Origin of the sequence: Aquirufa novilacunae (genome assembly GCF_045310505.1) — a bacterium.
In the GTDB taxonomy this organism is placed as follows: domain Bacteria; phylum Bacteroidota; class Bacteroidia; order Cytophagales; family Spirosomataceae; genus Aquirufa; species Aquirufa novilacunae.
The window spans coordinates 926,850-984,520 of the sequence record NZ_JBEWZG010000001.1 but is presented as its reverse complement, the minus strand read 5'-3'; the positions used below and the strand labels follow the sequence as shown (position 1 = coordinate 984,520).

The following is a 57,671-nucleotide window of genomic DNA, read 5'->3' as shown; positions in this document are numbered from 1 at the left end:
TTAATTCCGGATATTCAAATCACCGATTTAGTCGAGGGAGGAGCAGGTGTGAGAGCACAGGCTTGCGATCGCGATGGCGGATTATTAGACGATTTCTCAATCGTAGAAGACGCGAAAGTGATCAATGTATTAAATGCACCTAGTCCGGCAGCGACCTCTTCTTTAGCGATTGGAAAAACCATCTCGGAGATGGCGTTGACACGATTTTAAACAACAAACATGAAATTATTACTGAATTATTTGAGTGTGTACCGCTGGCGCGTGGTGGGGGCATTAGCCCTGGCAGCCACGAATCAGATCTTCTCGTTAATGGATCCCTATATTTTCCGGAAGATCATTGACGATGTCGCGGCGGTCTATCGCTCGGATACCCACACGATGGACCAATTCGTTGCGGCGATTTGGCCTTTAGCCTTAGCGTCCGTGGGCGTAGCTTTTGTAAGTCGGGTGGCGAAAAATTTTCAGGATTATTTCATTAATACGGTAACCCAAAAAGTAGGGGCAAACCTCTATTCAGATGGCATTCGTCACTCCTTAGAGCTGCCTTACGAAACCTTTGAGGACCAAAGATCCGGCGAGACCCTAGGTAAACTCCAAAAAGTCCGCACAGATGTCGAAAAGCTAATCACCTTAGGAATCAATATTTTATTCCAATCCATCATCGCCTTGATCTTCATCTCGGTCTATGCCTTTTCGGTGCATTGGATGGTGATGCCGTTGTTCTTAATCACCGGCCCCCTAATCGGCTACGTTTCGTCCGTTTTAAGTAAGAAGATTAAAACGATTCAAATTGAAATCGTGAAAGAATCGACAGGCCTTGCTGGTTCTACGACGGAATCGTTGCGCAATATCGAGTTAGTGAAATCTTTAGGATTAGCGGAACAAGAAATCGCTCACCTGAATGCGACGACAGAGAAAATCTTGAAATTAGAATTGAAGAAAGTGCGCTACGTGCGTTCCATGGCCTTCGTTCAAGGAACCTGCGTAAACTTATTGCGTATGTTAATGGTGGTCGTTTTGATCTACCTGATTTATGAAGGCAAGATTACGATCGGTCAGTTCTATTCGTTGAATATCTACTCCTTCTTCTTATTCAACCCATTGCAAGAGATTGGAAATGTGGTGAATACCTACCGCGAGGCGGAGGTTTCCCTACAGAATTTTGAGCAGGTATTAAGTATTCCTTCGGAGAAGAAGCCGACGAATCCGAAAGCAATTTCATCGATTCAGGAATTGAAATTCGATCAGGTTTCTTTCAAACACCAGTCTGCAACGACCGAGGCTTTGAATGGAATCACGTTCTCCGTTAAAGGAGGCGAGACCATTGCTTTTGTAGGACCTTCGGGTGCTGGAAAGTCGACCTTAGTTAAATTATTAGTGGGTCTGTACCGTCCTAAAAAGGGTCAAGTATATTATAATGGCGAGCCGAGTGATGCGATCGATTTCGATCAATTGCGCAAAAAAATCGGTTTCGTGACGCAAGACACGCAATTGTTCTCCGGATCGATTCGCGAGAACTTGTTATTCGTGAATCCGAATGCGACGGATGCTCAGTGCATGGAGGTGTTAGAAAAGGCCGCTTGCCAAAGCCTTCTAGCCAGAGCCGACAAAGGTCTTGATTCCTTGATCGGAGAAGGTGGCGTAAAAGTGTCGGGTGGAGAGAAGCAACGATTAAGTATTGCGCGCGCTTTGTTACGCGATCCGAACTTATTGGTTTTCGATGAGGCGACGTCTGCTTTAGATTCCTTGACCGAAGAAGAAATTTCCGAAACGATTCGTTCTTTATCCGTTGATACGGAGCACCTTACGATCTTGATCGCGCACCGTTTATCGACCGTGATGCATGCGACAAGAATCTATGTGTTAGAGAAAGGACAGATAGTTGAGGAGGGCTCGCACGACGATTTAGTGGCGAGCAAAGGATTGTATTTTGCGATGTGGAGACAGCAGGTAGGAGAAAACAAATAATTAATTTTGCTTTTTCTATAATTGCCAAAGATTCTTTGGCATAATTAACCTGCCTACAAATCCAATTGTGTATATTTGTTGTTTGAAAAAATTTCTTAAACCCTATGTCATTAAATAAGTATTCACGGACATTAACTCAGGAAGTATCTAACCCTGCTGCGAAAGCGATGCTTTACGGTATCGGCTTAACTAGCGAGGATATGAACAAAGCTCAAATCGGTATCGCAAGTACTGGTTATGAAGGTAATACCTGTAATATGCACTTGAATGGACTTTCTGTCCACGTAAAAAAAGGGATCCAAGAGAACGGAATGGTCGGTTTGATCTTCCATACGATCGGGGTTTCCGATGGAATGACGAATGGAAATGACGGGATGAGCTATTCATTACCATCACGTGATATCATTGCGGATTCAATCGAAAACGTGGTAGGGGCACAATGGTATGATGGTGTAATCGCGGTTGTAGGTTGTGATAAGAATATGCCAGGCGCTATGATGGCCATGGCTCGTTTGAATCGTCCAGGTATGTTAGTGTACGGCGGAACGATTCGCAGCGGATCATACAAAGGAGAAAAATTAGACATCGTTTCGGCGTTCGAAGCTTTGGGAAAAAAATATGCAGGAACCATCTCTGACGAGGATTATGAAGGCGTTATTCGCAATTCGATCCCAGGAGCAGGTGCTTGCGGCGGTATGTACACAGCGAATACGATGGCTTCATCGATGGAAGCGATGGGCTTAGTGCTACCTAATTCATCGACTTATCCAGCGACACACGAAGGAAAGAAAGAGGAGTGCTTAGCGATTGGCGCGGCGATGAAAGTTTTATTAGAGAAAAACATCTGTACTCGTGACATCATGACGCGCAAAGCATTCGAAAATGCGATGACCGTGGTGATGGCCTTGGGTGGTTCGACAAATGCCGTGTTACACTATTTAGCGATTGCGCACGCGGCTGGAATCGACTTTACGTTAAAAGATATTCAAGCTATTTCGGATCGTACTCCTTTAATCGCTGACTTGAAACCAAGTGGTAAATACTACATGGAAGATGTGTTAGCGATCGGTGGAATGCCGGCGATTTTGAAGTATTTACTACGTGTGGGCTTGTTGCACGGCGATTGCTTAACGGTAACTGGCAAAACAATGGCGGAGAACCTAGCGGAGGCTCCGGACTTGAATTTTGACACACAAAAAATCATTTTCCCTATCACGCAGCCGTTAAAACCGACGGGTCACTTGCAAATTATCTATGGTAATTTAGCTCCTGGTGGTGCTGTGGCTAAGATTACGGGTAAGGAAGGCGAACGTTTTGAGGGTATTGCCAAAGTATGTGAGCGCGAGGAAGAGGTAATCGAATACATCTCTAAAGGCGAAATCAAACCGGGTCACGTTATCGTGATCAGAAATGAAGGACCTAAAGGAGGCCCTGGTATGCCAGAAATGTTAAAACCAACTTCGGCCGTGATTGGTGCTGGCTTAGGAAACTCCGTGGCGATGATCACTGATGGTCGTTTCTCAGGAGGAACACACGGATTCGTAGTGGGTCACGTGACTCCAGAAGCACAAGAAGGCGGACCGATTGGTCTAGTGAAAGACGGTGATAAAATCACGATTGATGCGGTGAATAATACCTTAGTATTGCACGTATCGGACGACGAATTAGCAGAACGCAAGAAGAATTGGAAGCCAATTGAGTCTCCGTTTAAGCAAGGCGTTCTACGTAAATATATTAAAAACGTTTCCTCTGCGAGTCAGGGTTGCGTTACGGATTTATAAGAAAATTATTTTTTTATCTATCCAGAAGGCTTAAATTGGGCTTTCTATTGCGTTGAGACAAAATTTTTGAATACACGTTAACCATGGGACAAACCCAAACTCAAACCGAAGCAGCTAATCAAGCCGATAAAAAGAAATTTTTGTCAGGCGCCCAAGCTATCATGCAATCATTGGTAGAGCAGGGGGTGGATACAATTTTTGGCTATCCTGGTGGTGCGATTATGCCCACGTATGATGCGCTATACGATTACCAAGATCGCCTAAAACACATCTTAGTTCGCCACGAACAAGGAGCTGGTCATGCGGCTCAAGGTTATGCTCGTATGCTGAATAAAGCAGGTGTTTGCATGGTAACATCGGGTCCTGGTGCGACGAACTTGATTACGCCTATCGCAGATGCGATGCTTGATTCAACTCCTTTGGTGTGTATTGTAGGCCAAGTAAAAGGAAATCTTCTAGGTACTGACGCCTTTCAAGAATGTGATCTAATCGGTATTTCTATGCCGGTGACGAAATGGAATTACCAAGTTTTAGATGCAAATGAGATCCCAGAGATCATGGCGAAAGCCTTCTACATCGCAGAAACTGGTCGTCCTGGTCCTGTTTTAATTGATATTACACGTACAGCTCAAACAGATTTGATGACTGTGCCTTTTGAATACAAGCCTTGTACCTCGATTATTTCTTACAAACCACGCGTGGAGCCGAAGGCAGAACACGTGGAGGCCGCAGCGAAATTAATTAACGGGGCAAAACGCCCGTATATCTTAGCTGGACATGGTATTATCATTTCTGGCGCGGAGAAAGAATTAAACGATTTCGTAGACAAGACGGGTATTCCAGTAGCAACCACCTTGTTAGGGATGTCTTCGATGGATGCAGATCATCCTTCCTATGTAGGCTGGCCGGGCATGCACGGAAATTATGGTGCGAACGTATTGACTAACTCGTGTGACGTATTGATCGCGATCGGGATGCGTTTCGATGACCGAATTACGGGTGATTTAAGCACCTATGCGAAACAAGCGAAAGTGGTTCACATCGAGATTGATCCAAGTGAGATAGATAAAAACGTGAAAGCAGACGCACCGGTGGTGGGTGATGCGAAGGCTGCATTAAAGGCTCTATTGCCCTTAGTGAACAAGGCTGATCACAAAGAGTGGAGAGCAGAATTTAAGAAATACGACGACGAAGAATACGAGAAAATCACGAAGAAAGACTTGTTCCACGAAGGGGATAAGATCAAGATGGGTGAGGCAGTAAATCTCTTATCTGATAAAACAAAAGGGGAGGCCGTAGTCGTAACAGACGTAGGGCAACACCAAATGATTACTAATCGCTATTACCGTTTCAAAAAGCGTAATTCGATCGTTACCTCTGGTGGCGCGGGAACGATGGGCTTTGCCCTTCCTGCGGCTTTTGGCGCGAAAGTGGCGGTACCAGAACGCGAAGTAGTAGCCATTATCGGTGACGGTGGTTTCCAGATGACTTTACAAGAACTAGGTACCATCGCCCAAAGCGGTTTGCCAGTCAAAATCATTATCTTGAATAACAACTTTTTAGGCATGGTTCGCCAGTGGCAGCAATTGTTCTTTGATAACCGTTATTCATTCGTTGAATTGCAGAATCCTGACTTTATAACGATCGCTAAGGGCTTCGGCATTGCTGGGCATACCGTTTCAGATCGAGCTAATTTGAGCGATTCATTAGATACTTTATTGAATTCAGATAAGCCTTATCTGTTAGAAATCATTTGTGAAAAAGAGGAAAATGTATTCCCCATGGTACCTGCGGGTGGCTGTGTAACAAGTGTGAGGCTAGAATAATTATGTTGACAAATTATACCATCTCGGTTTTTACGATGAATACGGTCGGTTTACTGAATCGAATCACGATCATTTTTACTCGAAGAAGAGTAAATATTGAAAGTTTGACGGTTTCAGAGACAGAGCGCAAAGGCGTATCTCGTTTCACGATTGTGATTAAACACGAAAATCGGGAATTCGTAGAAAAATTAGTTCGCCAAATCCGTAAAGTAACAGACGTTCTCGCGGTGTTTGGATACCTAGATGACGAAATCGTATTTAACGAAATCGGTCTATTTAAAATTGCGACACCTCTAGGCGGCGTTCCAGTGGATGTGAAGACGATTAATTTAGATTGGAATGCGAAGATTGTGCACTTTGGCCTAGATTATGTAGTCGTAGAAAAGAATGGCTCAGAAGAAGAAATTCAAGAGTTTTATACCTATTTGAAGAAATGGGAAATTTTAGAGTACGTTAAGTCAGGTCGTGTTGCCGTAGGTAAAACGGAGAAAGGCTTAGTAGAATTCTTGCCGGAAGAAGGCAATTGGGAAATCGTATAATCGAAAAAAGAATATAAATTAAATAACAAAAAAATGGCAAAGATTAATTTCGGTGGAGTTGTTGAAGACATCGTAACAAGAGAAGAGTTTCCATTAGAGAAAGCTAGACAAGTATTAGCTGATCAAACGATCGCTGTGATCGGATATGGAGTTCAAGGTCCTGGACAAGCGTTAAACATGAAAGACAATGGTCTGAATGTAATCGTAGGTCAACGTAAAGGAAAAACTTATGACAAAGCTGTCGCTGACGGTTGGGTTCCAGGTGTAACTTTATTTGAAATCGAAGAAGCTTTGGAAAAAGGAACAATCATCTGTTACTTACTTTCTGATGCCGCTCAAATCGAGTTATGGCCTACAGTGAAGAAATATTTAACGGCTGGAAAGTCACTTTATTTCTCTCACGGATTCGGTATCACCTACAAAGAAAAAACAGGTATCGTTCCTCCAGCAGATGTGGACGTATTCTTAGCTGCACCTAAAGGTTCAGGTACTTCATTACGTCGTTTATTCGTAGCAGGTAAAGGTTTGAACTCTTCGTTCGCAGTTTACCAAGATGCTACAGGAAAAGCGCGTGAGAAATGTATCGCTATGGCGATCGGTGTAGGATCAGGTTATTTATTTGAAACAGATTTCTACAAAGAAGTAACGTCTGACTTAACGGGTGAGCGTGGAACTTTAATGGGAGCTATTCAAGGTATTTTCGCGGCACAATACGAAGTATTACGCGAGAACGGTCACTCACCATCAGAAGCATTCAACGAAACAGTTGAAGAATTAACACAATCGTTAATGCCATTGGTAGCTGAAAATGGTATGGACTGGATGTATGCAAACTGCTCTACTACGGCGCAACGTGGTGCATTGGATTGGTGGAAGCCATTCCGTGATGCTTCTAAGCCTGTATTTGAGAAATTATACAACTCAGTGAAAACTCAAGCAGAAGCAGAACGTTCAATCACATTGAATTCACAACCGGATTACCGTGTGAAATTAGATGCTGAATTGAAAGAAATTGCTGACATGGAAATGTGGAGAGCTGGTGCAGCGGTACGTAGCTTACGTCCTGAAAACAACTAGTTTTCGCTAATAGATTGAAAAAGGGTAGATGCTTCAGGTGTCTACCCTTTTTTTGTTAATTTTGGGGCGCATGGAATTCAACAAACTAAAACACGTTCCAAGCGTCACAGAAATAAAACAGGTAGCGGAGCAGCTAAAGGGGGTGATTTCAGAGACTCCTTTAGAATACTCGGCCTCTCTTTCTGCGCGCTATGGGGCAAAAATCTATTTAAAGCGCGAAGATTTGCAGGTCGTTCGCTCCTATAAAATCAGGGGTGCCTACCACAAAATTTCGAATATACCTCTCGAGCTCAGATCGAAAGGGGTAGTGGCCGCTTCTGCTGGAAACCATGCGCAGGGTGTTGCCCTTGCTTGTGCTTTGCTCGATATTCAAGCTCATATTTTTATGCCAAAGTCGACTCCCTTACAAAAGGTGGAGGCTGTTCGGTTTTTCGGTAAAGAAAAGGTGCGCATCTATTTAGTAGGGGAGACCTACGATGAGGCCTTTGCTGCTTCACGAAAGTTTTGCGAAACCAATGGGGCCATTTACATTCCTCCCTTTGATGATTTTGATATTATTGCGGGGCAAGCGACGGTTACGCTGGAGATTTTAGCGGCTCAGGTTCCTGACTTTCTTTTTGTGGCGATAGGAGGAGGAGGCTTGGCTGCTGGGGCGGCCTTGGTTTTGCCCTCGTCGACCTCATTGATTGGGGTGGAGCCAGCGGGTGCGCCTTCTATGCAACAGAGTTTAGCGGCGTCTGAGGTGCTTGTCCTTCCGGAAATTGATCGATTTGTGGACGGTGCATCCGTGAAGCAGGTAGGTTTGAAAACCTTTTCTATTTGCCAGCAAGGTCTTTCGCGCATGTTAACGGTTTCGAAGAAGGATTTATGCCAAACCATGTTAGACCTTTACGCCCTCAAGAGTATGATAGTCGAGCCCGCAGGAGCTTTAAGTGTCGCTGGGCTCGCCCAGATGGCCGACGAAATCAAGGGTAAGACAGTGGTTTGTGTTATCTCCGGCGGAAATTTCGATCCAAAACGCTTTCCAGAGATTAAATTACTGGCGTCCTCTTAAAAAAATACAAAATTTTATATTCTGCCAGTGTTTTGCATTTTGGATTAATAATCTTACAATTAGTTTAATTATAGATTTTATATAGTTTATTTATTTTAATATTGTTATTCCAAAGATTAATAATCTATACTCTCTACTCTATACTCTCTTATCTCCTTGTTTCCAACACGGAATTCTTGTAATTTCACACCGAAATAAAACACCTACAAGATGAGTAACCGCATTCAAATTTTTGATACCACCTTACGCGACGGAGAACAAGTTCCTGGCTGTCAATTAAACCGCGAGGAAAAAGTAGAAGTAGCGAAACAACTCGAGTTGTTAGGGGTAGACATTATTGAAGCGGGTTTTCCGATCTCCTCTCCGGGTGATTTCGCCTCTGTTCAAGCCATTTGTGATGCCGTAAAAGAGCCCACAGTTTGTGCTTTAACTCGCGCTAAAAAAGAAGATATCGATGCAGCCGTAGCTGCTTTAAAAACAGCTCGCAAGCCTCGTATTCATACCGGAATCGGTTCATCCGATGTTCACATCAAACATAAATTTAATTCAACTCGCGAGGAAATTATAGAGCGTGGCGTTTGGGCAGTTAAATATGCCAAATCCTTTGTGGAAGACGTCGAGTTCTTTGCTGAAGATGCGGGTCGTGCAGACTTAGCTTTCTTAGCTGAATTAACCCGCGAAGTAATTAAGGCAGGTGCAACTGTTGTTAACCTTCCAGATACTACCGGATATTTATTGCCTCACGTGATGCACGATCGTATCAAATATTTGTACGAAAATGTGGACAACATTCACCAGGCGACCATTTCCATGCACAACCACAATGATTTAGGTTTAGCGACGGCGAACACGATTGCAGGTATTCAGGCCGGTGCTCGTCAGGTGGAGGTAACGATTAATGGTATTGGAGAGCGTGCTGGAAATACCTCTTTGGAAGAAGTAGCCATGATTCTAAACGTTCACAAAGATTTAGGATTTACGACGGGTATTAATCCCAAATATTTATACCCGACCAGTACCTTGGTATCGAACTTAATGGGGATGCATGTACAGCCTAATAAAGCTGTCGTAGGTGCAAATGCATTCGCTCACTCCTCTGGTATTCACCAAGATGGTTTCTTAAAGCATGCCCAAAACTATGAAATCATGAACCCTGAGGACGTAGGTGTATCCTCTTCAGCAATCTTATTAACCTCTCGTTCGGGTCGTGCCGCTTTACGTCACCGCTTAACTTTATTAGGCTTTGATTTCGAGAAACCAGAATTGGATAAGATTTACACTCGCTTCTTGTTGATGGCGGATGAGCGTAAGATGATTCATGATGAGGATCTTCGTGAACTCGTTGGTTGATATTTTAAGTATAAAGAATAAAGAATAAAGCACAAAGAATAAAGTAGGCATTAAAAAAGGGAACCGAGGTTCCCTTTTTTAATTATCATATGAAATGTGAATAAGTCCGAAGGAAAGGAGTCCGAAGGAAACATCTCCTGTATTCATCCCCGCAGGGGATACCAAATTTATTCTTTGTGCTTTATTCTTTGTGCTTTATTCTTTATTCTTTATTCTTTATTCTTTATTCTCTACTCTATACTCTCCTCGACTGACCACTGACCACTGACTACTGTCGTAGCAAAGCTACGACCTCGCCATCACAATCTTCTCCTTCTCCAGCGCCTTCAAAATCCCTAAATTGATGGATTGTTTAGTAGCCTGGAATTTAGCGAAGTCTTTTGTTTGGACGAAATAGGTGACTGATATGTCGATAGAATAGGCCCCAAATCCTTCAAAAATAACCTTCGGTGCTTTTTTCTTGCAAAGTGGTTCTTCTAATATGAAGCTTTCAATAGCTGAAATAGCTGCTTCGATTTGAGCAGGTTTCGTATTCAATTCACACTGAATGGTGTATTTCGCGCGTCTATAATCGCGTTCACTCATGTTTTCTAGCGATTGTGAAGTGAGCAAGCGATTGGGAACTAAAATTAAATTACCGTCTGCACCTCGAATTCGAGTGCTTCTAAATCCAATCTTTTCGATGTCGCCGCTGATGGATCCTATTTGGATATTATCGCCTACCACGAAGGGTAAGTCTAGGAAAATGGTGAACGAGGCAAAAAGGTTTTCTAAGGTCTCGCGAGCGGCTAAGGCTAAAGCTAAACCTCCAATTCCAAGACCCGTGATGAGTGCTACGACATCAACTTCAAAAACGCGTCCTAAAAAAACAAATCCAGCCGCTGTAATAATAAAGACCATGGATAGGTCGTTCAAGAAGGGAATGAATTGTTGTTTGGATTTTTGATCAGCACCATTCCATTTTTCCTGTGCGACGAGAATGACCACTTTCATTAATCGAACAATGACCCAGGTGATGGTGAAAATAACCGCTGTTTCGAATAATTTTTCGATGATGTACAGTAGCCCAAAATGATCAATCGGCTCCATGTGCCAGGCAGTTGGAACGTGCAGGTTTTGGACAGCAAAAAATAAGAAAATCCAGAATATGAGTAATTCAAATGGTTTTCTAATCAGTTGAACACAATCTTGAATGGAAATGGATTCTTCTGGAATAAATCGAAATACAATTTTAGAAAACGAATTGGAGAAAAAGCGTCTTAAGATAAACCCGATGACAATAATTCCGCCGAAAAGGAGTAAATCCCAAGCTGAATTGTCCCAATAGATTCCATTTTTTAATTCTTTGATCATTTTTATCCAGTATTTTGACCTCAAATATAGCTAATAACTTAGTCGAATGTGAAATAAAATTACGACCTTTACACACTAGTATTCCCAAAAGGGACGATTTTAAATTTATGAATTTCATTTCTTTGTATAAGCCTTCCCTTCTTTCGAAAACGTCTCGTTCTCTATTCCTCGTATTCTTATTGTCGATATCTCCGATGGTTTGGGCACAAACTATTCTGAATTCTCCCTATTCCTATTTAGGTATGGGTGAAATTCAAACGGGGGATAACGTGACTCAGATGATGATGGGTGGAATCGGGGTTTCGAACTCGAATGGTATCTATACCAATACGGTTAATCCAGCCCTTTTGGCCAGAAACCGCTATACAAATTTAGAGGTTGGAGTTAATACGGAATACAAGACATTACAAGATTACCGTCAGCAACAAAAGGTTTTTGGAGGTAATTACCAATCGTTGAACTTAACTTTACCGATTTCGAATCGCTGGACGATGTCTGTGGGTATTCGCCCACATTCTGCTGTTGAGTATGAAACGAGATCGTATCGTCGCCTTAATTTACTTGGAGTTGACAGCTTAATTTATTCCTATAAAGGAAGCGGTGGTGTGAGTAAGGTGACTATTTCGAACGGCGTTCGTATTTCAAAAGAGTTGTATCTAGGCTTGCAAATGGATTATTTATTCGGACAAGTGAACCGAAATGTAGCTACCCAAAACATGTCAGATGGCCAATATTACAAGGTGCAATTAGAAGACTTAACGTCCTATTCTGATTTCCAATTCAAGGCAGGATTTGCATACCGCGCTAACTTGAAAAATGACTTATTTTTAAATATGGGTGCCACGCTAGATTTGAATTCTACTCTGAATGCGAATCAAGTGAAGCGATTTGCAACTATGGATTTATCAGGTATTACCGTCATTAATGCGGATACCTTAGAGAAATCAGCTGCATTTACCCAGCAGATTCCTGTGGCTAAGCGTTTTGGATTAAGTTTTGAAAAGTTAGCTAAATGGATGGTCGGTGTCGATTATACCTATACTGATTGGTCTAAAGTGAATAATAATTTAGGTAGATCTGCCACACTACCCGCATCTCATAAAGTAGCGGTAGGCGGTGAGTATACGCCTGATATTGAGTCGATTTCAAATTATTTTAAGCGTACGACTTACCGTGTAGGTGCTTCCTATGAGAAGACACCTTACGATTTTTTAGGTAATGGTAGTTATGCGGTCGATAAGAACCTGAGCTTCGGTGTTGCCTTACCGTTGCGCAATCTTTCCTTGTTGAATATTGCGTATCAAGTGGGTCGTCGTGGACTAATCACGGACAATGGGATGGAAGAACAATACCATCGCTTGACTCTTGGTTTGACGTTTAGTGATTTGTGGTTCCAAAAGCAGAAAATCAACTAATTTTCTCGCATGCGCAATTCGAGCCTTCTCTTTTTGCTCTCTATTATTAGTCTTTTCTTTTCTTGTCGAGAAAAAGCAGACGATTCGAAGGCTGTTTACACAGGCCCCAAATCAGAGTTGCACGGCATCGACATGATTTATTCTGATTCTGCGCGCAAAGTCGTTCGCATGGTGACAGAAACTCAACTTACGTTGGCCTCTGAAGATCGTATTTATCCGAAAGAAATGAAACTTTGGTTTTATGATAAGACGGGTAAAATAAGCTCCGAAGTACGTGGTGATTCAGCTCATTTTTATCGCCAAAAAAATACCTACAAACTGATCGGTCATGTGGTGATTCACAACATCGAAAAAGGGGAGATCATGAAAACGGATGAATTCAATTGGCTTCCCGTAGAAAAACGAATATTTACAGATAAAGCAGTTCAATTACGAACAAGAACCGAATTAGTGAATGGGGTAGGCCTAGATGCGGCCCAAGATTTCTCCAGTTATTCCCTTCGAAAAGTACGTAATTCGGTCGTACAAGTGGATGGCTTACCCACTAATTAACGACAATTCTGCAAAGCCATTTTAGCGCTATCCGTCGGAAAAACTTGCTTTTTATTTCCCCACTTCTCTCGCATGTAGGTTACTAATTCAGCTACATCCAATGCTTGTAATTTGGCATTCGCAGGCATATATCCATTCCCTTTTTTACCATATTTCATCAGGCAAGCTAATGCCTCTGGACTTAGTTGGGTCTTTTGAATAGAAGGATATAAATTCCTTAATCCTGCTCCATCTGCCTGGTGGCAATTTTCACAATGTGTTTGATACAAGGCCATTCCTTCCACAGAATATTGTTGTTGTAGGATTTCCTCTTTGCTGGTGCAAGAGAGGAAAAAGGAGGCGAATATTAATAGGGCTAGATTTTTCATGTTCTGTATTTTATGGTAAACGGCGTATTAATGGTAAGTGGTGAATGGTAAATGGTAAATGGTAAATCATTCACCATTCACCATTTATCATTCCTTTAAAAGTATTTCCATATCCTCCAGCAAATGATTCACCTCAGCTTCCACCGTGCCATCATATATACCGCGAACATGTCGGTTTTTATCTACCAAAATAAAGGCGCCGCTGTGCACAAATCCACCCGCTTCATTTGGGTCTTCCTGGGCGGAAACCATATAGCTTTTTTGGCCTAGTTGATAAATTGCGGCCTTATCTCCTGTTAATAAATTCCATTTAGGCGCTTTTACTTGAAGTCGAGTCGCGTAGTCTTTTAATACATTAGGCGTGTCAAAATCTGGGTCAATACTATGGGAAATGATTCTTACCTCATCGCGGTCCTTGTAACGCTCATAGATGCGCAACATCTGCGTTTTCATTTTAGGGCAAATGGTAGGGCAGGTGGTAAAAAAGAAATCGGCCACATAGACCTTTCCCTCGACATCCTTTTCGCTAACAAAAACGGAGTCTTGATTTAAAAAACGGAAGGAAGGGATTCGGTGGTATACCGTATCTCCTTTAGCATTCACCTCTTTAGGGCCTAAGAAAGGCAATTTCTTCTCTTGGGAACAAGAAAAAGCCAGTAAGGCTACCAGAAAATTAAGGACGATAATTTTGAGCCGCATGTAGGGTAGAATCTGTCAATTTTTGAAGATCAGTTAATTGTTGGTATTGGTTTTTTAGATAAATGACTTTGGCATCTACCTCCATTTTATCCAAACTGTCGATGGAAAACTGGTGCATCCAATCCATCATGGATTGATCTGCTTTATCTAAGGCTCCGATCAGTTTCTTCACGTGAACAGAATCTGCCCCCGTCGAAAGGCTGTCGAGTTTCGATTTTAGGGAAACGATTTGCTCCGTTTGAGGCATGAGCACATCATGTAAACCTAAGACCTTTGCTTGCAATTCTTCACTCAGCTTTTCCTCGGCTTGAGAACATCCCAGGAATAAAAATGGGAGGACTAGTAATTTTTTCATTTATGTGACTGTATTAAATTCCGAACATTTCCTAACAGATCCTTGTAACCTTTTTGCCCACCGATCATTTTAGCAATTTCTTCCACGCGTTCCTCTTCTTGTAACTCGCGAAGGTTCGAAACAGTTTTCGATCCGGCGTGATCTTTGTAAACAAACCAGTGCTTGGATCCCGCGGCAGCAATTTGAGGCAGGTGGGTGATGGCAATAATTTGGTGACCTTGTCCCATTTGGCTGAGCATTTGGCCCATTTTAATGGCAATCTCGCCCGAAACACCGGTATCGATTTCGTCGAGAATGAGGGTGGGTAGCACTCTTTTCTTGGCTAATAAATGTTTGATGGATAACATCAAACGGCTCATCTCACCACCAGAAGCAATTTGCTTGAAGGGTTTAGGAGCAAGGCCTTTATTTGCCGAGAACAGTAATTGAATTTTGTCTGAGCCGTTTGCGGCTAGTTCTTTGGCCGTATGATCCCAAGACAAAGACGCATTCGGTATTCCTAGCGATTGCAAGGAGATAACTAAGGCAGTTGAAATTGCCTCTAAAACCGATGAACGGGATGAAGAAAGGGAGTCGGCCGCATCTGTTGCCTGAACAAAATCCGTTTCCACGCGAGCACGAGCGTCTGCTAAAACGGTATCCATCGAAGAATACTGAGAAAGACGCAAGTCTAAAGTGCTCAGCATTTCGATTAAATCGGCAACGGAATTCACCTGGTATTTCTGCAGCAAGCGATTCAATAAATCTAATCGCTTCTGTTTTTGTTCTAATTCTAAGGGGTCGTAAATGAAATCTTCTGCCTCACCCTCCACTTCAGCACCTAGATCTTTCAGTTCGATCCAAATGGATTCGATGCGCGTTTTCCAATCGGCAAAATTCTCTCCCCATTTGCTTAAAGCAGTCGCCTGCTGTAAAGCGATGCGACTTTGCTGCAAAGCAGAAACCTCGGACAAGCTCAGTGCCTGTGCTAAAATCGCAAGCTTTTCTTGAATTTGCTCGGCGTTTTGGAGCTTTTGAACGGCTGTATCTAAGGCCTCATATTCACCCTCCTTTAACTGAGCCTTACTAAGTTCATCAAATTGAAACTGAATGAAGTCTATTTCTTGGGATCCTTTCGAAGAGGCAGATTCCAAGTCGCGTAAATCGGAGACACTAGATTGCCAGGCAGTAAAGGCGCTCGCATACGTTTTTTTCAAACCTTCATTTTGCGCGTAGGCATCAATCATATCCAGCGTAAAGTCTGGATGCGACATCCACCACGTATCTTGCTGGGAGTGGATGTCTACTAATTCGTTACCGATTCGCTTCAGGGATTCTAGGTTAACCGGCGTGTCATTCACGAAGCTGCGGGATTTTCCTTGTGGATTGATCTCGCGTCGGATTAAACAAGGTTCTTCAAAATCGATTTCTTCCTCTGCAAAAATGGCTTCTAAATGTGGGTAAGCGGAAAGCGAAAATTGCCCTTCGATGATGCATTTTTTGGAAGCATCGAAGAGGCTTTTGCTGTCGGCTCTTTGGCCTAATAATAAGGAGATTGCCCCTAATAAAATGGATTTACCTGCACCTGTTTCCCCCGTAATCACAGTTAACCCACCTGTTAAATGCAGGTCGAGTTGTTCGATTAACGAGTAGTTTTGAATATGTAGGTGCTTCAACATAGAGAAGGCAATTTACGCAAAAAAAATTGTTCGCATTTTTATTTCGTCTATCAATCAGGATTTTGATAATTTTTATCAATATTTTGTACCTTTGGAAAAAATTTTCGCCTACGTTATTATAACCCCTAGCAAATGAGTGTTTTAGTAAATAAGAATTCAAAAATTATTGTTCAAGGTTTCACAGGAACTGAGGGAACTTTTCACGCGGAGCAAATGATCGCTTACGGCACGCAAGTGGTAGGTGGAGTTACTCCCGGAAAAGGTGGTGCTAAGCACTTAGATCGCCCTATTTTCAATACGGTAGCGGATGCGGTGGCTTCTACAGGAGCAGATACATCGATCATTTTCGTTCCACCAGCGTTTGCTGCGGATGCGATTATGGAAGCGGCAGATGCAGGAATTAAAGTGATTATTTGTATCACGGAGGGTATCCCTACGAAAGATATGATCGTAGCAAAAGAATATATTTCAAACTATGACTGCCGTTTAATCGGACCTAACTGTCCAGGTGTAATGACGGCTGATGAGTGTAAAGTAGGTATCATGCCTGGCTTTATCTTCCAAAAAGGTCGCGTAGGTATCGTTTCTAAATCAGGTACCTTAACATACGAAGCAGTAGATCAATTAACGAAAGCAGGTTTAGGCCAAACAACTGCCATCGGTATCGGTGGTGATCCTATCATCGGAACAACAACGAAAGAGGCGGTTGAATTATTAATGAATGACCCAGAAACAGAAGGTATCGTGATGATCGGTGAGATCGGTGGCGGTATGGAAGCGGAAGCGGCACGTTGGATTAAGGCTGACGGTAACCGTAAACCAGTCGTAGGATTTATTGCTGGCCAAACAGCTCCGAAAGGACGTCGTATGGGTCACGCAGGTGCAATCATCGGTGGTGCTGATGACACAGCAGAAGCTAAAATGAAAATCATGCAAGAGTGTGGAATCCACGTGGTTTACTCTCCAGCTGATATTGGCGAGACAATGATCAAAGCATTAGCTGCTAAATAAGTTGAATTAATTTCAAGGAATGATTCCTTTCTTCTTAAAATCTGCTCATCTGATTTCTTCGCGAAAAACGGTGAGCAGATTTTTTTTATGGGCTTTGTTGTTATTGGCTTTTACGGGTCAAGCAGCTTGGAAAAAGGTGTATTCCTTTGATCGGGATTGGCTTGTTTACCAGGAAGCCTGGAAAAGTTTCTTGCCTTATGTGTCCTCAAAGCATTATGCCTACCATTCGAAGTCTTTAGAAATCCACCCAGGTGATTTCCCCAAAGCCTACCTAGCCATCTATCCCTCAGAAAATTACCACCTTTTTCTGCAAGGAACGCTATTCAAGACTCTCCGAAAAGGAGAGGTCTACCGAATTCCAATGGATAGCCTAGCGAAAGAGGATAAACTAGTTTTAACGGTTTATCTGGAAGATTTGCAGGGTTTACCTGCTGATTTCAAGGTTGAACGCGATGAAAAGGTCGTGGTGGCTGAAAAGGCGGATTTCTTTTCCTTACAAACTAGGTCAGGAGCTCCCTTTTCTAATTTCTTTTTATTGAGTCTGCTCTCTCTAATGACCTGTTTGGGCTTACTTTTTGCTGCTTACCCTCGGGTATTTACCTCATTTTACCGCTATTCAGATTGGATTCGTTGGGAGGTGAAGGATGAGGTTTGGATGCGCCGCCCTTTTGCCTTGCCTAATGTATTGGTCCTTTTTACACTCAGCTTGCTTACTTCGTGTTTAGCCTATTTAGTGGGCTTTAAAACGATTCAAAAAGATGAGTTTTTTAGCAATGGAGATAATTTTGTGGCGCTTTGGCCTAGTTTTTTCTTTATCTTCTCTAAACTGGGCCTTTCCTTCTTGCTCTTTATCTCCCGGTATTTTGTGTACTATTTATTCACCGACTTATTTAAGTTGAAGGGATTAGCGAATGTGCACTATTTTAAATCCTTGCAGACGAATTTGCAGTTTTTTACCCTTCTATTTGCCTCGATTTGTTTTTACGCCGTGTATGTGGGGCCCAGCAAATCCATAGATTTTTCATCGGTACTTTACTTAGTGGATGGGTATTTCCTGTTTCGGTTCGTGTATTTTTTCCAAAGTTTCCAACGCAGCTTTTCCTTCCCTCGTTTGTTTCTTTTTATCTACCTTCTTATCATCGAAGGACAGATTATCTTGTTTGGTATCAGGGAATTAATTTTTCCTACTTACATCTAATGCAGGATAATTTTCTCTAAAAAATTGTCGTATATTTGCACTCTGAATTTTAGGGCCGGTGTTTTTCTGGCCAAAATTGTACGATTATGAGTAAAACTGCTACCGAAGAAACGAGTCGATTAAAGAAAGTTAAGAGTATTTTAGTGACTCAGTCTGCCCCTGCAGATGCAAAATCACCTTACTTTGAAATAGAAAAAAAGTACAACGTAAAAGTGGACTTTAGACCTTTTATTCAAGTACAAGGAATCGCATACAAGGATTTCAGAAAGCAGAAAATTGAAATTCTTCAACATACGGCTATCATTTTTACTTCTCGTCACGCGATAGATCACTTCTTCCGCATGTGCAAAGAAGCGAAAATCGAGGTGCCCACTGATATGAAGTATTTCTGTATCACGGAACAGACAGCGAATTACTTACAAAAATATATCGTTATCCGTAAGCGTAAAGTCTTTACAGGAACGAAAACGGCGTTAGATCTTTTGGAAATTATTAAGAAGCACAAGACGGAAAAATTCCTTTTCCCTTGCTCTAATAAGCGCCAAAAAGACCTTCCAGATTACATGGGCACAAATGACTTTCAGTTAACAGAGGCGGTGATGTACGAAACAGTTTCGGCTGATTTATCTGATCTAGAAGAGGTATTTTATGATGTGATTGCTTTCTTTAGCCCATCTGGTATTACTTCTTTGTTCCACAATTTCCCGGATTTTAAACAAAATAACACTCGATTAGCCGCTTTCGGACCTACGACGGCACAAGCAGTGGTTGATGCGGGATTAATTGTCGACATTCAGGCACCTATGCCGAATGCGCCTTCCATGACAGGTGCTCTTGAACATTACATCAAGCAAGTAAATAAATAATAAAAAAGCCTCATACCTTGAGGCTTTTTTATTATTTTAGCCTAGCAATTTTCATCCAACGAATGACATTTCAATTGAGTCTACTACCTAGGCGTTGCTTTTCCCAGATTTTGGGATGCTTTCTGCTATTGACTTGTCTACCTTCATTCGCCCAGCAAAGCCCTCAATTCAGTATTTTTTCGGCTAATTCGAACATCGTTAATCCAGCCTATTCGGGTTGGAAATCAGCTAATTATGTGGCGTTACAAGTGAGAGACCAATGGTCTGGTTATAGCACCTCGACGGACGGTGGTGGTACCTTGGGTACTGCTTGGTTAGCGGGGTCTTTTAGTTTAGCTCCTTCCGTTGGATTTGGTCTTCAATTTTATTCTGATAAAACACCTTCTGGGGTATCTCAGCAATTAGTTCAGCTTCAAGGAGCCTATCATTTGAATCGAGGCGAGGGCATGTGGTCTTTTGGACTTTCAGCTGGCTTGCAAACGAAAGCGTACGATGGTAGGGCTTTCCGAGTTAGAGATCCCAATGATCCGGTCGCTAACTTGATTTCAGGTTCACCCATCAGTCAGACACAGCCTGATCTAGGCTTAGGGGTAGTGTATTCGAGAGAAAACTGGCAGGTAGGATTGACGGCGGACCATTTGACGGCTCCTGTTTTTGATTTTAGAGGGGCGACAGCGTTCATGCCTTTAGAAAGAGTTTTTGCTCTGCATGGAAGTGGTGAAATCTACCTAAGTGACTATTTTGATCTATTGCCTTATGGATTAGTGCGTTATTATTCTGGCCAAATCGTCCCAGAAGCGGGTGCTCGCGTTTATTATAATAAACTAATTTATGCTGGAGGAGCCTATCGAAACGGGGATGCTGCTATGGGATTGCTAGGTGTTTCTGTACTTCAAAACAAATTAGATATCGGTTATGCGATGGATATAACTACCTCTAATTCTCTGAATAAGAAGCCTTTGTCCCATGAAGTGTTTTTGAGGTTCCGGATTCCTGAAAGAAGTATTCGGCAGAAGCCTGCTCCCATCCGAACCCCTAGGTTCAGGATTTTATAGCGAGGCCTTTAAAATTATTTTAAAACCTGTCATAATTGTTAGAATAATCCTTTAAATTTGAGGAATTTGTTAATTCTGTGAGGAGTTTATTTTTGATGAGAGGCAATTTTAAGTTGTCTAAAACGTTTAGAAAAACAGAAATTTAAATAGGTATATGAATTTTCATAATCTGAATAAGAAACTAGTCTGGTTATTTTCCCTTGTGGTGCTCGCACTGGCGATTCAAAGTTGTGGCTCTAAAAGCAATACAGGCGGAAAGACCTTAAGTTCTACAAAGTCTACAAAGTCAAAGGGTTTAAAAGGTTTGTTTTTCAAGCCAGCTACCGAAGATCCAGGTGTATTTAATGGAGAAATCGTTGCGGTAAATCGCAAAGGATGGTCCCAGCCCACTCCATTTGGCATGGTTTTAGTGCCATCAGGTAGTTATTTGATGGGTCAAGGTGATGAAGATCCATCTCGTTCAGCAATCAATTTTCCACGTCGAGTAACGGTATCTGCCTTTTTTATGGACGATACAGAGATTACGAATTACGAATACCGTCAGTTTGTGGAATCACTTTTACGCGATTCTTTATCAGTTTTAGGAGAGACGAAAATTATGTCGGATTACTATCCTGATACGACGCGTTGGTCAGAAGATTTAAAGATGCCAGGGTATCAGACCCGCGATTTTACGTATGGAGATCCGATGACAGAGAATTACTACTCTAGCCCTGCCTTTGATATGTATCCAGTGGTAGGTGTGAACTGGTCAGCAGCTAAATATTTCTGCGATTGGCGTTCTAAATTAATGAATAGCTACCGCAAGACGCAGGGCCTAGCGGCTTTGCCTCGCTTCACTTTACCTACAGAATCAGAGTGGGAGTGGGCGGCTCGTGGTGGTCGGGCTTCAGCGAAATATCCATGGGGTAACCCGTATTTATCGAATGCAAAGGGCTGTTTATTAGCGAATTTCAAACCTCATCGGGGTAATTACGATGCCGATGGTTACGAATATACGGCTCCAGCAAATGCCTATAGCCCGAATGATTACGGCCTTTACAATATGGCTGGTAATGTAGCAGAATGGTGTGAAGACGCCTTTGAGGAGAATGCTTCAGCGGTTACTTGGGACTTGAACTCGGTGAATCGCGATGCGTCAAATCCCCGTAAAGTAGTTCGTGGAGGTTCTTGGAAGGATATTGGATACTATTTAGAAACGGGTACGCGTACGTTTGAATTTGAGAAAAACAAAAGATCCTATGTTGGGTTTAGATGCGTGATGCGTTACTTAGGGCGTCCTTCATCCAGATAAATAAATAAAACTAAATCTATTATTATTAAGAATAAGCAAAATGGAAAAGTCGATTAATGTTATTGCCAGTTTTGGTGCCGCTATCGTAATCGTGGGAGCACTTTTTAAAATTTTACACTGGACTGGTGCAAATGAGATGTTGATGGTCGGTATGTTTACAGAGGCTGCTATCTTTATTTTATTTGGCGTACTTTATCTAAAATCAGTTCCAGAAAAGCAGTATGACTGGGAAAAAGTATATCCAGAATTAGCAGGTGAGGCACCACGTCCGGCAGCGGCACGTCACACAGGTGATGTTCCAGGTTTAGATGCTGAGGCAGTTGCTCATTTAACAAAGAGTTTAAAATCATTAACCGATACAGCGAACAGTTTATCTGAAATTTCGAAGGCAACAGGTGCTACGCAAGATTTCGTTAAATCATTAACGACTTCAGCGGAATCTTTAGGTGGCTTAAATAAATCCGTTTCTGAGGCATCACAATCATTAGCTACGATCTCTGCGTCGTCTTTTGAGGCGGCAAAATACACGCAAAACTATGCGAAAGCGGGTGAATCTTTAGAGAAATTAAACGCAGTATACGAAGCTGAAATCCAAGAGGCTAGCAAGCACATGAAAGCGATTAACGGTTTCTATGGCAATGTAAATGCGAGCGTAGAGCACATCGCAGCCACGCAAAAGGATGCAGAATTATTCAAGGCAGAATTAGCGAAGTTAAACGCAAATATTCAGTCCTTGAACCAAGTATATGGTAGTATGTTAACAGCTATGAAAGGCTAATTATGGCAAGTTTAAAAGAGACCCCCCGGCAGAAAATGATCGGGATGATGTATTTGGTATTAACCGCCTTGCTAGCCTTGCAGGTGAGTGATGCCTTATTGCAGAAATTTGCCTTGTTAAATAGCAGTTTAGAAATGGCAAATCAATCATCCCTGAACAAAAGTAAAGGTATGGTGCAAGGAATTGAGGAGCGGATTAAAGAGCTTCCTAATCCGGCTGCCTATGCAGATGTGTTGAAGAAAGCGAATGAAGTTAGACGTATCACGGATGCTTTAGTTGGTCATATCGAGAACGTAAAAGGTCAGGTGCTAGAAGCAGCTGGCGGTATCGATCCTGAAACGGGTAATATCAAGAATCCGAAAGAGGAGGAGAAGATTTATGAAATCATGGTAGGTGGCGCGAAACAAGGCGAGGCTTATAAATTGATTCCGATGTTTGACAAATATTTGAAGGAATTAACAGCCGCAGCTGATCCAGGTACAAAGTTTGCATCTTTGGCTTTAGAGGCAAAAGATATTCCATCTGCTCAGAAAGATCCGAACCAAGCGAACAAGGATTTTGCTGAATTCAATTTTGAGCATACACCTGTAGCAGCTGCCTTAGCGACTTTATCGCAAAAGCAATCAGAAATTCGCCGCTATGAGGCCGAAGTTTTAAATCAATTAGCGGGTAAAGTAGGAGCGAAGGAGATTAAGTTTGACAAAGTATTTGCGCAAGTTTCTGCGAATGCAAACACAGTGGTGGCAGGTATGGAATACCAGGCTGAGGTGTTTATTGCGGCTACTTCAAGTGGATTCACTCCGCGTATGAGTTATAATGGTTCTCCGTTGCAAGTAGTAGATGGCCGGGGTCAAATCAAATTCAAAACCTCTGGAGGTGGATATGATGCAAACGGTTTAGCGAAGAAAACCTATACGGCCTCCGTTTCTTATATGAGCCCAGCGGGTCCTAAAACGGAAACAATCACGAAGGAATACTTTGTGTTAAAGCCTACGTATAACATTGAGACAGGAACTTTGCCTGCTCTTTATTTAGGATGTGCGAATCGTTTGAGTGTAGCGAGTGCTGGCTTAGGGGCGCTTTGGAATCCAAGCTTTTCGGCTGAAGGTGGTGAGGCAATTGCAGGAACGAACAAAGGCAAGGTGACGATTGTACCTACTTCGTCTACGGTGACGTTAAATGTGAACAATGCAGGTACTTTATTAGGTAAAGAAACGTTTAGAGTACGTCGTGTACCTAGACCTGATATTAAAATTGTAGGTAGTTCGGGTACTGAATTGAACGATAAGAGTGGTGAGAATGCGGCAGGTTTACGTTTTGTGAATGCCAAAGCCATCGCAGATGAATCTTTCGCCGCAACGAATCCAGAGGATGCGAATTACCGTGTCTCCGAAATTGAGGTGGCACTAGCTCGTGGCACGAAGCGTGTGGCTTCCGTTACCCTACCAGGTGGTGGTTCGATCTCTTCTCTAGCAGGTCAAGCTCAATCAGGTGACCGTTACCGTATTGAAGTAAAAGGTGTACAGCGTAAGAATTTCAAAGGAAGTGTAGAAACGATCCCTTTTTCGTTTGTGAAAGTAATTCCATTGAATTAATCATAAGTATATGAAGTTGAAGCATAGTTTAATTTTGGGATTTTGTTTGATTTCTTTGGGCGTTTTTGCGCAAGAAACTTCGTCGAATCCGAATCCTAATTCAGCGCACCCAATTGACGAGGCGGATATTCAATACCGAGCTCAAATTTGGCGTAGAATGGATTTGAATGAGAAGATCAATCAGCCCTTCTTTGCAGAAAATAATCAAATCTCGAAGTTTTTAATTGATGGTGTCAAGGCGGGTCTTTTGATTCCTTACACGAATGATTCGTTAAATACGAAATTAAGTGTAGATCAATTTATCGATCGCTTAAAAATTAAGGGAAAATTAGAAAACGGCGGATTGACGGCGGAAGAGATTGCCGCTGGTTTTGGCGGTGATGCAAAGCCTGCCGCTGCTCCTGCTACCGGTGGTGGAGCTGATGATGGTTGGGGAACAAAGAAAGCAGAGACAACAAATGCGGAGAAGCCAGCCGTAGATGATTTCGACAAAGGCCCAATCGTCGCTGGCGTGGAATATTACATCCCGAAGCAATTATCGATTTTAGAGATTAAAGAAGATGCCATCATCGATCGCAAGCGTTCTCGTTTGTACTTTGATATTCAGGCGATTACATTGAAAATTCCAGCGTCTGCCTCCGATGCAGGTTTGGAAGATATCGTAGCGTCCTTCCGTTTTAAAGATGTATATAAATTCTTCAAAAGCAATCCGAATTGCATTTGGTTTAATTCAACAAACGAAATGCAGCACCGTAATATGGCTGATGCATTTGATTTACGTTTTTTCAATGCCCGTATTATCAAGAAAGGAAATGCAGCTAACAAAGATATCTTTGATCAATTTGGAGATGGAAAAGCAGCCTTACTTAAGTCACAAAAATTAGAGCAACAGCTGCAAGATAAAGAGGCAGAAATGTGGGAGAATTAATTCCATAATCTTATTTTAATACAATTTAAACCACCTTTTGGTGGTTTTTTTTGTGTAATAAATGTAACTTGCAGAGTTAATAGAATCTAATCCATATTATGTCGTATCAACGCAAGACAAAAATTGTAGCCACAGTAGGTCCCACATCAGAATCAAGAGAAGCATTAATCCAATTAGCTAAAGCAGGTGTAAATGTATTTCGCCTAAACTTTTCTCATGGAACGCATGAAGATCATTTAGAGCGTTTAAAAACTATTCGTTCTATCTCTGAGGAAATGGGTTTAAATTTAACCGTACTTCAAGATTTACAAGGTCCTAAAATTCGTACCCAATTAGTGGAGAATAACGGGGTACCTTTAGTGGCAGGTCAACAATTGATCTTCGCCATGGATGAAAATTTGTTAGGTACTTCTGAGAAAGTAGGTACTACCTATACATCCATGTATTTAGATGTGAATCCAGGCGAGCGCATTTTGATGGATGATGGTAATTTAGAAGTGAAAGTGCTTTCTGTAGACAAGGTGAAGAAGGAAGTAGTGACTGAGGTTATTTACGGAGGTATATTAAAATCGAAAAAAGGGATTAATCTACCAGGTACAAAGGTGTCTTTACCTTGTTTAACACCGAAGGATGAAGCCGATTTATACTTTGGTTTAGACCACGGTGTGGATTGGGTAGCTCTTTCTTTCGTTCGTAAAGCAAGTGATATCTGGGATATTAAAGAGAAAATTAAAGCTTACGGTAAGAATACACGCGTGATTGCGAAGATTGAAAAGCCGGAAGCCATTGATAATTTAGATGAGATCATTGCAGCGACAGATGCTATCATGGTAGCTCGTGGTGACTTAGGTGTTGAAATGGATGGAGCAGTCGTTCCTTACCTTCAAAAAGTGATGGTCGAGAAGTGTACTGCCGCTGGTAAACCAGTGATTGTAGCGACACAAATGTTAGAGTCCATGATCACGAATCCAGTTCCTACGCGTGCTGAGACTTCTGACGTGGCGAATGCCGTTCTACAAGGGGCATCTGCAACAATGTTAAGTGGTGAGTCTGCTTCAGGAGCTTATCCTGTGAAAGCGGTGGAGACGATGGCTCATATTCACGAAGTAGTGGAGCAACAACAAAATGAGATTGAAATCGTACAAGGCAACGAAGCGGCGATTTACTTTAAAAACCACTCGTTAAGTGCCTCTACTTCTGAAAACGTAGGGTTGCAAGATCGTTTAATTGCAGGAGCATGTCGTCTAGCACGTGATTCTAAAGCGAAAGCGATTTTATGTATTACGAATTCAGGTTATACGGCGTTCCGTTTATCAGCTCACCGTCCTAAAGCTGATTTGTTCGTCTTTACATCGAATAAAGAATTGATGTCGACGATGGGTCTTCTTTGGGGAGCTCGTGTTTTCTTCTACGATCCGGGAACGGGTAATGCTGAGAAAACGGTAGCAGCCATGGTGGATAAATTGAAGCAAGATAATTTATTAGCTACAGGAGATATTTTCGTAACGACCTTATCAGTACCTGCGAATCAAGATATGAAAACAAATACAGTTCAATTAGGTGTAGTTGAATAAACCTTTGGTTTAGCACACTCTTTAAGTTTATGAAAAACAAAAGTTCTTTGCTTTCATCTGTTTTAAAGGGGGTGTACACTTTTTGGGCGGGACTCGTTTTTGTTCTGATATTTTTAGCTTTATACCCGTTCATCTTTGTTTTTTTACAAAGACGGTCTTGGAAAAGAGTTGCTCATCGGCTTGTCGGGCTTTGGGGGCAACTCTTTTTTATTTTTGCTGGTATTCGGATCAAGGTGACTCATCACTTTAAGCCAGATCCGAAGCAAACTTACGTGTTCTGCGCGAATCATTTCTCCTATGTCGATATTGCGGTAGTGGTCGTGATTATACGTCATTATTTTTCTTTTGTGGGTAAGAACGCGATGAAGAAGATACCTTTATTTGGGTATCTCTATGCGCGTTTAAATATCCTGGTGGATCGTTCTGATAAGAATAGCCGGGCCAGTTCCTTAAGTCGCTCTATTCGGGCGTTGCAATCAGGAAGAAGTATTGTTATTTTTCCAGAGGGAGGTATTATTTCCAAAAACTTCCCTTACATGGCTAATCCTCTGAAAGATGGCGCATTTATTATGGCGATTCAGCAGCAGGTGCCTGTCGTACCTATGAGTTTTCATAATAACCACCAGATTATGGATGATGATACGTTGATGATGCGTCCGGGCACTTTGCATGTAGAGATTCACCCACCCTTTGAGACGGTGGGTTTGACGATGGAAGATTTGCCTGTTTTACGGGAAAAAGTGTTTGAATCCATACAAAATCCTATCTTAGCGTATTACGGTTTAAAATAAGCGAATATGCGTCTTTTCCTCCTAGGTTTTCTGTTAACCTTGATCTCTTGTGGCAAAGCTACAGAAGAGGAAAAATCAGCTATGCCAAGGCCCAAAGGCTACCCAGCCATGGATATTCCCAAGCATAGCTACCAATCACTCGAAAAAGGACATCCCTTTAGTTTTGAAATTTCGCGTCAAGCCATCGTTAAAAAAGACAGCTTTGCCTTGTCGGAACCACACTGGATGTATATCTATTATCCACGTTGGGATGCATTTATCCAGTTAACGTATAAATCAGTGGGAGGAGATCGGAAACGCTTAGATAAGATGATTCGAGATTCGTACATATTAGCTTCTAAACATCAGATGAAGGCGAATCGCATCGAGGATGCGGTTTTAACGACCAGAGATGGTCGAAAGGCTACCATTATTGAATTAGAAGGTGAAGTGGCTACGCCATTTCAGTTTTTTGCCACCGATTCTACCACGCATTTTTTACGTGGAGCCGTTTATTTGAATACGGCCATGAAGAATGATTCGCTTGCGCCTGTCATTCGCTATATCAAACAAGATGCACTTCACCTGATTCAAACCTTGCAATGGAAATAGGGGAGGAGAAAACGGTTTTTGTGGATGCCTTACTTCCGCTTCCCATCCCTCGGTATTTTACGTACCGGGTGCCTCGGGAATGGGCGGAATTTGTTCAGGCAGGATTGCGGGTGGTGGTACCTTTTGGGACAAAGAAAGTCCTCACAGGTGTGATCGTTACGGTCCATCACCATCCTCCTAAAGAATACCAAGCGAAATATTTACTGGAAATATTAGACGATTCGCCCTTGGTGACGGCTTCCCAAATTTCTTTGTTTCAATGGGTCGCAGATTATTACATGTGTTATCCAGGGGAGGTTTTTCAAGTGGCATTGCCGGCCGGTTTAAAGATTTCGAGTCAATCGAAGGTGCAGGTGAATCCAGAATTTTCGAGCCCTGAAACCTTGACGGATCGAGAATTATCCATTTATGTGGAGATTCGAGATAAAGGGGCGATGAGTTATGATGATTTAGCCAAATTCGCTGAGGTCAAAAGTCCCTACCATCTCATCAAAGCCTTAGTGGGCAAAGACGCGGTGATCATCTTCGATGAATTAAAGGATCGCTATACACCCAAATTGCAACGCAAGGTCCGATTAGCATCCTCTTTTGAGGATAAGTTAGCCCTGACTGATCTGATTCAATCTTTAGAAGAAAAACCAAAGCAAATAGCCATATTACTGCATTATTTGCAGTATATCCCCGTATTAAGAAGTCCAGAGACGAATCAGAAAGGTCTAGCTAAAAACAGTTTTTCTCAGGCAGGCTTGTCGGAAAGTTCCTTGCAAACTTTGGTGAAGAATCAGGTTTTCGAGATTTTCGACGTCGTTGTTTCGCGATTCGATGAGGGGGATGAGAATTTTATACCGTCTACCTTTACACTGAATGACCCGCAGGAGAAGGCCTACCAGTCGATATTGAATCAGTTTCAAGAGAAAGACGTTGTCCTTTTACACGGGATAACGGGATCAGGGAAGACGGAGATTTATATCAAGCTGATTCAGGAAGCCTTAGCGAATGGAGATCAGGTACTGTATTTATTACCCGAAATCGCCTTGACGACACAGATTGTGGTGCGTTTGAAGCGAATTTTTGGGGAGCAAGTAGGGATTTATCATTCCAAATTCTCGGATAACGAACGAGTGGAAGTATGGAAGTCGATCGTGGAGGGGAAATACCCTTTCGTGGTGGGCGTTCGTTCGTCCGTGTTTTTGCCCTTTAAAAACTTAGGTCTCATCATTATCGATGAGGAACATGAGACCTCCTTCAAGCAGGTGGATCCTGCGCCCCGTTACCACGCAAGGGATGTGGCGATTGTTCTAGCACATCAGCAAAAAGCGAAGGTTTTGTTAGGTTCTGCGACGCCGTCGATGGAGACCTATTACCAGGCTAAGCAAGATAAGTATGGCTTGGTGGTCTTGAAAGAGCGTTTTGGGGCTGCACAATTGCCAGCGATGCATTTTATCGATACGAAGTATGCGAATCGCATGAAGCAGATGAAAGGTGGATTTTCGGTGGACTTGATCGAAGTATTAGCCGATAATTTAAAGCAGGGTAAGCAGAGTTTATTGTTCCAAAACCGCCGTGGTTATTCCCCTTACCTTCAATGCCAAGATTGTGATTGGATTGCGACCTGTCACCAATGTGACGTTTCGCTGACTTATCACGCACGGGAACAGGAATTACGCTGCCATTACTGCGGACACCACGAGTCATTGATTCACCGCTGCGGAGCCTGCGGCTCTGCCCAAATGAAGACGATGGGCTATGGCACGGAGAAGTTAGAGGAAGAATTACAGTTGCACCTTCCGGAGGCCCGTGTGGCCAGAATGGACCTCGATACGACGCGTTCGAAGACGGCTTTCAATACGCTGATTACGGAGATTCAGAAGGGGCAAGTGGATATTTTAGTGGGAACTCAAATGGTGGCGAAAGGCCTGGATTTTGAGGGTTTATCACTCGTGGCCATCTTTGATGCGGATAAGATTATTAATTTCCCTGATTTCAGGGCCCATGAACGAGGCTTCCAATTAATTACCCAAGTGGCGGGTCGTGCCGGTAGACGCGATATACAGGGCCAAGTATATATCCAGACGAATCAACCGAATCACCGCTTATTTGGCTATATCCAAGAGGGAAATTACGAGCAATTGTATGCGGACGAGATGATCGAGCGCGAAGGCTACCATTATCCGCCCTTTACGCGACTCATTAAAATTGTAATGCGCCATTACGAAGCACGCAATGTAGAAACGGCAGCGAAGGATTTAGGGGTGTTGCTGAAGGCTAAATTTGGCAATGGTCGTGTACTAGGTCCTGAAAAACCTTTAATTGAGCGTATCAGAAACCAATACGCTATGGAAATCCTGATCAAACTGGAAAAAGGCGTGGCCCTTGCTGCGTTTAAAAAACTCCTCAGGGAGGAATTAGACACGCTAAGCACCAAGCCTGCTTTCAAAGGCGTTCAGATTATCGTAGACGTCGACTGTAACTAGCGAACGTGTACCACTTCTTCGTATGGAACGCGGAATCGAGGTCCCCAAACGCCTTCTTCTGTTCCTTTCCCGACCGAGATAACCATATTGATTTCAGCTCCCGCAGGTAAATTCAAGTGTTTCTTTACACGCTGGGCATCAAAACCCTCCATTGGGCAGGATTCAAATCCTTCTGCTGCGATGGATAGCATGAAAGTTTGCGCCGCTAAGGCACACGATTTATGCACCATCACACGTTGATCTGCCTTGCCTCCAAAACGCATCATCGGCTTGCGTAATCCCATCCAGAAACAAATGTTCCAACGGATGAAGGTAGAAATGCCGAAGATATCGTTGCGGTATAATAAGGGGATGAGCTTGCCGTAATATTCCAAGCCTCTTTTCTGCATCTTGGTCGGCTCGCCTTCAATAGAATCTTGCACTAGCTTTAAGTTCCAAGCCGCTCTTTGCTTCCAAAGGTCTTGTCTTGTCACAAAAACTACTATGTGAGCCGTGTCTTTTGCGGCGGACTGCCCTAGGCAAAGTTGGTGGAACGCTTTCTTTTCCTCTTCGCTTTTAATCCAATAGAACTCCCATAATTGCATATTGCTGCTGTTAGGGGATAAAATAGAACGTTGCAAGCTGCGTTCAATGATGGCATCATCGACTTTAACCGTGGGGTCGTAGCGTCTGTTTGAACGTCTCTTTTGAATTATTTCTTCGAATTGGGTAGAAAGCATCTCTTTTTTTTGTGTCAAATATAGTAGAAAATCCCCGCTTTTGCCTCTGATTTGATTACCTTTGTGGTTCGAATGAATTTTTCAAAAAGCAACCCACATTTATATGCTTAATCTCGTTTTATTTGGGCCTCCAGGGGCAGGCAAAGGCACTCAGTCCGCAAAATTAATTGCGAAATATGGTTTAATTCACTTGTCTACAGGCGATTTATTGCGTGCAGAAATTTCAGCTGGTACGACTTTAGGTCTAGAGGCTAAGAAATTAATGGATCAGGGAATTCTAGTTCCGGATGCGGTTGTGATCGGAATGATCGAGAATAAATTGAACGAGAACAAGGAGGCAGCGGGCTTTATTTTTGATGGTTTTCCTCGCACAGAGGCTCAGGCACAGGCTTTGGACAACTTATTAGCAGGACATCAATTAGCGATCAATCACATGATTGCTTTAGAGGTGAGCGAAGAAGAATTAACGCAGCGCTTATTAGAGCGTGGCAAAACTTCAGGCCGTCCAGATGACCAAAACGAAGAATTAATTCGCAAACGCGTACAAGAATACGGCGAAAAAACGGCTCCAGTAGCTGGTTATTATGCCGCACAAAATAAATTCTCAGGAATTAACGGTATCGGTGAAATTGAGGATATTTTCTCTCAAATTATCGCCATTATCGAAGGATAATTAAAACAATCGAATGACATCTAACTTCATTGACTACGTTAAAATCAATCTGCGCTCCGGCCGAGGAGGAAGCGGTTCATCCCACTTTCGGAGGGAAAAACACGTGCCTAAAGGCGGTCCAGATGGCGGCGATGGTGGTCGTGGAGGGCATGTGTACCTCGTGGGAAATCCCCAGCTTTGGACTTTAATTCACCTAAAATACCAGAAGCACATTATCGCTGAAAATGGTAATGGTGGTGAAGGTGGACGTCGTTCGGGTGCGGAAGGGGAGGATGTATTCATTCAAGTACCCTTAGGAACGATTGTGAAAGACGCGGAAACGAACGCGTTTATCGCCGAAGTAACCGAAGAAGGTCAACAGATTTTAGTCCTTCCAGGTGGTCGTGGCGGTTTAGGTAATCACAACTTTAAATCCTCTACCAATCAATCCCCTCGCCATGCGCAGCCTGGTGAAGCGGGTCAAGATTTGTGGGTGGTGATGGAATTAAAAGTCTTAGCGGATGTAGGTTTAGTAGGATTTCCGAACGCCGGAAAATCTACACTTTTATCTGTTCTTTCTGCTGCAAAACCAGAAATTGCGGATTATCCATTTACGACCTTAGTTCCTCAGTTAGGGGTAGTTGAATACCGAGATGATAAGTCATTTGTGGTAGCCGATATACCTGGAATTATTGAAGGGGCTTCCGAAGGTAAAGGTTTGGGATTGAGATTCTTACGTCACATTGAACGTAATTCTATCCTTTGTTTTTTAATTCCTTCGGATGCAGAAAACTGGGGAGAGGAATACCGAATTTTAACGGGCGAATTAGAGAAGTATAACCCTGAATTATTGGGAAAACGTCGTGTCATTGTGGTCTCTAAAATGGACCTTTCGATTCCGGAAATGGAAGAGGAAATGCGTGAAAGTTTACCGAAGGATATTCCCGTATTATTGATTTCATCGGTGATGCAAGAGGGAATCCAGGAGTTGAAAGATTTGCTTTGGAAGACCTTATTAGACGAAAATAAAGACTTCGCGAAGCCCAAAGAAACGCCCCTTGTTATCGATCTGCCCGTAGTAAATCCCATGGCTGATGAAATGATGGAAGATCCAGAAGCTTTAGACTAAATCAGCTACTTGCTGCGCCATAATGGCGATACCCTCTTGAAAAGTTCTAGGTGTATAACCTAGGACTTTTTTTGCTTTATCGAGTACAAATCCGGTGCGAGCGGGTCTTTTGGCTGTTTGTTGGAAGGTAGAAGAATCCGCCTTTTGTAAAAGCGACTTATCTAAACCATAATAATCCGCCGTCATCACTGCCATCTCGTAAGGTGTCAAGAAATCAGAGCCAGAGATGTTGAATATGCCTTCCACTTCATCCTTAGCTAGTAACCAACAGCCCATCGCTAAATCTTCGGCTAATGTAGGTGTACGGAATTGATCCGTCACGACTTGGATGGTTTTGCCATCCTCCAGTGATTTCTTCACCCAAAGCACGATGTTCGAACGGCTCATGTCTGGAACGATGCCATAGACTAAAACCGTGCGTGCAATGCTCCAGCGAACTTTTGAATCAAATAATAACTGCTCCGCCTTTAACTTGCTTTCGCCATAATAGGAGATGGGATTGGCAATTCCTTCTTCGGTATAAGGGCCGTCTGCTCCATCAAAAATGAAGTCAGTCGATAAATGACATAAATAGGTGCCGTGTTTCTCGCAGGCTTCGATTAAATAAGCAACTGCATCTACATTTAATAGATCACAACCAGCGCGATCTGTTTCGCAGGTATCCACATTCGTCATAGCCGCTGTGTGAATGACCACTTCCGGTTTGAATTGATCAAAGATCGCATGTACTTCAGATGGAACCGTGATATCTAAGGACGCATAAGTATAACCCTCGGTTACAGGCAAACGATTCGTACCTCGTGCCGTGGCGATTAAATCGACGCCTTCTTGACCTCGTAATAGTTCGACGAGTTTTTGGCCTAATAAACCGTTGGACCCTGTGATTAATATGCGTTTTTTCATGAACCTAATTCCTGTCTGATTTTACGTAATAATTGGTGCGCCCCTAAGTGAATGAGCTCCATGGCTACTTCTTTTCCTAAATGCGCTGGATCGGATCCCGTTGCCGAATGAACGATATTTTCTATTCCGTCTAAGCTAAGTACCCCGGCTTGTAAAGTCAATTGACCGTTCTGATGTATCGCATGTCCGTATACTGGAACGCTACATCCGCCTTCTAAATGGGCTAATAAGTGGCGTTCTGCTAATAAAGTAGCTTCGGTAGCCGGATGGTTGCAAGCCTTGCGAATTAGTTCTTTTACCTCAGCGTCTAAGGTAAGGGCGCATTGGATGGCTACCGATCCTTGACCGACAGCCGGTACAAATTGATTTAAACTTAAGTGCTGGGTGATGTAGGATTCCATTTCCATGCGGTGCACGCCGGCAAAAGCAAGTAACATGGCGTCACATTCTCCGTTTTTTAATTTCTCCAAACGGGTCTGCAAATTACCTCGCATCTCCACCGCGGTATGTTGTGGGTAGAAATGACGCAGGAAAGCGCGTCTACGCGTAGAAGACGTTCCAATGAGCAAGGGTTCGCTCGAAGCTAAGGTCTTCGTTGGATCAAGGCTTAAAACGACATCTTGGGCCGCTTCGCGCTCTGTGAAAGCGATTAATTCCAGTTCTGCAGGCAAATGGGAGGGAAGATCCTTCGCCGAATGCTGAGCAATATCGATTTCGCCTGCGCAAAGCATGGCTTCTAATTCTTCGGTAAAGACTCCTTTTGATCCGATTTTAGACAGCGAACGATCCAAAATCTGATCTCCCTTCGTCGTAATCGCAACGATTTCGTAGCCTAAACCCTGAGTAGCCAGTAAAGCCCCCACATGGTGGGCCTGCCACAAGGCTAATGCTGAATTTCGTGTGCCTATGCGAACCGTCTTCATATTAAGAGTTTTTCGCGTGGAAAACGCGTAATAAGTGGAGTGAAAGATCAAGGTGCACCATTTTAGCGCGCGCGTTGCGTTCTAAATGGTAGTGAACCTCGGATATTTTTTCGGTCATCGCCGCAATCTTTTCAGTGCTCAAAGTCTTCGAGAAATTATCCACGAAGGCTTTTTCCTTTTCCAGCGATTTGATCAGACCGCTTGCGTCCGAAATCTGGTACAAACATTGTCTGAAAATATGCAAGCTATAGGTTAAGATGCTTTTTTGATTCTCTTTCGCTAAACCGTCGAATTGATCGGCTAACTGCACTAATTTCGATAGATTTCGGGCGTAAATGGCACGCATCCACTCCGCAAACCAGGTCGTGGTGCTTAGGTTATCAGAGCTCGATTTTTCCAAAGCCTCGGAGATATTTCCCTCGCAATTCACCGCAATTTGATGTGCCTTTTCGGAATCAATTTCAGCCTTTTGGACTAAATAAGCGGCTAAATCTTCGACATCTACTGCCCCCACGCTCACGCGCTGCGTTCTGGAAATAATGGTCGTTAATAACTTATCAGGCTCCGCACAAACCAAAATAAATAGGGTAGAACTTGGCGGTTCCTCTAAGGTCTTTAATAAGGCATTTCCCGCCGAGGCATTTAGTGTCTCTGGATTCCAAAGCATCACCACCTTGAAAGGAGCTTCAAAGGGTTTTAGGCTGATTTTTTGGACTAATTTACGCGTTTCCTCTACGGGAATATTTCCTTGGCGATTGCCCTCTGCGCCCATATAGGCGAGCCATTCGGGCAAGGTTCTGAAGTAAGATTCCTGTATGAATTTCCGCCAATCCGGTAAGAATACGTCGGATTCTGCGTCTTTGATTTTCTTCGTAATAACCGTCGGATAGACGTAAACTAAGTCAGGGTGAACACCACGTTGCAATTTCTGGCAACTAGGGCAAACACCACAGGCGTCTGATTCGGAACGATTCGTACAAAACAAATAGGTAACAAACGCATGCGCCATCGCGAGCTGAGCTCCTCCCGGAGGTCCCACGAATAATTGGGCATGAGCGATGTGTTGATTTTGCACCGCCAGCGACAAGGTTTTCTTGGTTTTAGCTAGACCCGGAATGTCTTGAAATCGCATGCAAATGGCTTTTTAGAAAGAAAGAACTAATTTCGGAAAGATGTGTCCGCTTTCCAAATTTCTTCCATGCTTTGGCGTAGATTTTCGGGTATTTGTTGGTTTTTCAAGTTAATCCAAGCGCAAGCCGCGGCATAGGCTTTCTCGAAATCAAAGGCCCGCAAGGATGGATACTCCCCAAAACTAAAAGAGGGGATGTAACGCGGCGGAAATCCAATGCTCGAAACGTTGCAATGGCTGCCTATGACGGTCCCCGTATTAAAGGAAGTGCTTACTCCGGTGGTGACGAAATCGCCGATGATTTGGCCTATCGACTTCAGACCCGTGTTTCGTTGCGCTTTCAACGTATAATCATAAAGCGAAACGGGTTGTATGTCGTTTCGTAGGTTAGACCCATTCGTTAAAGCGCCTAAATTCGAGAAGGAGCCCACAATCGAATTGCCTAAATATCCATCGTGCGCCTTATTACTGAAGGGAAAGAAAATGCAATGGTTGATTTCGCCGCCTACTTTACATCCTGGGCCTATGGTGGTATTCGGGCGAATCTTCGCCCCGATATTCGTCGTTGCGTCCTTCAGGAGCGCTGCAGGCCCTTGAATCAAGGTCCCTATTTGTATGTTTACCCCTTCTCCTATATAGATAGGGCCAAGGCTCGCATCTAAAATACTCCCTTTCACGGAAGCAGAGGGGTGGATGTAGATTTCTTCCGAGCAGATAAACGTATTATTTCCGGGAGCAGGATTATTTCCTTTGATCTCCGCACGCAAAAACATGGATTGGAAATTCAGTAATTCTTCGGGGTGATTCAGGAACGGAAGGTGTTTCTCTAGGGTAGAAGCGCCTTTCCCTCTTTGGGCCAAAATCTGACCCTGATATACATAGGACGAGTCCGCCGGAAGTTGACTCAAAATTTCGAATGTGCTAGGCAAAGGAAGCACCGAACTCATTACCTGAATGTCCGCCATTTCGGGACTGGAAACAAGTGTAGGCCATTTACTTTCTAGGGTACTTGTACCCACCCATAATTCAGCGACTTGGCGGTGCTGAGTGAGGGGCTGAAGCGCGGCTTTACTAGCCTGATCCTCGAAAAGATAAACGGAGAGCTGCATTGGACAAATCTAGGATAAAAAAAGCCTTCCCCCAAAAATGGAAGAAGGCTTTTTAGTATGGGCGTTGGGAAAATTACTTCGCGTAACGCTTGTTGAATTTGTCCACACGTCCTGTTGTATCTAACAATACGTTCTTACCTGTGTAGAATGGGTGAGATTGTGATGAAACCTCAAGTTTGTACACTGGGTAAGTAGCTCCTTCGAATTCTGTTGTCTCTGTAGTAGCAACACATGAACGAGTTAAAAACTTGTAATCAGCTGATAAATCGTGAAATACAACTTCTTTGTATTCTGGGTGGATATCTTTTTTCATGATAATGGATAATAGACGATTCCCTGCCGTCTTGTTTAAATAATTTTTCCAAAGGGGATATTTGGACCTCACAATAAGGGATGCAAAATTACAAATTGTATTCTATTTTCCAAATCTTTTCTTTAACAAAATTTTAGAGAATTCCATGGGTATTTTAGGTTAGAAAAATTTTAAAAAATATTTTTTTAGCACTTTTCTAAGAAGCAATACGGCTAATGAATTGAGTGGCGGGTGTTTGCATGTGGTATTTCAAATACGCCCTTTTTTTATATTTTTTTTGGCCAAAAAATTGTTTGCATGAAGCCCGCATTTTTTCTAATTTTACCAAGAGCACAATCAGCCAAAGATGCTTCAATTTTTGGTTTAGGAAAGCATAAAAACAAAACCGCCACACACTCAATTTGTTAGCGCAATTTGGGTCCAAAAGCTAAGAAAAAAATTCTCTTAACGCAGGGAATCTATTGTCTTCTTTTTTGTTGGTTGGATTGTTTATTGAATGAAACATTTATATAGATTTCGAGTTTTAAATAAAATAGATAGATACACATGTACGTAGTAAAAAGAGACGGTCGTCGCGAATCAGTAAAGTTTGACAAAATCACCGCCAGAATTGAAAAGCTGAGTTACAGCTTGGATCCATTTTTTGTTCAGCCTTTAGAGGTTGCCAGAAAAGTGATCACTGGTTTGTTTGATGGTGTTAAGACAACTGAACTAGATAATTTAGCGGCTGAAACGGCTGCCTCTTTGACGACAAAACACCCTGATTATGCGGTTCTAGCGGCTCGTATCGCAGTTTCTAACTTGCATAAGAACACGTTGAAGTCCTTCTCAGCAACGATGAAGCGTTTGTATACCTACATCGATCCTAAGACAGGACAGAATGCAGCGCTTCTTTCTAAAGAGGTGTATGACATCATCAAAAATAATGCAGTTGAGCTAGACGAAGCGATCATCTATGATCGTGACTTTGGTTATGACTATTTCGGATTCAAGACCCTAGAAAAATCGTATCTATTAAAGCTAGATGGTCAGATTGCGGAACGCCCTCAACACATGTTAATGCGTGTGGCAGTAGGTATCCACGGAGCCGATATTGCAGCAGCTATTGAGACTTATAATTTATTATCTGAGCGTTGGTTCACTCACGCGACTCCGACCCTATTTAATGCGGGTACTCCGAAGCCTCAATTATCGTCTTGTTTCTTGCTTACTATGCAGGATGATTCGATCGAAGGAATCTACGATACATTGAAGCAAACAGCGAAGATTTCACAGTCTGCTGGAGGTATTGGATTAAGCATCCACAACATCCGTGCAACAGGCTCTTATATCAAGGGAACGAATGGTACCTCGAATGGTATTATCCCAATGTTACGTGTATTTAACGATACAGCTCGTTATGTGGATCAAGGCGGAGGAAAGCGTAAAGGTAGCTTTGCTATTTACTTAGAGCCATGGCATGCAGATGTGTTCGAATTCTTAGAATTGAAGAAGAACCATGGTAAAGAAGAAATGCGTGCACGTGACTTGTTCTATGCACTTTGGATTCCAGATTTATTCATGAAGCGTGTAGAGAGCAACGAAGAGTGGTCTTTATTCTGCCCACATGAGTGTCCAGGTTTAGCGGATACGCACGGAGCTGAGTTTGAAGCTTTATACGAGAAGTACGAATTAGCTGGTAAAGCACGTACGGTAGTAAAAGCACAAGAATTATGGTTCAAGATTCTAGAATCTCAAACAGAGACTGGAACTCCATACATGTTGTTTAAAGACCATGCGAACAATAAATCGAACCAAAAGAACTTAGGTACCATCAAGTCTTCGAACTTGTGTACAGAGATTATAGAGTATACAGCGAAGGATGAAGTAGCGGTTTGTAACTTAGCTTCTCTAGCCTTGCCTAAATATGTGAACGCAGACGAGAACGGTGTTCTACGTTTCGATCACAAGAAATTATACGATGTGACTAAGATTGCGACGCGCAACTTGAACAAGATCATCGATGTAAACTACTACCCAGTTAAAGAAGCGGAAAACTCGAACTTACGTCACCGTCCAATCGGTTTAGGGGTTCAAGGTTTAGCGGATGTGTTCATCTTGTTACGTATGCCATTCGAATCAGAAGAGGCAAAACAATTGAACAAAGACATCTTTGAAACGATTTATTTCGCAGCGATGGAAACATCGATGGAATTAGCGAAGGTAGAAGGTCCTTACTCTACTTGGGAAGGTTCACCAATTTCGAAAGGTGTTTTCCAATTCGATATGTGGAATGTGACTCCATCTTCAGGAAACTGGGATTGGGAAGATCTACGTACGAAAGTAGTAGAAAACGGTGTGCGTAACTCACTTTTAGTTGCTCCTATGCCTACGGCTTCTACTAGCCAAATCCTAGGAAACAACGAGTGTTTCGAACCCTATACATCGAACATCTACGCTCGTCGTGTGTTATCAGGTGAATTTGCGATTGTGAACAAGCACTTGTTAAAAGACTTGATCAAATTGAACCTATGGAACGATTCGATGAAGAACAAGTTGATCATCGCCAATGGATCAGTTCAAAGCATCCCAGAAATTCCTCAAAACTTGAAAGAGTTGTACAAGACGGTTTGGGAGATTAAGCAAAAGACCATCTTAGAAATGGCGGCTGATCGTGGTGCATACATCTGTCAGTCACAAAGCTTAAATATCCACATCCAAGATGTGAACTTCGGTAAATTAACTTCGATGCACTTCCACGCTTGGAAGCTTGGCTTGAAAACAGGTATGTATTATTTACGTACAAAAGCAGCAACGGATGCGATTAAGTTCACCGTAGAGAAACAAGCAGAGCCAGCTATCGAGCAAACGAACTTAGTAAACGAAACGGAGTTAGTGTACTCAGAAGCAGCAGCGAAAGCAGCGGCAGCTAGTTTTGACAACAGTGTAGAACAAAATAAGGCAGATATGACTTGCTCTTTGGATAATCCAGAGGCTTGTGAGGCTTGCGGATCTTGATCTACACCAGGCTGAAAAAAAGAAATCACTTGACCTGTTGCGTTGAGTGATTTTTTTTTGCCATTAAAATCCTTGAAGATGAAAAATGTATTCTTAAAACTATTCTATGCAGATGCTTTTCTCGAATTAGCCATCCCTTTGTTTTTTCCTGATTTTGCGGAGGCAAGATTGGTCACCAAGCCGCTATTGCTGATCTTGTTGATGGGGCACATTGCAGTGGAGAATCCAAGGCCAGCTTTATTCTTTACGGCCGTTTTTGCGTTGCTGGGGGATGTTTTTTTAATGCTTCCAGATAGCCCACTTTATTTTCAGTTGGGTTTAGGCTCTTTTTTGATCATGCAATTGTGCTATATTCGGCTCTTTTATAGGCAATCTAACGAGGTTTCTTGGATTCCAGCACACGCGCGAAAGCCACTGGTAGGGATTCTGATTTATGTGTTCAGTTTTCTGGCCTTTTTAAATCCCTATTTGGCCGAAGCGATGAAGATTCCGGTGACCTTGTATGCCTTTGCGCTCGGGTCTATGTTGTATTTTGCGATACGCTTAAAGCACCAAACAATCTTTTGGGGAGCCTTTTTCTTTGTGGTCTCGGATAGTGTTTTGGCTTTTGGAAAGTTTTATTATTCCTTTCCGGGGATATCGTTCGTTGTGATGAGCACTTATATAGTAGCTCAATTGCTACTAATCAGTGCTTTGTGTAAATTGCAGCTTAAGAAATAAACCATGACGACGCAAACCACCGATTCGCTTCTATCCGCACTTGGGCAAACGCTTCAAGGATCTCTACATACGGACACCGTAATGAAGACCTTGTATGCGACCGATGCGTCCGCGTACCGGGAGATGCCTTTAGGCGTGGCGATACCAGAGACGAAGGAGGATTTAGAGAAGATTATTCGGTTTGCGGACCAGCAATCGATTCCTTTGATTCCAAGAACGGCGGGTACTTCCTTAGCTGGTCAGGTAGTAGGGAAGGCGCTGGTAGTTGATGTTTCGAAGTTTTTTAATCGAATTCTGGAGGTGAATAAGGCCGAATCCTATGTGTGGGTGGAGCCTGGTGTAGTGCGGGATGTGTTGAATGTGGAGCTGAAGAAACATGGTTTGTTTTTTGGTCCAGAAACATCGACAGCGAATCGCGCTATGATCGGAGGAATGGTGGGAAATAATTCCTGCGGTTCTAATTCGGTGGTCTATGGTTCCACAAGGGATCACGTGTTAGAAATCGAAGGATATTTATCTGACGGAACTTTGGTTCATTTTAAAGAAGAAGATCCCTTTGAAACAGTTAAATCGATACCCCAGGGCAGCCGTCTACACGGTATTTACGAGAAAACACTAGCGGCTCTTTCCGATCCGAAGCACCAGAAAAATATCACTGAAGAGTTTCCGAAGCCTAGTATCGATCGCCGAAACACCGGTTATGCCGTGGATATGTTATTGCATACGAAGGCATTTGAATCGACAGAGGCACCGTTTAATTTCTGTTCTCTTTTAGCGGGATCGGAAGGTACGCTTTGCTTTGCGACACGGATTAAGTTGCATGTTAACCCATTACCTCCGGCTCATTTAGGTCTAGTATGTGGCCATTTTAATACGATTGATGAGGCCTTAAGGGCGAATCTAATTGCCTTGCAATTCAATCCATCTGCTTCAGAGTTGATGGATCATTATATTTTAGAGTGTACGAAGGCGAATCCCGAGCAACGAATGAATCGCTTCTTTGTGAAAGGCGATCCTGGGGCCATTTTAGTGGTAGAACTACGTTCTGATTCGGCGGAAGATCTAGCTTCTCAAGCTCAGGCTTGTGAGGCGGCGATGCGTGCTGCCGGCTTAGGTTATCACTTCCCTTTTGTGACGGGTGGAGATGTGAAGAAGGTGTGGGATTTGAGAAAAGCCGGACTGGGCTTATTGTCTAACCTGCCAGGTGATGAGAAAGCGGTGGCAGTAATTGAGGATACGGCCGTGGATGTGAATGATTTACCCGCCTTTATTGCTGAATTTAACGAGATTTTGCAGGCGAATAATTTGTATTGCGTTCACTATGCCCATGCTGGTTCTGGTGAGTTGCATTTACGCCCGATTATTAATTTAAAAACGAAAGAGGGGCACGGACAATTCCGTCACATAGCGGAGGAGATCGCTCGTTTAGTAAAAAAATACAAGGGTTCTCTTTCCGGAGAACATGGGGATGGCCGTTTACGTGGGGAATTTATCCCGTGGATGGTAGGAGAAGAGAATTACCAATTAATGCGTGAATTGAAGTCTTGGTGGGATCCGAAGGGTATTTTCAATCCGAATAAGATTGTGGATACGCCTCCGATGGATACTTTCTTACGTTATGAGGCGGGACAACAAACCCCTGAGTTCAAAACGGTTTTCCGTTTCAAAGATCAAGATGTGTTGCAACATGCGGAGCAGTGCAATGGTTCTGGCGATTGCCGGAAGACACCTGTTTCGGGAGGCACGATGTGTCCTTCTTTCATGGCAACGCGCAATGAAAAAGAGACCACTAGAGCACGTGCGAATATTTTGCGCGAATTTTTAACGCGTTCGGAGCAGCCTAATCGCTTCGCACACGAGGAAATTAAGGAAGTGATGGATCTTTGCTTAGCCTGCAAGGGTTGCAAGGCCGAGTGTCCTTCGAACGTGGATGTGGCGAAATTAAAGATGGAGTTCTTATACCAATACCAAAAAGAAAAGGGACTTCCTTTGCGCTCCTGGTTAGTAGGGAACTTCGCAAAACTTTCGAACATCGCTTCGAACGTACCATTCTTATATAATTTTGTGATGGGTACGCCGGCTATACGACGCATTTCGAATGCGCTTGTAGGTTTCCACCCAGATCGTACAATGCCTTTGATGGCAAAGCAAACATTGTGGTCTTGGTTAAAGTCGCGTACGAGCCCCGTTCAAGCAAAATCGCTTTACTTGTTCGTTGATGAATTCACGAACTTCAACGACGCGGAAATCGGTAGAACGGCGGTATTGTTGTTAGAGCGCTTGGGTTATGAAGTGAAAACGATTCCTCACCCGATTTCGGGACGTGCGTATTTGTCCAAAGGGATGTTAGATGAGGCACGCGTATTAGCGATGCAGAACGTTCGCCTTTGGTCGTCATTGATTTCTGAAAATACGCCATTAGTGGGTATTGAGCCATCGGCTATTTTGACGTTTAGAGATGAATATCCTGATTTAGTTTCAGAGGAGTGGGTAGAGAAAGCGCAAGCTTTAGCGAAAAACACCTTATTGCTCGAAGAGTTTATCGCTAGAGAAGCAGATGCGAAACGTATTACGTCGGCTTCGTTTAGTTCGGAGAAGAAGTTGATGAAATTACATGGTCACTGCCAGCAAAAAGCGATTTCTTCGCTGGTGGCAGCGAAGAAGGCGCTTTCGTTGCCTGAAAATTTTGAGGTGCAATTAATCCCTTCTGGTTGCTGTGGGATGGCGGGTTCTTTCGGTTATGAGAAAGAGCATTACGATCTTTCCATGCAGATTGGGGAATTAGTTTTGTTCCCTACCGTGCGGTCACAGCCGGAAGAGGTCGATATCGTCGCGTCGGGAACCAGTTGTCGTCATCAAATTCATGACGGCACGAAGCGGCATGCGAAGCATGCCGCGGAGATCTTGTTTGCCGCCCTAAAAGATTAGAATTTCCAACGAACAAAGGCTTCCATGGCTTCGTATTCTGCGAGGCCTAAAGCATTGTAGATCGAAGCCGTTGCTCGGTTTCGTTCTTCCGCTCTTTGCCAAAACTCGCGCGAATCGTCTCCTTGGAACACCACACCATCTTTTTGTGATTGGTGTTTGAAGATTCCCATTCTCTTTTTGAAAACTTGATCCGGGGACATCGGTACCGCCATTTCGATTTGATCGATATCCCACTCTGCCCAGGCTCCTTTGTAGAGCCAAACCCAGCAGCTTTTCATGTATTCTCGGTGCTTCAAGCGCGTTACAGCCTCCATAATCGCATCCAAGCATACTTTGTGCGTTCCGTGGGGATCGGCTAGGTCTCCGGCAGCATAAATTTGATGTGGTTGTATTTCCTCGATTAGATCCATCACAATTTTGATGTCTTCTTCACCGATAGGTTTCTTGCGTATGGTTCCTGTCTCGTAGAAAGGCATCTCCAGAAAGTGGGCATTCTCCTTTTTGATCCCCACGAAACGGCAGGTATTTTTCGCTTCTCCTTTTCTGATGAGTCCCTTAATCTCTCTAACCGCCGAAATATCAACTTCAGAATCGGGTTTGTTCTTTAAAAACTTGATCGCCTCTTTATAGATGCGATTTGCTTTCGCGTTCGGGCTTTCGAATTTCTCGTTAAAGTCGACTACGAATTCGGCGAATCGTAGGGCTTCGTCATCTGCCACGGCGATGTTTCCCGTGGTTTGGTAGGCAACGTGTACCTCATGGCCTTGGTCATGCAGGCGTTGGAAAGTACCGCCCATTGAGATGATGTCGTCATCCGGGTGCGGGCTAAAGATCAATACTTTCTTCTTGGCTGGAAAAGCACGTTCTGGGCGGTGTGTATCATCCGCATTCGGTTTTCCGCCTGGCCAGCCTGTAATTGTGTGTTGTAGATAGTTGAAGACTTCGATGTTTATTTCGTAAGCCTGACCATACAGGGAAAGTAATTCCGAAAGGCCATGCTCATTATAATCTTTGGAAGTAAGCTTTAAAACGGGTTTTTGTAGGGTCAAAGAAAGATGCGTAACTGCCTTCTTAATCATATTGCGATCCCATTTGACAGAATCAACTACCCAGGGAGTCTTGATGCGAGTGAGCATCGAGGCAGCCGTTTCATCCAAGATGAAGGAAGCGTTAGGGTGCAATTGAAGGTAAGAGGCCGGGATATCCGAAGTGACTGTTCCTTCCACGGCTTTAGCTACACTCGCCGCTTTGTGTTCTCCCCAGGCAAGTAACACGATCTTTTTGGACTTCATGATACTATCAATACCCAGCGTAATCGCTTTTTTTGGTACTTTTTGTAGTCCGCCAAAATCCGGAGAGGCATCAATCTTCGTCGCAATATCCAAGGTCATCAGACGCGTCTTTGAATTGATCGTTGAGCCCGGCTCATTAAAACCAATGTGGCCATTACGTCCGATACCCAATAGGTAATAATCGAATCCGCCTAGTCTCTCAATCTTCGCTTCGTAGTCACGGCAAAACTCAGGAATCTTCTCTAAGGGCAGTGTTCCATCTGGTAAATGGTAATTTGTTACCGGTATATCAATGTGATCAAAGAGTTGTTCCTTCATGAAACGAACATAACTTTGAATGGAATCCGGTTCCATCGGATGGTATTCGTCCAGGTTAAATGTGATGACGTTTTTAAAACTCAAGCCTTCTTCTCGGTGAATTCGGATCAATTCCTGGTAGACTTTCTTAGGAGAAGAACCGGTAGCCAATCCTAAAATGCTGGGTTTGCCGGCTTGGTTGTTTTGTCGAATCAGATCGGCAATTTCTTTTGCAACTGATTTAGAGGCTAAATCAGAATCGGAATAAATGTGAGTTGGAATGCGTTCAAAGCTGATTTCTTGTTCCATGGTCTTATTTTTTTGCCGTTTTTGCTGCGACGATTAATAGGTCAAGTGAAAGTGCATCGAAAATGCGAATAATCGTTTTGATAGCTGGGTTGCCTTTGCCTAGTTCAATACTGTGAATGGTTTTGATGGCAACTCCACTTTGGAGGCTTAGGTCTTCCTGTTTTAATCCAAGGGCATTTCGTTTTTCTCGTATGATTTGCCCAAATACATGTAAATCCATTGTGATCCGTTTTTTACAAATGTACAGTAATTTTTAATATTTTTTTATTATCGGAATTATATTACTGATTGTATGAAAATAATATCAAATGCCGTTTATCAATTATTTAATCTACCCCAAAAACTTTTCGCGTATCTTTGGGTTTTAATCAAGATGCGCTACTTACTATACGTTTTATTTCTGACCTTATCCAGCCTTTCTTGGGCTCAAAAATCCACTTTAAGTGGTTACATGAAAGATGCCTCGAGTGGAGAGGGCTTAATCGGGGCCTCTGTTTATGTAAAGGAATTAAAAACCGGTAATGTCACGAATACCTACGGTTTTTATAGCTTAACCTTGCCTCTGGGTCAATACACCTTGGTGTTTTCTTCCTCGGGATACAAAAAAATAGAGCGTTCGATTCAAATTTCAGCCACAGCTCAAACCTTGAATTTAGAATTATCGCCTGCTTCACAGGAATTGGCAGAGGTCATTGTGAAGGCACGTGCGAATGACGAAAACGTGAAGGGGATTGAGATGTCTGTTAATAAGGTAGATATTAAGACGATTCGTAAGATTCCAGCCCTTTTAGGAGAGGTTGATTTAGTGAGAGCCATTCAATTATTGCCTGGTGTCTCTACGGTAGGTGAGGGTGCTTCTGGATTTAATGTGCGAGGGGGCGGTGTGGATCAGAACTTAGTCCTATTAGATGATGCGCCGGTCTATAATTCATCTCACTTGTTTGGCTTTTTCTCGGTTTTCAATCCGGATGCGGTAAAGGATGTGAAATTGTTCAAAGGTGGTATTCCATCGATGTATGGTGGGCGCGCCTCTTCGATTTTAGATGTGAAGATGAAGGAGGGGAATGCAAAGAAATTAGAAGTGAATGGAGGTATTGGAGTGATTTTTTCTCGTTTATCCATCGAAGCTCCGATTGTGAAGGATAAGGCTTCGTTCATTGTGGCGGCGCGTCGTTCCTATATTGATATTCTGGCGAAGCCGTTTTTAACAGGTAATAATGCGAATGCCTCGTTTAATTTTTATGATTTGACGGCCAAAGTCAACTATACTATTAACTCGAAAAATACTGTCTTCATGTCAGGCTATTTTGGTCGGGATGTCTTCGGAACAGGTTTTGGCTTTGATTGGGGTAATACGACGCTAACGACTCGCTGGAACCACGTTTTTTCAAATAAATTATTCTTGAATGCGACCGCTTTCTACAGTAATTACGATTACATGTTGGATTCAGATATTGAAAATAAGAGACCAAATGACGCCTTTAAATGGACTTCCAATATCGTTAATTTAAGTATCAAGCCTGATTTTACCTATTATGTAAGACCAGACAATACGATCACTTTTGGAGGTCAATTGCTGACTTATGATTTTACGCCAGGAAAAGCGAATGCTACTTCGAATGGAGAAAAACGTGAATTTGGACAAGCAGATAAAAAAGGCTTGGAAGCTTCTGCTTATGTGGGCCATGATTGGAAATTGAGTAATCGAGTGGCCATTCAATACGGCGTTCGTTATTCAAATTATGATTATAGGAGTGCGAATGGAGAATATTATGACCGAATTCCCGTGGCGCTAAGTACAGAAAATCCCTCGGGCTATGCGTTAAAGATTAATCAAATCGATCCTGAAGCAACTGTAGCTACCTACGGAAACTGGGAGCCTCGTTTTGCCATGAATGTAACGGCAAACGAATCGACCTCTCTGAAATGGAGTTATAATCGCTTGGTTCAATATATTCACTTAATGTCGAATACGGCGGCATCCACTCCGTTGGACGTCTGGACGTCTTCTACGAATAATATCAAGCCACAAATTGTGGACCAGGTGGCGATGGGTGTGTTTAAGAATTTTGGCCCAGATGGAAATAATTATGAATCGTCGATTGAAGTCTATTACAAGGATATGCAAAATCAAATTGATTATGCGGATCGGGCGAACTTATTCTTAAACCCCTATTTTGAGAAAGACTTACTATTTGGGAAGGGTAGAGCCTATGGAATCGAATTCTATTTAAAGAAGAATGTAGGTAAATTAACGGGTTGGGCAAGTTATACCTTAGCGAGAACAGAACGTAAAATTGAGGGCTTATCGAATAATGAATGGTATGCGAATCGCTACGATCGCACTCATACCCTAAATCTAGTGGGTCAATACGCACTTTCAGATAAATGGTCGTTTGGAGCCAATTTTGCCTATATTACCGGCGTTCCTTACACGATTCCTGTTCAAAAATATGTGTTTGATGGGATTGCCTATCCGCAAACGATTCCAGGAACACGTGGAAATGTGCGGGTGCCTGATTACCATCGTTTAGATATTTCCGCCACGAAGAAGAATAAAAAAGCGCTTTTCGGAAAGGGAAGCTCTGAATGGGTGTTCTCGGTGTACAATGCCTACAACCGTAAGAATCCATTCTCTATTTATACGCGTCCTAATGAAGATAATGCCGTCCAAACCGAGGCCGTTCAATTATCCATCATCGGGTCTTTTGTTCCAGCAGTTACTTATAATTTCTCCTTTTAAGATGAAGCAAATCCTAGCCCTTTTAGTATTGGTGTTTTTGAGTTCATGCGAGGAAGTGGTGAACTTACCTAGTCCTGCTTCGGATCACTTCTTTGTGGTGGAAGCACAGCTGACGAATCAGAAAACTGCTCAAAAAATAATTCTCTCACAATCGCAAGACTACTTCGATCAAACGAGCGCACCTAAAATAACGGGTGCACAAGTAGTCGTTTCAGACACCCTAGGCAATCGATTTACCTTTACAGAGAAAGTCGCTCAAAGCGGTATTTATGTCTGGGAACCGAGTGTGAATCAGCCTAGTATCGGAAATGTCGGAACTACATTTACCTTAAACGTAAAATGGCAGAATGAGCAAATCACGGCAAAGGCGAAGATGAACCGCGTACCAGTTATTGATTCCCTTTTATATGAATACGACGAAGCCACTGGCCGTCAATCTGCTTCTGATAGCCCTAAGAATGGATATGACGCTCAATTTTACGCGCGTGATTTACGTGGGCCAGGCGATTGTTATCGCGTGAAGACCTTTAAAAATGGGCAATTATTAAATGACCCTGCTAATTTAACCTTAGTATATGATGCGGGCTTTCAAAAAGGAGCCATGACGGATGGGCTATTATTTATTCTTCCGATTCGCCGATCCATTTCCCCCCAATTATACTTGGAGAATGATAAGATACGTGTAGAGGTTTGGTCTATTTCAGAAGATGAATTTAACTTCTATTCACAGGCTCGATTGGAATTAAATAATGCGGGATTATTCTCTAGACCTGCAGCTAATATTCCGACCAACATCAAGAACCTAAATGCGACCTCGAAGTGGCAAGGCACAGGATGGTTTGGGGTTTCAGCCGTGAGTTCGTTCGAAACGGTAGTAGATCCTAAAAAGGCGAGAAAAGGACTGAAGTAATTATTCGAAATTGAAAATTAAGCTAATTGTGTGCGAGTTCAATTGGCTTAATTTTGAATAACTAGAAGTCGATCCAGGAGGGACAAATAAATTATTTAGTCCGTGTGAAATACGAATCTCTGGGGAGAATTTGAAGAAACGATAGAAACGCTCGAATCCAATTCCATATTCTAAAGAGAGCTCAGAGGTATTTGCTGTCACAGCCGTATTCTTTTTCTTCACATTCGCCTCCAACCCTAGCTTTAAACCGGATAGCAAATACATGCGGTGGTTTTGGCGACGGACAGAACGGAATTTCAATAACATCGGAATTTCTAACCAAGTGGATTCTCTTGAGATCAGGTCTTCGTTCGCAAATTGAATTTGACGATCGTATAAGGCAATATTTAATCCTGATTTTACTTCTACGTGCTTGCTTAAAGCATAATTAACGATTCCGCCTATTTGGAAGCCGAAGGTTTTAGGAGAGGTTAAGGAAAGCGGTTCCCCAGTCACATCGTTCACTAATACACTTGGGAATCCGTTTGCATAATAATTGCTACCCGTTAAGCCAAACATAAATCCGAAATGCACCGGTTTTTCATCATAAAACTCATCGTGCAATTGAATGTACTTCTTTCCTTGTCCTAGGGCAGTAAATCCCAAAAGAAAAGCAAGGATAAAACCGATTAGAGGTGCTTTTTTCACGCGTTTTTAGCTTTTTTATGTCCTAGATAGATAGAGCAAATACCACCAGTCATCGGAATCCATTTCGTATCAACAAATCCACATTCCTCATAAATTTTCAAGAAATCTTTGCCATCTGGAAAAGCTTGAACAGATTCAGGAAGGTAGGTATAAGCTGCTGGGTCTTTGGAAATTAGTTTTCCTAAAACAGGTAGGCAAAATTTCGAATAAAACGTATATAATTGCTTCATAGGGAAGCTCTTCGGATTCGAGAATTCTAAAATCAAGCAATGGCCTCCCGGTTTTAACACGCGGTTCATTTCTTTTAAGCCTTTGTCTAAGGTCTCATAATTTCTCACCCCAAAACTAACGGTAATAGCATCAAAACTATTGTCTGAAAACGGGATTTTTTCTGAGTCCCCTTTCTGCAACGTGATGATTTTATCGTAGCCTAATTTCTTGATTTTTTCCACTCCGAAAGAAAGCATGCCTTCTGAGATGTCAATACCTACGATTTTTTCTGGCTTAATTTTAAGCGCTTCGATGGCGAAATCACCTGTACCGGTGGCGATATCAAGAATGGATTTGATTCCCTTGTTTTGTAATAATTTGATGGCTTTTTTACGCCAAATAATATCAATCCCACCACTCAATAGATGATTCAGAAAATCATATTTGTGGGAGATGGAATTGAACATGTCTGCGACTTGTTCTTTTTTTCCTTTGGACTGATTCTTGTAAGGGACTACCATAATTTTAGCGGATTGGTTATGAACTAAACAAGTTCAATAAGCCAATGTTTCATAAAATTACCAAAAAATTCGGTTAAATCGCGCTCATGTGGAAAACACTCACCATGACCCACATGATGACAAAGCTAATCACGAGTGAAATATTCACCAATGACGCGGCGAGTGGCGTGTTTAAGTTTAACTCATCTGAATACGTAATCACTGTCATACCTACGGGTAAGATTAGGCAAAGCATTAACAAGTTCCTAAAGCCTAATTCGAACGGCAACACATAAAAACAGATGCCACCGATCAGAAAGCCCATGACATAACGCAGGCTCAGAACCTGGAAAACACGGAAATAGGACTTTTTCGACAAGCGAATGCTAAAATAAATGCCCATTAACAATAAGACGATAGGCTTATTTCCAGCGGCAATGGTTGAGATAATATCTAAAGCAAAAACGGGAAATTTTAGCTGTAACACATTAACTAAGACGCCTAAGACCATGGCCTGTAAGGGAGGAAGCGAAATAATGCGTTTGAAAATATGAGCTGCGATATTATCTTTTTTAGGGCCTCTGCTGAAGTAGTTCCCCATGCCATAGTTCACGAAAAAATTGACAACTGAATTTCCGAGGTCAAACATGATGGCATAGGTTAAACCCTGAATCCCAAAAATTCCTTCAATCAGCGGATAAGCAAAGATGCCTAGATTAAATCCAGCACTCCCGATGGTCATCACCCCTCGATTTTCGGGCTCCGTCTGCTTGAAAAGATGAAAAGCTAAAAAGGATAAAAACATCCCGAATAGCATGGCGATCAGCGGCAGGTAGATTAAATCCCAGGTTATATTCACCCGAATCATCGTCGAAAATACCAGGGCTGGAAAGGTGGTGTGCATTAAGAATTTTGACAGTGATTTTCCGTCGTGTTCCTGGATGAAACCGGCGCTTTTTAACGCATATCCGATGAATATGATGCACAAAGCAGAGCCGAAAACGATATTAGGACCTGTCATCTATTCAGGTTTTGGGAGGGTTATACGGAAGGTCGAACCTTTATTAATCTCCGTTGATTTCAACACTAATTTACCTTGATGGTAATTTTCAATGATCCGTTTAGCCAAGGTTAATCCCAAACCCCATCCCCGTTTTTTTGTCGAGAAGCCTGGGGAGAAGATTTTGGAGGTATTACTTGCTAAAATACCTTTTCCGGTATCTGATATATCGATGTGAATCACCTGATTCTTTCCTTCTTTTAATTCAATCCGCAGCTGACCCTGGCCACCCATCGCATCTACTCCATTTTTGCAAATGTTCTCAATTACCCATTCAAACAGGTATTTATTCAAATTCGCCACTTGATTCACTGCAAGGGAGGAATGTATTTCGATGGTGACTTTGGACGAAATACGAATTTTCAAATAGCTAATAAATTGCTGAATAACGGCCTCTATATCCTCTAACTTCAATACCGGCGTAGATCCAATATTCGAAAAACGGGTAGTAATAGTCTCCAAACGCTGAATATCCTTCGATAATTCCACCACAATATCCGGATTGATGTGTGGCTCGTTCCGCAATAATTCCACCCAGGCAGTCAATGATGAAAGAGGTGTTCCTAATTGGTGAGCGGTTTCTTTCGCAAGACCCACCCAAACGCGATTCTGCTCCGCCCGCCTAGAATACGAAAGAAATATATAGCCGAGAAAGCCGATAATCAGCACGACTAATAATTGAGAAAGGGGATAGTAGCGCAATAATTTCAGCAATTTCGAATTACCGTAATAGATATATTCTTTTTGAAAACCCATGTCCATTTCGATGGGCTGGTTGTTTTCCGCAATAATCTCTTGCAGCTTCTGCCTTAAAATCTCTTGTTTTTTCTCGGTAGAAAGCGTCTCCTGAATGGGAATATTGATGGAATTCAAGTGACCAGAACCATCTTTCCAAATCACAGGGATGGTATTGTTCTCATTGATTTTCTTAATTCGCTCGAAAAAGAAATTGATATCGGCGTTATTATCACTGGTCAGCGCATAGCGAATGGTCTCCGCATATAACTCAATCTGTTGCTTTTCCCGTTCCTCCAGCTTGGTTACCAAGCCATCAGTGAAGTACAAAGAGAAGCCCGCCATCACCACGCTAACCGCAAAAAAGGCTACTTTCAACCAGGTGTCCCGGTTATAAAAGGCTAAAGGCAAGGAAAATTCTTTGAAAATCATAATTATCTCAACCCTAAAAAGAGTGCGTTCATCACAAATTACCTACCGTTTATCCAATTTCCCAAATAAATTTTCTAAGGTACTTTGCATTACATAGTACCTTGTCTATATTTGCATTGCCAAATTAAACAAATAACCCATGGATATTGAAAATGCCAAGGTGCAAATGAGGAAGGGAATACTTGAATTCTGCATCCTTAAAATTATCTCAAAAGGGGAGGTCTATGCCTCTACCATGTTAGCTGAGTTAACTTCTGCGAAGATTATGGTCGTGGAAGGTACGCTTTATCCCTTATTAACTCGCTTAAAAAATGCGGGCTTTTTAGACTACCGTTGGGTCGAATCTGCCTCCGGACCGCCTAGGAAATATTATTTATTAACAGAAAAAGGACAGGAGTTTTTAGCTGAAATGTCCGAAACATGGGACGAATTGCAGTCCTCCGTTAACCAAATCTCAAACGCTTCCTTACAGGCATAACGAAAACACACATGAAAAAGACTTTATCAATTAACATTGCTGGATTTGTCTTCCACATCGAAGAGGACGCCTACGCTACTTTAGATGCCTACTTAAAATCCATTCATGCGTATTTCGCGTCATTCGAGGGATCGAAGGAGATTATCGCTGATATTGAATCGAGTATTGCGGAGAAGTTTTGGAACATCAGAGAAACAGAGAAAACTGAGGCCATTTCCCAGGCGCACGTGGATGCCTTGATTGCTTCTTTAGGAACCATTGCAGATTTCAAGCAAGTGGAAGAGGAAGAAGACAAGAAGGAAGGCTATACAGCCCCTAAATCTGAGGAGGGTCCTAAGGTTTTCCGCCGTGACATCACTCGCAAAAAACTAGGCGGTGTAGCAGCAGGAATTGCCCGCTATTTTCAGATAGATCCGATCTGGGTTCGCCTGGTTTTATTAGCCTTATTAAGCGCTAGCTTCCCTTTATTTCATTTGGGAAATATTATATTCTGGGCCTATATTATTCTTTGGGCAGCCATTCCGGGTGAATTAAATCCAGATGACGATAAATCGTATCGTAAGTTTTATCGTGATCCAGAGAAAAAAGTGATCGGTGGTGTGATGGCAGGTATCGCGGCCTATACGGGTTGGGATGTGGGTTTATTGCGCGTGATAGCGGTTTTATCGGTTGGATTATTTGGGTCGGGTGTGATTGCTTATCTAGTTATTTTAGCCATTACACCTGAGGCTAAAACGATGAAGGATAAGATGGAGATGACCGGTGAGCCGATTACCTTGGAAAATATTGAGAACAACATTAAGAAGAGTATTCAGCCGAATGAGACAGAAGAAAATGCTTTAACGAAGGTATTATTGTTCCCTTTCCGTATTGCTGCGACTGTTTTCGGTGCCTTGAAAGGCCCTTTGAATATTATTCGTTGGGTCGTTCAAATCTTCGTGGGAATCATTTTGTTGATTTTAGGTATTGCTTTTATCGTTGCTTTGGTGGGCATATGCCTGTTTGGATTTACGGGGATTGATCAAGGACAATTCGTTCATATGGGACCATTGCCACTTTATTTAATATCGAAAGATTTGCCTATCTGGGCGATACCTGCCTTGGTCTTGGCCTTCTTACCTGTTTTCGTTTCAATTGCTATCGCAGGAGCTTCCTTACTAGCAAATCGTAAATTTTACAATAAGACTTATAAGATTGCTTCGACGACGATGATGATTGTGGGTTGGGTGGGTTTATTCGCTGCGGCAGCTTTCTATGGCCGTAACTTCCAACGCTCTGCATCTTACAATCAAGTGAAGGATATCGCGGTCTCAGATTCGACTACCTATGTGTTAGATATCGATAAAAAAGATAACGAGACGATCTGGCAGATGATGTTAGGGGAGAAAGTGGAAGAGTTGGGCTTTGAATTTGAAGACGATGAAGATAACCACGATTATAACGAGGAGCGTTTTAACCGGGCAAATATCGAAATTGAAGGCTATGATGGCAAAACCATTCAGGTGATTCAATATGCGAAGTCTCAAGGTTTAACACGTAAGGAAGCGGAGTCGAATGCCAAAAAGATCAAGTACAATTACCTACAAAAAGGGAAAGACTTACGTTTTGATACGCATTTTGGTCTTTCGGATGCCCGTTTTAGAGCACAACGCTTAAAAGTGAAGATTATGATTCCGTATGGTAAATCTTTCTCTATGACGCGTGATTTTGCTTATTACATGGACAATGTGTTAGAAGGTGGTTATTTCCACGAAGAAGGCCAAGATTTATTCATTGGGTCCCTGTGGACATTCTCTGCTGACAAAGGCTTGATTTGCCTAAATCGGGTTCCGCATACGGACGAAGAGTCGAAAGATGAAGACTTCTCCGATGAAAAAGTAGGTTTCACCATCACGAAGGATTTGCAAAATTTTACTTCCATTCAAGGTTTGAATACGGAGTCATCGCAAATCAAAATCACGCGGGGAGATCTTCATAAGATTACGTACAAGGGTAATCAGGCCTTAGAAAGTTCGGTTCACGTGGAAAACAACGTATTAATCGTGGACAAAATTCAACCGGGTATCCAGGTGGAGATTGTGGTGCCGGAATTAACTAAGGTGGAATTAGGCGGTAATGCAAGTACCGAAATCGAAGGATTTACGTCTTCCACTTTCGATGTAGTTTTACGCGGATTTCACTCATTAACGCTTAAAGGTGGGGGTGATCAATTAAATGCGGCTCTATTTGATTCGGCTGAATTAGTTGCACCTGATTTTGCAGTTAGCAAGGCCTACGTGACTTTGGATAAATATGCTAAGATAGAGGTAAATGCGTCGAAATACGTACAAGGTAAAAAATACGATAGCTCATCCTTCGTTAATAAAGCGAGCGCCGGTGTGAGTTATAAATGGAACGTGATTAAATAACATGCAACCTTTTTTAACAGGCCTGCATCTAGCAACAAATTAAAAATTCTATGAAAAAAATTCTGTCTTTATTCGCCGCCCTAGTAATTGTATTTAGTTCGTTCGCAGATCCTGCGATTGTGACTAAAAAATTCAAAGTAGCTAATTTTAAATCCATTGAAGTAGGGAGTGCCTTCGAAGTGCATGTCCATAAAGGCAATTTCTACGCTGTTTCTGTCACAGGAAAAGAAAGTGATATAGATGAATTAGAAGTGAACTCATCTGCTGGTAAATTGGAAATTTCGTATGAGGAGAAGTGGAAATGGAGCTGGAATAATAACCGTTCCAAAATGGTCATCAATATTACCCTTCCTCGATTAAGTGCGGGAGATTTCTCTGGTGCCTGCAAAGTGGATTTGCAAGGATTTACAAATGAGGAGGAAATGTCACTTGTTTTTTCGGGGGCCTCTAAGGGCTTGATCGAAGGCTTACATGCAGATAAGTTGAAAATTGAATTAAGCGGTGCCTCAGATTGCAAAATCACGGGTCACACGGATTATTTAAAAGTGGAAGCTTCTGGCGCGAGTCACTTGAAAGCCTTGGATTTCTTCGCTCGCAATGTCGACGTGGAAGCCTCAGGAGCTAGCAGCGCACAATTACATGTACAGAAATCCTTAAAAGTAGACGCATCAGGTGCATCGCACGTGAAGTACAAAGGAAGTCCAGTGATTAGTAAAGATCTATCTGGAGCTGCTTCGTTGCACCAGGTTAATTAAATATTTTCTCACCTGCCTCTATGCGAATAGGGAGGGTGTTTTCCGCGGGAGGAATGGGACAGGCGAAATCTTTGTTGTAGGCACAATAGGGATTATAGGCCAGATTAAAGTCCACCCGCAACCGATTGTTTTTTACATTTGTTAGGGGTAAATCTAAAAAACGTCCGCCTCCATAGGTTTCTGTGGGGGCGGTTTTGTCTTTAAAGGGGAGAAAGAAATTGCCGTCTTCGTGCTGGTATAATTTTAATTTCAGGGTGAAGCTTTTAAATTCCGCCTGAATGAATCCAAAAAAAATCAACTTTTCTGTCGTTCCATCCGTCATTTTCAATTCTACCGTTTCGGCTTTCTCCGCTTTTTCTAGCACAAAGTCCACGATGTATTCTTTGTTAAAGGGATAATAGTTTAGTCCTTTAAAGGCGGCTTTATCTTTGATGGGGGATTCGTCTGAGTTACGAAAGTTTTCGTCCTTATCGCTTCGGATTTTCGCCACATCTGCTCCCGTTTCGTCTACGGGTTTAGCACTCGGAATGCTTAAATAGGCGAGAATCGCGATGACCGGAATCAGAAAGAGGAACCATTTGTTGAATTTCATCGGAATGGGTGTAATTTTGAGTACACAAAAATAGTAATTAAATCAGATGTTTACAGGTATTGTAGAGGCGATGGGTTCGCTAGTAAAGCAGGAAGGAAAGGGGACGAATGTAGAATTTTGGTTCACCTCTCCATTTACGCAGGAATTAAAAGTGGATCAATCCCTAGCACACAATGGGGTTTGTCTAACGGTCGTGGAAATTCAAGGCGAACAATACCGGGTGACAGCTATCGATGAAACTTTGCAAAAAACGAACCTAGGAGATTTGCAAATAGGCCAAAAAGTAAACCTAGAACGCTGCATGGCAGCAAATGCTCGTTTTGATGGGCATATTGTTCAAGGCCACGTGGATTTGACTGGACTTTGTACTGAAATAGTTGATCAGAATGGAAGCTGGGAATACCGCTTTAGCTATCCCAAAAGCAGTGGACATGTAACCGTCGAAAAAGGATCGATTTGTGTGAATGGAACTAGTTTAACGGTGGTGGATTCGCAAGATGACTCTTTTACCGTTTGTATCATTCCTTATACCTACGAACACACCGTTTTTCATCAACTAAAAATAGGGGATCGCGTAAACTTGGAATTCGA

51 protein-coding genes (2 of these 51 cut by a window edge) are annotated in these 57,671 nt (G+C 42.6%); 33 read left to right on the top strand and 18 right to left on the bottom strand.

The features are described from left to right. From lhgO to V7S74_RS04385, 8 genes are all read left to right on the top strand, one after another. Window positions 1-210 carry the final stretch of an L-2-hydroxyglutarate oxidase gene (gene lhgO / locus V7S74_RS04420; protein ID WP_406777551.1) on the top strand. The gene continues 990 nt to the left of window position 1, outside the view, so 210 of the gene's 1,200 nt are visible here — the last part of the coding sequence; the start codon falls outside the window, past its left edge; the stop codon is at window positions 208-210. A 9-nt stretch (window positions 211-219) separates the two neighbouring features. After that, on the top strand, window positions 220-1,968 hold the full coding sequence (locus tag V7S74_RS04415) for an ABC transporter ATP-binding protein (protein WP_406777550.1): 1,749 nt from the start codon (window positions 220-222) through the stop codon (window positions 1,966-1,968). A gap of 104 nt (window positions 1,969-2,072) precedes the next feature. Continuing rightward, complete coding sequence (ilvD, locus tag V7S74_RS04410; protein ID WP_406777549.1) at window positions 2,073-3,749, top strand: dihydroxy-acid dehydratase; 1,677 nt, start codon at window positions 2,073-2,075, stop codon at window positions 3,747-3,749. An 83-nt stretch (window positions 3,750-3,832) separates the two neighbouring features. Beyond that, window positions 3,833-5,575 carry a biosynthetic-type acetolactate synthase large subunit gene (ilvB, locus tag V7S74_RS04405; RefSeq protein WP_406777548.1) on the top strand — a complete coding sequence of 581 codons (1,743 nt, stop codon included), beginning with the start codon at window positions 3,833-3,835 and terminating at the stop codon, window positions 5,573-5,575. A 5-nt stretch (window positions 5,576-5,580) separates the two neighbouring features. Continuing rightward, on the top strand, window positions 5,581-6,114 hold the full coding sequence (gene ilvN, locus V7S74_RS04400; protein ID WP_406777701.1) for an acetolactate synthase small subunit: 534 nt from the start codon (window positions 5,581-5,583) through the stop codon (window positions 6,112-6,114). A 33-nt stretch (window positions 6,115-6,147) separates the two neighbouring features. Continuing rightward, entirely contained in the window at window positions 6,148-7,191 is a 1,044-nt protein-coding gene (gene ilvC / locus V7S74_RS04395) for a ketol-acid reductoisomerase (RefSeq protein WP_406777547.1), read from the top strand. A 70-nt stretch (window positions 7,192-7,261) separates the two neighbouring features. Further along, window positions 7,262-8,245: a pyridoxal-phosphate dependent enzyme gene (locus V7S74_RS04390; protein ID WP_406777546.1), complete on the top strand. Its 984-nt coding sequence runs from the start codon at window positions 7,262-7,264 to the stop codon at window positions 8,243-8,245. A gap of 210 nt (window positions 8,246-8,455) precedes the next feature. Beyond that, a complete protein-coding gene (locus tag V7S74_RS04385) occupies window positions 8,456-9,595 on the top strand; it encodes a 2-isopropylmalate synthase (RefSeq protein ID WP_406777545.1) in 1,140 nt (379 codons plus the stop codon). Between the two features lie 285 nt (window positions 9,596-9,880). Here the strand turns inward: V7S74_RS04385 and V7S74_RS04380 are convergent, their stop codons facing one another. Beyond that, on the bottom strand, window positions 9,881-10,948 hold the full coding sequence (locus V7S74_RS04380) for a mechanosensitive ion channel family protein (protein WP_406777544.1): 1,068 nt from the start codon (window positions 10,946-10,948) through the stop codon (window positions 9,881-9,883). A 107-nt stretch (window positions 10,949-11,055) separates the two neighbouring features. On the opposite strand from V7S74_RS04380, the gene V7S74_RS04375 reads away from it, so the two are divergent. Continuing rightward, a complete protein-coding gene (locus V7S74_RS04375; RefSeq protein ID WP_406777543.1) occupies window positions 11,056-12,363 on the top strand; it encodes a hypothetical protein in 1,308 nt (435 codons plus the stop codon). 9 nt (window positions 12,364-12,372) lie between these two features. Next, window positions 12,373-12,915: an LPS export ABC transporter periplasmic protein LptC gene (lptC, locus tag V7S74_RS04370; RefSeq protein ID WP_406777542.1), complete on the top strand. Its 543-nt coding sequence runs from the start codon at window positions 12,373-12,375 to the stop codon at window positions 12,913-12,915. Here lptC and V7S74_RS04365 read toward each other — a convergent pair. The 4 genes from V7S74_RS04365 to recN form a co-directional block, all read right to left on the bottom strand. Continuing rightward, a complete protein-coding gene (locus V7S74_RS04365; protein WP_406777541.1) occupies window positions 12,912-13,283 on the bottom strand; it encodes a c-type cytochrome in 372 nt (123 codons plus the stop codon). The genes lptC and V7S74_RS04365 overlap by 4 nt on opposite strands. 87 nt (window positions 13,284-13,370) lie before the next feature. Beyond that, a complete protein-coding gene (locus tag V7S74_RS04360; RefSeq protein WP_406777540.1) occupies window positions 13,371-13,982 on the bottom strand; it encodes an SCO family protein in 612 nt (203 codons plus the stop codon). Next, on the bottom strand, window positions 13,957-14,337 hold the full coding sequence (locus V7S74_RS04355; protein ID WP_406777539.1) for a hypothetical protein: 381 nt from the start codon (window positions 14,335-14,337) through the stop codon (window positions 13,957-13,959). Before V7S74_RS04355 ends, V7S74_RS04360 begins: the two co-directional genes overlap by 26 nt. Next, a complete protein-coding gene (gene recN / locus V7S74_RS04350; RefSeq protein ID WP_406777538.1) occupies window positions 14,334-15,995 on the bottom strand; it encodes a DNA repair protein RecN in 1,662 nt (553 codons plus the stop codon). Before recN ends, V7S74_RS04355 begins: the two co-directional genes overlap by 4 nt. Window positions 15,996-16,127: 132 nt before the next feature. On the opposite strand from recN, the gene sucD reads away from it, so the two are divergent. The 12 genes from sucD to priA all read left to right on the top strand — a co-directional run bounded on the left by sucD (window position 16,128) and on the right by priA (window position 30,150). Then, on the top strand, window positions 16,128-17,006 hold the full coding sequence (gene sucD, locus V7S74_RS04345) for a succinate--CoA ligase subunit alpha (RefSeq protein WP_406777537.1): 879 nt from the start codon (window positions 16,128-16,130) through the stop codon (window positions 17,004-17,006). A 70-nt stretch (window positions 17,007-17,076) separates the two neighbouring features. Beyond that, entirely contained in the window at window positions 17,077-18,204 is a 1,128-nt protein-coding gene (locus V7S74_RS04340; RefSeq protein WP_406777536.1) for a hypothetical protein, read from the top strand. A gap of 86 nt (window positions 18,205-18,290) precedes the next feature. Next, entirely contained in the window at window positions 18,291-19,070 is a 780-nt protein-coding gene (locus V7S74_RS04335; RefSeq protein WP_406777535.1) for a uroporphyrinogen-III synthase, read from the top strand. Between the two features lie 62 nt (window positions 19,071-19,132). Continuing rightward, entirely contained in the window at window positions 19,133-20,125 is a 993-nt protein-coding gene (locus V7S74_RS04330) for a PorP/SprF family type IX secretion system membrane protein (RefSeq protein ID WP_406777534.1), read from the top strand. A gap of 154 nt (window positions 20,126-20,279) precedes the next feature. Then, window positions 20,280-21,419, top strand: a complete 1,140-nt coding sequence (gene porK / locus V7S74_RS04325) for a T9SS ring complex lipoprotein PorK/GldK (protein ID WP_406777533.1) — start codon at window positions 20,280-20,282, stop codon at window positions 21,417-21,419. Window positions 21,420-21,459: 40 nt separating this feature from the next. Further along, window positions 21,460-22,197 carry a type IX secretion system motor protein PorL/GldL gene (gene porL, locus V7S74_RS04320; RefSeq protein WP_406777532.1) on the top strand — a complete coding sequence of 246 codons (738 nt, stop codon included), beginning with the start codon at window positions 21,460-21,462 and terminating at the stop codon, window positions 22,195-22,197. A 2-nt stretch (window positions 22,198-22,199) separates the two neighbouring features. Then, the gene (gene porM, locus V7S74_RS04315) at window positions 22,200-23,792 is read left to right on the top strand and encodes a type IX secretion system motor protein PorM/GldM (RefSeq protein ID WP_406777531.1); all 1,593 of its coding nucleotides are present in this window, start codon (window positions 22,200-22,202) and stop codon (window positions 23,790-23,792) included. A 10-nt stretch (window positions 23,793-23,802) separates the two neighbouring features. Beyond that, complete coding sequence (locus V7S74_RS04310) at window positions 23,803-24,720, top strand: gliding motility protein GldN (RefSeq protein ID WP_406777530.1); 918 nt, start codon at window positions 23,803-23,805, stop codon at window positions 24,718-24,720. Between the two features lie 98 nt (window positions 24,721-24,818). After that, on the top strand, window positions 24,819-26,294 hold the full coding sequence (pyk, locus tag V7S74_RS04305) for a pyruvate kinase (RefSeq protein WP_406777529.1): 1,476 nt from the start codon (window positions 24,819-24,821) through the stop codon (window positions 26,292-26,294). Between the two features lie 233 nt (window positions 26,295-26,527). After that, window positions 26,528-27,085 carry a lysophospholipid acyltransferase family protein gene (locus tag V7S74_RS04300; RefSeq protein ID WP_406777528.1) on the top strand — a complete coding sequence of 186 codons (558 nt, stop codon included), beginning with the start codon at window positions 26,528-26,530 and terminating at the stop codon, window positions 27,083-27,085. 6 nt (window positions 27,086-27,091) lie between these two features. Next, on the top strand, window positions 27,092-27,676 hold the full coding sequence (gldD, locus tag V7S74_RS04295) for a gliding motility lipoprotein GldD (RefSeq protein ID WP_406777527.1): 585 nt from the start codon (window positions 27,092-27,094) through the stop codon (window positions 27,674-27,676). Next, on the top strand, window positions 27,667-30,150 hold the full coding sequence (gene priA, locus V7S74_RS04290) for a replication restart helicase PriA (RefSeq protein WP_406777526.1): 2,484 nt from the start codon (window positions 27,667-27,669) through the stop codon (window positions 30,148-30,150). The genes gldD and priA overlap by 10 nt, the downstream gene beginning before the upstream one ends. Here the strand turns inward: priA and V7S74_RS04285 are convergent. Next, window positions 30,147-30,869 (bottom strand): nitroreductase family protein, encoded by a 723-nt coding sequence (locus V7S74_RS04285; RefSeq protein WP_406777525.1) that lies wholly within the window; start codon window positions 30,867-30,869, stop codon window positions 30,147-30,149. The genes priA and V7S74_RS04285 overlap by 4 nt on opposite strands. A gap of 103 nt (window positions 30,870-30,972) precedes the next feature. On the opposite strand from V7S74_RS04285, the gene V7S74_RS04280 reads away from it, so the two are divergent. Further along, entirely contained in the window at window positions 30,973-31,542 is a 570-nt protein-coding gene (locus V7S74_RS04280) for an adenylate kinase (protein ID WP_406777524.1), read from the top strand. Between the two features lie 13 nt (window positions 31,543-31,555). After that, entirely contained in the window at window positions 31,556-32,650 is a 1,095-nt protein-coding gene (obgE, locus tag V7S74_RS04275) for a GTPase ObgE (protein WP_406777523.1), read from the top strand. Here the strand turns inward: obgE and V7S74_RS04270 are convergent. From V7S74_RS04270 to V7S74_RS04250, 5 genes are all read right to left on the bottom strand, one after another. Continuing rightward, window positions 32,642-33,553, bottom strand: a complete 912-nt coding sequence (locus V7S74_RS04270; RefSeq protein ID WP_406777522.1) for an SDR family oxidoreductase — start codon at window positions 33,551-33,553, stop codon at window positions 32,642-32,644. The two genes, obgE and V7S74_RS04270, sit on opposite strands and share 9 nt — an antisense overlap. Further along, on the bottom strand, window positions 33,550-34,476 hold the full coding sequence (gene hemC, locus V7S74_RS04265) for a hydroxymethylbilane synthase (RefSeq protein WP_406777521.1): 927 nt from the start codon (window positions 34,474-34,476) through the stop codon (window positions 33,550-33,552). The genes V7S74_RS04270 and hemC overlap by 4 nt, the downstream gene beginning before the upstream one ends. A 1-nt stretch (window position 34,477) precedes the next feature. Further along, window positions 34,478-35,608, bottom strand: coding sequence for a DNA polymerase III subunit (locus tag V7S74_RS04260; RefSeq protein WP_406777520.1), 1,131 nt, complete (start codon window positions 35,606-35,608; stop codon window positions 34,478-34,480). A 26-nt stretch (window positions 35,609-35,634) separates the two neighbouring features. Further along, window positions 35,635-36,714 (bottom strand): hypothetical protein, encoded by a 1,080-nt coding sequence (locus tag V7S74_RS04255; RefSeq protein WP_406777519.1) that lies wholly within the window; start codon window positions 36,712-36,714, stop codon window positions 35,635-35,637. 73 nt (window positions 36,715-36,787) lie between these two features. Further along, window positions 36,788-37,027 carry a type B 50S ribosomal protein L31 gene (locus tag V7S74_RS04250; RefSeq protein ID WP_130896059.1) on the bottom strand — a complete coding sequence of 80 codons (240 nt, stop codon included), beginning with the start codon at window positions 37,025-37,027 and terminating at the stop codon, window positions 36,788-36,790. Window positions 37,028-37,573: 546 nt separating this feature from the next. Here V7S74_RS04250 and V7S74_RS04245 point away from each other — a divergent pair. From V7S74_RS04245 to V7S74_RS04235, 3 genes are all read left to right on the top strand, one after another. Further along, window positions 37,574-40,024, top strand: a complete 2,451-nt coding sequence (locus tag V7S74_RS04245; RefSeq protein WP_406777518.1) for a ribonucleoside-diphosphate reductase subunit alpha — start codon at window positions 37,574-37,576, stop codon at window positions 40,022-40,024. Between the two features lie 78 nt (window positions 40,025-40,102). Next, window positions 40,103-40,744 carry a lysoplasmalogenase gene (locus V7S74_RS04240; protein WP_406777517.1) on the top strand — a complete coding sequence of 214 codons (642 nt, stop codon included), beginning with the start codon at window positions 40,103-40,105 and terminating at the stop codon, window positions 40,742-40,744. Between the two features lie 3 nt (window positions 40,745-40,747). Beyond that, complete coding sequence (locus tag V7S74_RS04235; protein WP_406777516.1) at window positions 40,748-43,672, top strand: FAD-binding and (Fe-S)-binding domain-containing protein; 2,925 nt, start codon at window positions 40,748-40,750, stop codon at window positions 43,670-43,672. Here V7S74_RS04235 and nagB read toward each other — a convergent pair. Continuing rightward, window positions 43,669-45,570: a glucosamine-6-phosphate deaminase gene (nagB, locus tag V7S74_RS04230; protein ID WP_406777515.1), complete on the bottom strand. Its 1,902-nt coding sequence runs from the start codon at window positions 45,568-45,570 to the stop codon at window positions 43,669-43,671. The genes V7S74_RS04235 and nagB overlap by 4 nt on opposite strands. 4 nt (window positions 45,571-45,574) lie before the next feature. Then, window positions 45,575-45,790, bottom strand: a complete 216-nt coding sequence (locus V7S74_RS04225; protein WP_406777514.1) for a helix-turn-helix domain-containing protein — start codon at window positions 45,788-45,790, stop codon at window positions 45,575-45,577. Between the two features lie 72 nt (window positions 45,791-45,862). On the opposite strand from V7S74_RS04225, the gene V7S74_RS04220 reads away from it, so the two are divergent. Continuing rightward, the gene (locus V7S74_RS04220; protein ID WP_406777513.1) at window positions 45,863-48,313 is read left to right on the top strand and encodes a TonB-dependent receptor; all 2,451 of its coding nucleotides are present in this window, start codon (window positions 45,863-45,865) and stop codon (window positions 48,311-48,313) included. 1 nt (window position 48,314) lies between these two features. Then, a complete protein-coding gene (locus tag V7S74_RS04215) occupies window positions 48,315-49,223 on the top strand; it encodes a DUF4249 domain-containing protein (protein ID WP_406777512.1) in 909 nt (302 codons plus the stop codon). On the opposite strand, the gene porT is transcribed toward V7S74_RS04215, so the two are convergent. From porT to V7S74_RS04195, 4 genes are all read right to left on the bottom strand, one after another. Continuing rightward, window positions 49,224-49,910 carry a type IX secretion/gliding motility protein PorT/SprT gene (gene porT, locus V7S74_RS04210; RefSeq protein ID WP_406777511.1) on the bottom strand — a complete coding sequence of 229 codons (687 nt, stop codon included), beginning with the start codon at window positions 49,908-49,910 and terminating at the stop codon, window positions 49,224-49,226. It lies immediately after the preceding gene. Then, window positions 49,907-50,644, bottom strand: coding sequence for a bifunctional demethylmenaquinone methyltransferase/2-methoxy-6-polyprenyl-1,4-benzoquinol methylase UbiE (gene ubiE, locus V7S74_RS04205; protein WP_406777700.1), 738 nt, complete (start codon window positions 50,642-50,644; stop codon window positions 49,907-49,909). The genes porT and ubiE overlap by 4 nt, the downstream gene beginning before the upstream one ends. Before the next feature lie 70 nt (window positions 50,645-50,714). After that, window positions 50,715-51,641 (bottom strand): AEC family transporter, encoded by a 927-nt coding sequence (locus V7S74_RS04200; protein ID WP_406777510.1) that lies wholly within the window; start codon window positions 51,639-51,641, stop codon window positions 50,715-50,717. Further along, entirely contained in the window at window positions 51,642-52,847 is a 1,206-nt protein-coding gene (locus tag V7S74_RS04195) for a sensor histidine kinase (RefSeq protein WP_406777509.1), read from the bottom strand. 139 nt (window positions 52,848-52,986) lie between these two features. Between V7S74_RS04195 and V7S74_RS04190 the strand changes: the two genes are divergently transcribed. Genes V7S74_RS04190 through V7S74_RS04180 form a run of 3 tightly spaced genes read left to right on the top strand, consistent with a single transcriptional unit; the run spans window position 52,987 to window position 56,488 of the window. Further along, the gene (locus tag V7S74_RS04190; protein WP_406777508.1) at window positions 52,987-53,325 is read left to right on the top strand and encodes a PadR family transcriptional regulator; all 339 of its coding nucleotides are present in this window, start codon (window positions 52,987-52,989) and stop codon (window positions 53,323-53,325) included. Between the two features lie 11 nt (window positions 53,326-53,336). Beyond that, window positions 53,337-55,733, top strand: coding sequence for a PspC domain-containing protein (locus V7S74_RS04185; protein ID WP_406777507.1), 2,397 nt, complete (start codon window positions 53,337-53,339; stop codon window positions 55,731-55,733). Between the two features lie 50 nt (window positions 55,734-55,783). Next, complete coding sequence (locus V7S74_RS04180) at window positions 55,784-56,488, top strand: head GIN domain-containing protein (protein ID WP_406777506.1); 705 nt, start codon at window positions 55,784-55,786, stop codon at window positions 56,486-56,488. Here V7S74_RS04180 and V7S74_RS04175 read toward each other — a convergent pair. After that, window positions 56,481-57,080, bottom strand: a complete 600-nt coding sequence (locus V7S74_RS04175; protein ID WP_406777505.1) for a DUF1684 domain-containing protein — start codon at window positions 57,078-57,080, stop codon at window positions 56,481-56,483. The genes V7S74_RS04180 and V7S74_RS04175 overlap by 8 nt on opposite strands. Before the next feature lie 46 nt (window positions 57,081-57,126). Here V7S74_RS04175 and V7S74_RS04170 point away from each other — a divergent pair, with 46 nt between their 5' ends. After that, a protein-coding gene (locus V7S74_RS04170; RefSeq protein WP_406777504.1) for a riboflavin synthase crosses the window boundary here: on the top strand, window positions 57,127-57,671 show its 5' portion. 40 nt of this gene lie beyond the right edge of the window; 545 of the gene's 585 nt are visible here — the first part of the coding sequence; its start codon is at window positions 57,127-57,129; its stop codon lies beyond the right edge, outside the window.

What these genes read in the sequence shown, in the direction of transcription:
- V7S74_RS04415 (WP_406777550.1), top strand. Translation starts at nt 220, where the DNA reads ATGAAATTATTACTGAATTATTTGAGTGTGTACCGCTGGCGCGTGGTG.
- ilvD (WP_406777549.1), top strand. Translation starts at nt 2,073, where the DNA reads ATGTCATTAAATAAGTATTCACGGACATTAACTCAGGAAGTATCTAAC.
- ilvB (WP_406777548.1), top strand. Translation starts at nt 3,833, where the DNA reads ATGGGACAAACCCAAACTCAAACCGAAGCAGCTAATCAAGCCGATAAA.
- ilvC (WP_406777547.1), top strand. Translation starts at nt 6,148, where the DNA reads ATGGCAAAGATTAATTTCGGTGGAGTTGTTGAAGACATCGTAACAAGA.
- V7S74_RS04390 (WP_406777546.1), top strand. Translation starts at nt 7,262, where the DNA reads ATGGAATTCAACAAACTAAAACACGTTCCAAGCGTCACAGAAATAAAA.
- V7S74_RS04385 (WP_406777545.1), top strand. Translation starts at nt 8,456, where the DNA reads ATGAGTAACCGCATTCAAATTTTTGATACCACCTTACGCGACGGAGAA.
- V7S74_RS04380 (WP_406777544.1), bottom strand. Translation starts at nt 10,948, where the DNA reads ATGATCAAAGAATTAAAAAATGGAATCTATTGGGACAATTCAGCTTGG.
- V7S74_RS04375 (WP_406777543.1), top strand. Translation starts at nt 11,056, where the DNA reads ATGAATTTCATTTCTTTGTATAAGCCTTCCCTTCTTTCGAAAACGTCT.
- lptC (WP_406777542.1), top strand. Translation starts at nt 12,373, where the DNA reads ATGCGCAATTCGAGCCTTCTCTTTTTGCTCTCTATTATTAGTCTTTTC.
- V7S74_RS04365 (WP_406777541.1), bottom strand. Translation starts at nt 13,283, where the DNA reads ATGAAAAATCTAGCCCTATTAATATTCGCCTCCTTTTTCCTCTCTTGC.
- V7S74_RS04360 (WP_406777540.1), bottom strand. Translation starts at nt 13,982, where the DNA reads ATGCGGCTCAAAATTATCGTCCTTAATTTTCTGGTAGCCTTACTGGCT.
- V7S74_RS04355 (WP_406777539.1), bottom strand. Translation starts at nt 14,337, where the DNA reads ATGAAAAAATTACTAGTCCTCCCATTTTTATTCCTGGGATGTTCTCAA.
- recN (WP_406777538.1), bottom strand. Translation starts at nt 15,995, where the DNA reads ATGTTGAAGCACCTACATATTCAAAACTACTCGTTAATCGAACAACTC.
- sucD (WP_406777537.1), top strand. Translation starts at nt 16,128, where the DNA reads ATGAGTGTTTTAGTAAATAAGAATTCAAAAATTATTGTTCAAGGTTTC.
- V7S74_RS04335 (WP_406777535.1), top strand. Translation starts at nt 18,291, where the DNA reads ATGAGTAAAACTGCTACCGAAGAAACGAGTCGATTAAAGAAAGTTAAG.
- V7S74_RS04330 (WP_406777534.1), top strand. Translation starts at nt 19,133, where the DNA reads ATGACATTTCAATTGAGTCTACTACCTAGGCGTTGCTTTTCCCAGATT.
- porK (WP_406777533.1), top strand. Translation starts at nt 20,280, where the DNA reads ATGAATTTTCATAATCTGAATAAGAAACTAGTCTGGTTATTTTCCCTT.
- porL (WP_406777532.1), top strand. Translation starts at nt 21,460, where the DNA reads ATGGAAAAGTCGATTAATGTTATTGCCAGTTTTGGTGCCGCTATCGTA.
- porM (WP_406777531.1), top strand. Translation starts at nt 22,200, where the DNA reads ATGGCAAGTTTAAAAGAGACCCCCCGGCAGAAAATGATCGGGATGATG.
- V7S74_RS04310 (WP_406777530.1), top strand. Translation starts at nt 23,803, where the DNA reads ATGAAGTTGAAGCATAGTTTAATTTTGGGATTTTGTTTGATTTCTTTG.
- pyk (WP_406777529.1), top strand. Translation starts at nt 24,819, where the DNA reads ATGTCGTATCAACGCAAGACAAAAATTGTAGCCACAGTAGGTCCCACA.
- gldD (WP_406777527.1), top strand. Translation starts at nt 27,092, where the DNA reads ATGCGTCTTTTCCTCCTAGGTTTTCTGTTAACCTTGATCTCTTGTGGC.
- priA (WP_406777526.1), top strand. Translation starts at nt 27,667, where the DNA reads ATGGAAATAGGGGAGGAGAAAACGGTTTTTGTGGATGCCTTACTTCCG.
- V7S74_RS04285 (WP_406777525.1), bottom strand. Translation starts at nt 30,869, where the DNA reads ATGCTTTCTACCCAATTCGAAGAAATAATTCAAAAGAGACGTTCAAAC.
- V7S74_RS04280 (WP_406777524.1), top strand. Translation starts at nt 30,973, where the DNA reads ATGCTTAATCTCGTTTTATTTGGGCCTCCAGGGGCAGGCAAAGGCACT.
- obgE (WP_406777523.1), top strand. Translation starts at nt 31,556, where the DNA reads ATGACATCTAACTTCATTGACTACGTTAAAATCAATCTGCGCTCCGGC.
- V7S74_RS04270 (WP_406777522.1), bottom strand. Translation starts at nt 33,553, where the DNA reads ATGAAAAAACGCATATTAATCACAGGGTCCAACGGTTTATTAGGCCAA.
- hemC (WP_406777521.1), bottom strand. Translation starts at nt 34,476, where the DNA reads ATGAAGACGGTTCGCATAGGCACACGAAATTCAGCATTAGCCTTGTGG.
- V7S74_RS04260 (WP_406777520.1), bottom strand. Translation starts at nt 35,608, where the DNA reads ATGCGATTTCAAGACATTCCGGGTCTAGCTAAAACCAAGAAAACCTTG.
- V7S74_RS04255 (WP_406777519.1), bottom strand. Translation starts at nt 36,714, where the DNA reads ATGCAGCTCTCCGTTTATCTTTTCGAGGATCAGGCTAGTAAAGCCGCG.
- V7S74_RS04250 (WP_130896059.1), bottom strand. Translation starts at nt 37,027, where the DNA reads ATGAAAAAAGATATCCACCCAGAATACAAAGAAGTTGTATTTCACGAT.
- V7S74_RS04245 (WP_406777518.1), top strand. Translation starts at nt 37,574, where the DNA reads ATGTACGTAGTAAAAAGAGACGGTCGTCGCGAATCAGTAAAGTTTGAC.
- V7S74_RS04240 (WP_406777517.1), top strand. Translation starts at nt 40,103, where the DNA reads ATGAAAAATGTATTCTTAAAACTATTCTATGCAGATGCTTTTCTCGAA.
- V7S74_RS04235 (WP_406777516.1), top strand. Translation starts at nt 40,748, where the DNA reads ATGACGACGCAAACCACCGATTCGCTTCTATCCGCACTTGGGCAAACG.
- nagB (WP_406777515.1), bottom strand. Translation starts at nt 45,570, where the DNA reads ATGGAACAAGAAATCAGCTTTGAACGCATTCCAACTCACATTTATTCC.
- V7S74_RS04225 (WP_406777514.1), bottom strand. Translation starts at nt 45,790, where the DNA reads ATGGATTTACATGTATTTGGGCAAATCATACGAGAAAAACGAAATGCC.
- V7S74_RS04220 (WP_406777513.1), top strand. Translation starts at nt 45,863, where the DNA reads ATGAAAATAATATCAAATGCCGTTTATCAATTATTTAATCTACCCCAA.
- V7S74_RS04215 (WP_406777512.1), top strand. Translation starts at nt 48,315, where the DNA reads ATGAAGCAAATCCTAGCCCTTTTAGTATTGGTGTTTTTGAGTTCATGC.
- V7S74_RS04200 (WP_406777510.1), bottom strand. Translation starts at nt 51,641, where the DNA reads ATGACAGGTCCTAATATCGTTTTCGGCTCTGCTTTGTGCATCATATTC.
- V7S74_RS04195 (WP_406777509.1), bottom strand. Translation starts at nt 52,847, where the DNA reads ATGATTTTCAAAGAATTTTCCTTGCCTTTAGCCTTTTATAACCGGGAC.
- V7S74_RS04190 (WP_406777508.1), top strand. Translation starts at nt 52,987, where the DNA reads ATGGATATTGAAAATGCCAAGGTGCAAATGAGGAAGGGAATACTTGAA.
- V7S74_RS04185 (WP_406777507.1), top strand. Translation starts at nt 53,337, where the DNA reads ATGAAAAAGACTTTATCAATTAACATTGCTGGATTTGTCTTCCACATC.
- V7S74_RS04180 (WP_406777506.1), top strand. Translation starts at nt 55,784, where the DNA reads ATGAAAAAAATTCTGTCTTTATTCGCCGCCCTAGTAATTGTATTTAGT.
- V7S74_RS04175 (WP_406777505.1), bottom strand. Translation starts at nt 57,080, where the DNA reads ATGAAATTCAACAAATGGTTCCTCTTTCTGATTCCGGTCATCGCGATT.